Below are 57,671 nucleotides of genomic sequence, written 5' to 3' on the forward strand. Positions count from 1 at the left end.
GATCAGCAGCCCGAGCACGGCGGCGGCCAGCGGGCCGGCGAGGGCGGCCAGCAGCGCACCCCGACCGGCCAGGACCCCCCAGCGCCGGCCGGCCCGGACGTGCCACACCCGGTTGATCTCCCGCAGCGGGTACGCCCGCCCGGCGACCCGGACCGCCTCCGAGGTGATCCGGACCTGACGGTCGTCGTAGTACGTGGTCATCGTCGTTCCGCCTCGACCGAGTTCGACGTGCTGGGCCCGACAGTCAAAGTTACCCGCCATGGGCCAGGGTGAATCGCCGCCCGGGGCGGACATCCGCAGACCACCCGTTCGGGTTCGGCCGGCCGGTACGCCCGTTAGGGTGAGCCTCGCGACTTCGACGTGGAGGTGGGCTGTGGGCGACTTCGTCCGGGTGGAGATCAGCGAGGGCATCGGTACCGTCCGGCTGGACCGGCCACCGATGAACGCCCTGAACATTCAGGTCCAGGAGGAGTTGCGGGAGGCGGCTGCCGTCGTCGCCGCCGACCCCGGGGTCCGGGCGGTCATCGTCTACGGCGGCGAGAAGGTCTTCGCGGCCGGCGCGGACATCAAGGAGATGGCCGACATGTCGTACGTCGACGTGGCGCAGCGGGCCGCCGACCTCTCCAGCGCGATCGGGGCACTCGCCCGGATCCCGAAGCCGGTCGTCGCGGCGATCACCGGGTACGCCCTCGGCGGCGGCTGCGAACTCGCCCTTGCCTGTGACTGGCGGGTGGTCGCCGAGGACGCCAAACTCGGCCAGCCCGAGATCAAACTTGGCATCATCCCCGGCGCGGGTGGCACCCAGCGGCTGGCCCGGCTCGTCGGCCCGGCCCGAGCCAAGGAGCTGATCATGACGGGCCGGATGGTCGACGCGGCCGAGGCGCTGCGGATCGGCCTTGCCGACCGGGTGGTCCCCGCCGACCAGGTGTACGCCGAGGCGGTCGCCATGGTGCGGCCGTACGTCACCGGCCCGGCCCAGGCGCTGCGGGCGGCGAAGCTGGCCGTCGACGGTGGACTGGAGATGGACCTCGCCTCCGGGCTGGCCTGGGAGAGTCAGCTCTTCGCGGCGCTGTTCGCCACCGACGACCGGCGGGAGGGGATGGCCGCCTTCGTCGAGAAGCGCAAGCCGGACTTCACCGGGCGCTGAGCCGGGCCGACCCCGGAGGGGCACAGCAACCCGACGAGGGTAGGCGAGCGATCCTCACGTTTTTCCTGACCGGCCGGTAACCTCGCAGCAACATCGGAGGCGGATGACGGGAGCGGCGAAGCGATGACCGGACGGATCGAAGGACACGGCGGCGACCTCGCCCTCGCGGCGGTACGCGGATACGGCGTACGGGAGATGTTCACCCTCTCCGGCGGGCACGTCTTCCCGCTCTACGACGCCGCGCACCGGACCGGGTTCCCGATCTACGACGTCCGGCACGAACAGTCCGCCGTCTTCGCCGCCGAGGCGGTCGCCAAACTCCAGCGCCGGCCCGGGCTCGCCGTCCTCACCGCCGGCCCCGGAGTCACCAACGGCATCTCCGGGCTGACCAGCGCGTACTTCAACGCGTCACCGGTGCTGGTGCTCGGCGGCAGGGCACCCGCCTTCCGGTGGGGCGCCGGCAGCCTCCAGGAGATCGACCACGTGCCGCTGGTCGCCCCGGTGACCAAGCACGCCGGCACGGTCCTCGACCCCGACGACGTGGTCGGCGCGGTCGCGGGCGCGCTGGACACCGCGCTCACCCCGCACCGGGGACCGGTCTTCCTCGACCTGCCGCTCGAAGTGGTCTTCTCGACCGGTGGGGCGGACCCGGTGGCGCCGACCGTACCGGTGCTGGAGCCCGACCCGGACGAGGTGGCGACCGCCGTCGGCCTGATCGCCCGGGCGCAGCGTCCGGTGCTGATCGCCGGCTCCGACGTGTACGCCGGAGACGCCGTCGAGGCGCTGCGGGCGGCCGCCGAGGCACTCCGGGTACCGGTCTTCACCAACGGCATGGGGCGGGGCGCGCTGCCGCCCGGTCATCCGCTCGGCTTCGCCAAGGCCCGGCGGGTCGCGCTCGCCGGCGCCGACCTGGTGGTGGTCGTCGGTACCCCGCTCGACTTCCGGCTCGGCTTCGGCGACTTCGGTGACGCGACCGTGGTACACGTCGTCGACGCGCCGAGCCAGCGGGCCAGCCACGTCGAGCCGGCGGTCAGCCCCGCCGGTGACCTGCGGCTGATCCTGACCGCGTTCGCCGACCACACCGGCGACCGGGCCGACCACGAGTCGTGGATCGCCGACCTGCGGACCGCCGAGGACGCCGCCCGGGCCAAGGACGCGGCGGCGATGGCCGCCGAAACCGACCCGATCAAACCGGCCCGGGTCTACGGCGAACTGCGCCGGATCCTCGCCCCGGACGCGGTCACCATCGGCGACGGCGGCGACTTCGTCTCGTACGCCGGCCGCTACCTCGAACCCGCGCAGCCCGGCACCTGGCTCGACCCCGGCCCGTACGGCTGCCTCGGCACCGGCATGGGGTACGCGATGGGGGCCAGGGTCAGCTACCCCGACCGGCAGATCTGTGTGCTGATGGGCGACGGGGCGGCCGGGTTCTCGCTGATGGACGTCGAGTCGCTGGTCCGGCAGAAGCTGCCGGTGGTGATCGTGGTCGGCAACAACGGCATCTGGGGCCTGGAGAAGCACCCGATGAAGGCCATCTACGGCTACGACGTCGCCGCCGACCTGCAACCGGAACTCCGGTACGACCAGGTGGTCACCGCGCTCGGCGGGGCGGGGGAGACCGTGGCCAAGGCCGCCGACCTGGGGCCGGCGTTGGAACGGGCCTTCACGGCCGGGGTGCCGTACCTGGTCAACGTGCTGACCGACCCGGCCGACGCGTACCCGCGATCGTCCAACCTGGCCTGACTCTGCTCCGGCAGCGGCCCGGCGGGCGTACTGTCGCCCGCCGGGCCGCACGCCGGTCGGTCAGCTCGCCGCCGAGCTCCGCAGCCGGTGCAGGAAACCGTCGACCGCGTCTCGGAACGCGGCCGGCTGTTCCACCCAGGGATGGTGGCCGCACCGCTCGATCACCGCGACCTCGCCGGCCGGAAAGAGCTTCGCCAGCGCCACCACCGGGGCGACCCCGGCGCTGCAGTCCTCGGCGCCGGCGACGACCAGCACCGGGGCGGTGACCACACCGAGCCGGTCGGCGAGGTCCGGCGGCGGCTCGACGCTGAAGTACGCCCGGTTCGCCCGGTAGCTGTACCGGGCGGTGGCGGCGTGGGCCCGTTCCGTCCCGCCCCAGGCGGCGTACGCCAGCGGCGCCACCCGTTGCTGCCAGGCGTTGAACCCGGCATCGTCGAGGATCTCGGGTCCGGCCTCCCAGGCGGCGACGGCGGCGGCGAACGCCGGGTCCGTCCGCCGCCGGTCCCGCAGTTCCCCGACGTCGGAGGGTACGTCGACCAGATGACCGGCGGGCGGGGTGACCAGGACCAGACCGGCCAGGCGTCGCGGGTACCGCACCGCATAGCTGGTCGCCAGCCGGGTGCCGGCGGAGTGCCCGAACAGCAGCAACCGGTCGAGACCGAGGTGCAGTCGGAGCCGTTCCAGGTCCTCTGCCTGCCGCCAGTACGAGGCCGCTTCGACCGACGCGGGCAGCGGGGACCGTCCCACGCCCCGCAGGTGCGGCACGATCAGCCGTTCCCGGTCACCCAGCCCGGCCAGGTCGCCCAGGTAGGCGGGATGCAGGGCCGCGCCGCCGGCGAGCGCGACGACCGGCAGCCGGTTACCGCCGTCGTCGCTGTTGTCGTGTTGCTGGTCGTGGCGCCGTTCGCCGGTCCGCTGGTCGCCGGTCCGGTGGTCGTCGAAGTAGAGCATGGCTCCGTCGGAGCCGGGGTAGGTGGGCATTCGTCGCCTTTCGGGATGCCTCGTGGGCGCTCCCGACGGCCGCCGTCAGCGGGGCCGTTCAGCCGTGGGGAGGGGAGCACCCGGCCGGATAGCGGTAATGGGTCTCACCTCCTGAGGTCGTTCGTGGTCACGGCAGCGGCGAAACCTACCAGACCATCCGGCACACCTACCGGCCGGGGCCGAAGCGGTCCGGTGACCAGAACCAGTCGTCGGGCGGGGGGTCGGCGGCGGACGCGGGCGTGATGGTGACGTTGCTGACCTGCAGTGGCGGCGAAGTCGGCTCGGGGCCGGTGTCACGGCGCGGGTCGGCCAGGGCGGAACGCGGCCGGGGCGGCCCGGCGGCGAGCAGCGGCAACAGCAGGATGCCGAGGACAACCGGGGCGGTCATGTAGCGGGCCGCCTGCGCGTTGTTGACCAGCAGCACGGAGAGCTGGTTGCCGAGACTCAGCCCGGCGAGGACCAGTACCGCCCGTTCCCGTCGCTGCCAGGCGAGCAGCCCGACGACCAGGTACGCCAGCCAGGCCCAGGTGGCACCGCGCCACAGCAGCCACTCCGGCCCGGCGATCCGGTTGGACAGACTGTCCGCGAGCCGGCTGGCCCGTTCGCTGACCGGCTGGGTGAAGGCGACCGCCCGTACCTCGGCGGTGTGGAACCGGGGATCCCGCTCCAGGTAGATCGGCAACGCCCAGGCGGTCGGGTTGCCGGAAAGCATCCCGGCCGGGGTCGGCCGCCAGGCGACCGAGGCCCGGCACAGGCGTGCCTCCAACACCGTCACGGGGGCCCGGCGCACCAGGCGCCACCAGGCGGAGAGGAGCTCGTCGCGGTGCGCCGCGGCGGCCTGCCGGTCGAAGTCGGGATCGTAGACCGTCGGGTCGACGGTGTAGCAGTTCGCCGACCCGCGCCAGTGCGCCAGCGGGGCCACCGTCGCCATCAGCGCGGTGTCGGCGGCCGGGAAGTCCTGCGGCGCGGCGTCGTAGCCGACCGCGAGGTCGCCGAGGAACGACTCGTAGGCGACGACCGAGCCACTGTCCCGCACGCCGAGGGCGGGCAGCAGGGTCCAGTTGGCGAGCAGCGCGATGGTGGCGGCCAGCACCCCGGCCAGCAGTACCCGCAGTGCGGTGCCCCGGACCAGGACGGCGACCAGCCCGGTGACGATCAGCGCGACCAGGAAACCGTTCTGCCGGAACAGACAGACCAGGGTCAGTCCGGCCAGCAGCGCGCCGAGCAGCGCCCCGGGCAGCGGGGTGCCGGCGCCGGCACGGCGCCGGTCGACCAGCCGGGCCAGGGTGCCGAGCAGGAAGACGTGGCAGATGACAAACGGCACGTCCTTCCAGACACAGACGGCGAACGTGCCGACCGGTGGTAGCACCACGACCACGACCGCCGCCGTGGTCCAGCCCCAGGCCGGTCCGCCGAGCCGGCGCAGCCCGGTGACCGCGTACGTCAGGGCCGCCGCCAGGCCGCAGCACTGCGCCAGGGTCAACGCGCCGACCCCGCCGGTGAGCTGGATCGACAGCCAGACCAGCCCGGTGTACGCGACCGGATGGTGGGTGTTCCAGTTGCCGCTGGTCGCCTGCCAGACGTGGTCGAGGGAGTCCGGGCTGAACAGTCCGGGATAGCGGGCCGCCCACCAGAACAACAGCACCGCCTGGACCAGCAGGTACGTGCCGACGCCGAACGGTATCCGGGGCGGCCGGAGCCGTCGGTGGTCGGGCTGCCGATCCGCCTGGCCCGTCGACCCCGTCGGCCCGTCCGGCGGCCGGACCGGCCCGGCGACCACCTCGTGCGTCATCGCACCCTCTCCTTCGCCCCGGGCGCCACGGGGGCGCGCCGAACAGCGGTACGAGGGGTGCACCGATGGGCCATGCTATGGCCGCCGCCGTACCCGGGTATACGGAATGTCCGACTCCCGGCGGATCCGCTACTGCCGGAACCCGATGGAACCGGCCCCTGTCAGCCGGATGTCAGCGCGCTCCGCCCGATGTCAGCGCCGAGTCAGCCCCGTTGGTCAGGGTGGGAACCAGGACACCGATGGGAGAACCTTGATGAGTCACGCCATCCGCGCCGAAGGGTTGGTCAAACGTTTCGGCGCGACCACGGCGCTCGCCGGAGTGGACCTGGCGGTCCGTACCGGCAGCGTCTTCGGCCTGCTTGGGCCGAACGGCGCGGGCAAGACCACGACCGTACGGGTGCTCGCCACCCTGCTGAGCCCGGACGCCGGCACCGCCACCGTCGGCGGGTACGACATCCACCGCGAGGCGCACCAGGTCCGGCAGACGATCGGCCTCACCGGCCAGTACGCCTCGGTCGACGAGACCCTCACCGGGACGGAGAACCTGCTGCTGATCGGCCGGCTGCTCGGCATGTCCCGGGCCGACGCCCGGGCCCGGGCCCGGCAGCTGCTCACCGACTTCCACCTCGCCGACGCGGCGGACCGGGCGGCCAAGACGTACTCCGGGGGGATGCGACGGCGGTTGGACCTGGCGGCGAGCCTGGTCGGCCGGCCCCGGCTGCTCTTCCTGGACGAGCCGACCACCGGGCTCGACCCGCGCAGTCGTACCGAGCTGTGGGGGATCGTGCGGGACCTGGTCGACTCGGGGGTGACGGTGCTGCTGACCACGCAGTACCTGGAGGAGGCGGACCAGCTCGCCGACGAGATCGCGGTGGTCGACCACGGTCGGGTGATCGCGTACGGACCGCCGGAGGAGCTCAAGTCCCGGGTCGGTGGGCAGACCCTGGTGGTACGCCCCGCAGACCCGGCCGACCTGCCGGTGCTGCTCGCCGTGCTCCGCGACGTCACCGGTGTCGAGCCGCAACTCAACCAGCAGATCGCGACCGTGGCGGTGAGCGGTGGGGACACCCTGCCGGCGGTGGTCCGCCGGCTCGACGAGGCGGAGGTGACCGTTGCCGAGCTCGCTCTGCGGGGCGCCAGCCTGGACGAGGTCTTCCTGTCGCTGACCGGCCACCGGGCCGAGGAACCGGACGCCGACCGCGCCGGAGAACCGGAACGCGGGGATTCCCGTGCCGACCGGTTGGAAGGGGCGCGGGCATGAGCGTTCTGAACGCACCGGCTGCCCTGCCCGGCCACCGGACGGGACCACTGACCGGGTTGCGGCACACCATGACCCTGGCCTGGCGGAGCCTGGTGCAGATCAAGCACAACCCGATGGAGCTGATCGACCTCAGCATCCAGCCGCTGATGTTCGTGCTGCTCTTCACGTACGTCTTCGGTGGCGCGATCGCGAACAGCCCGGGTGAGTACCTGCGGTTCATGCTGCCCGGCATCGTGGTGCAGAACGCCCTCTTCGCCACCCTCACCACCGGTTTCGGGCTGAACATGGACCTGACCAAGGGCTTCTTCGACCGGCTCCGGTCGCTGCCGATCGCCCGGTGGGCGCCGCTGGCCGGCCGGATCCTCGCGGACACCGTCAAGCAGGCGTGGTCGATCGGGCTGCTGCTCGGGGTCGGGGTGATCCTCGGCTTCCGGGTCGGCACCGGGGTGTCCGGCCTGCTCGGTGCGGTCGCCCTGCTGCTGGTCTTCACCCTGGCCGCGTCCTGGCTCTCGGTGCTGGTCGGGGTGCTGGCCAGCGATCCGGAGAAGGTGCAGGTATTCGGCTTCGTGGTGATCTTCCCGTTGACCTTCACCAGCAACGCCTTCGTACCGACGGAGAGCATGCCGGGCTGGTTGCAGGCCTGGGTGAAGGTCAACCCGGTCACCACCCTCGCCGACGCGCTGCGTGGGCTGCTGGTCTCCGGTCCGCAGCCGCGGCCGATCGTCACCTCGCTGCTCTGGGCGCTCGGGATCGTGCTGGTCTTCGCCCCGCTGGCGGTCCGGGCGGTCCGCCGCCGGGTCTGACCCGCCGACCCGGTCCGGCTCGGCGCAGCCGCGGCGGATCCGCCGAACCGGACCTGGGTGGTCGAGCCGGTTCGGACCTGATCAGTCGAGCTGGGTCCGGACCAGGTGTGGCAGTGCGGCGGGGGTGACGTCGCTGTTCCGACCTCGGGTGAACGCCTCGGCGAAGGCGGCCTCACCGAGGATCTCGCGGGCCGTCGACTCGACCCGCAGCCCGTCGAGGCTGGACAGGTCGGCGCCACCCCGCAGGGCGTACGCCGCGCCGAGCAGCAGGGCGGCGGCGGCCGGCCGACCGGTGCGCAGGGCCAGGTCGGCGTAGCCGACCAGCACGGTGGCCAGCACCGGAGCGTCGTAGAACTCCAGCGCGCAGGTCAGCGCCTGGTCGTGGTGCCCGCGGGCCGCCGGGAGATCGTCGAGCATGCCGGCCAGGTAGCCGTTCGACGAGGCGAGCGTCGCCCGCCACTGCGGTGCCAGGAGGCGTTCGCTGACCAGGTCGCCCGCCTGCGTCAGCCGCCGCTGCGCCCCGACGAGGTCGCCGTCGAGCCGGAGCAGTTCGGCGTACATGTGCGCGACGGCGGCCCGGCACTCGTTGTCGCTGATCCGCCCGGCCTGCCGGTCGGCGTCGGCGAGCAGGGCGTACGCCTGGTCGCGGTCGCCGAGCCGCCACCGGTCGTGCGCCAGTCCGGCCTGCATCACCGGCAGGTCCTCGGCGGCCCCGACCACCCGCATCAGTTCCAGCGCCTCGCCGCGCAGGGCGGCGGCCCGGGCCGGCTCGCCGCGCCGGCTGGCCAGATCGCCGAGGGCGGCCAGGGTGTACGCGGTACCCCAGCGTTCGCCGATGGACCGGAACCCGTCGAGCGCGGCCCGGGTGTCGGCCTCCGCGACCTCCAGGGACCGACCGAAGTTGAGTTCGTGGTGGGCGCGGAACATCCGGTTCACCGCCCGGACCCACGGGTCCGGGTCGGCGAAGCCGTCGACCAGGACGTCGACCGCCGTCGCCGCCTTGTCAACGTGGAAGACCACGGAGACCGGTCCGATCAGGCGCAGCATCGGCTCGTCGGCCTCGTGCCCCGCGGCGGTCCGGGCGGCGCTGGCCAGCCAGTGCACGCTCTCGGTGAACTCACCGGTGCTGAGCAGGTTCATCGCGGCCATCAGCTGCGCGACGCCGAGCTGTTCGGGAGGGACCCGCTCGACGTCGGGCAGGGCGAGCGCCGGCCTGGCCAGTTCCACCGCCTCGATCCGTAGGCCACGGGTCCACCAGTACCAGCCGAGGGCCGCGACGAGCCCGACCGAGAGGCCGGCGTCCCGGGCCCCGATCGCCCAGCGTAGGGCGGCGTGCAGGTTGTCGTGCTCGGCGTCCAGCCAGCCGAGCCAGCGCAGTTGGTCGGCCCGGCGCAGCCCCTGGTCGGCGCGGCGGGCCACGGCCAGGAAATCGGTGGCGTGGCTGCGGCGTACCGCCTCCGCCTCGCCCGCCTCGGCCAGCCGGCGCAGCCCGTACTCCCGGATGGTCTCCAGCATCCGGTAGCGCGGCTCGTCGTCGCCGCCCACCACCACCAGCGACTTGTCCACCAGCGCGGCCAGTCGGTCGAGGACGTCCTCCGGGCGCACCGCCGGGGTGAGCCCGTCGGCGGCGCAGACCCGCTCGACGGTGTCGAGGGTGGCGCCGCCGCTGAACACCGCCAGCCGACGCCAGAGGGCGCGCTCGGCGTCGTCGAGCAGTTCCCAGCTCCAGTCGAAGACCGCGCGCAGGGTCTGGTGCCGGGGCAGCGCCGTCCGGCTGCCGCCGGTGAGCAGCCGGAACCGGTCGTCGAGCCGGTCCGCGACCTGGGCCGGGGTCATGCTGCGCAGTCGGGCGGCGGCCAGTTCGATGGCGAGTGGCATGCCGTCGAGGGAGCGGCAGATCTGGACCACCGGGGCGACGTTTCCGGTGTTCACCGTGAAGTCGGGGCGTACCGCGCGGGCCCGGTCGGCGAGCAGCCCCACCGCCGGGTACGTCAGCGCGATCTCCGGATCCGCGTCCGGCGGTGGCAGCGGAAGCGAGTCGACCGGGCAGAGCGTCTCGCCGGTGATGCCCAGCGGCTCCCGGCTGGTGGCCAGCACCCGCAGCCGGGGGCAGGTGGCGAGCAGCCGGTCGGCGAGCCGGGCGGCGGCGTCGACGAGGTGCTCGCAGTTGTCGAGCAGCAGCAGCATCCGCCGGGTGCCGATGGCGGCGGCGAGCCGGTCGACCGGCGACGGTTCGGGGATGGCGGCCCGGTTGCGCGCGGTGGCCAGCAGGCCCGGTTCCCGCAGGCCGAGCACCTGGAGCACGGTCTGCGGCACCTCGGCGCCGTCGGTGACCGGGGCGAGTTCGACCAGCCATCCGCCGTCCGGCACCTGCCCGAGCAGGGTACGCGCCGACTCGATCGCCAGCCGGGTCTTGCCCGCGCCGCCCGGGCCGGTGAGCGTGACCAGACGTGCGTCGGTGAGGAGTGTGCCGACCCGTCTGATCTCCGGTGCCCGGCCGACAAAACTGGTCAGCGGGGTGGGCAGGTTGTGCGTCGGTTCCGGCGCCGCCGTGGACGACCGGGCCGGGACCGGGCCGCCGTTGCTGTCGCTGGCGGTCGGGTGAGGTGGCGGTGCCGTGTCGCGGAGCAGGGTCAGGTGCAGGGTGGCGAGTTCCGCTGACGGCTCGGTGCCGAGGGTGTCGGCGAGGGTGCCGCGCAGTCGGGCGTACGCGGTGAGCGCCTCGGCGGCCCGGCCGGTGTCCCGTAGCGCCCGGATCAGCTGCCCGGCGAACCGTTCCCGGAGTGGATGGGCGGTGACCAGGGCCTGCAGTTCCGGCACCAGGGCGGCGGCCTCGCCGGCCGCGAGGCGGGCCTCGACGCGCTGCTCGGTGGCGGTGAGCCGCAGTTCGTCGAGGCGGGCCGCCGGGGCGCGGGCGAAGTCGGCGTCCGCGACGTCGGCCAGCGCCGGTCCCCGCCAGAGCCGGAGCGCGTCGGCCAGCACGGTCGCGGCACCGGGCGGGTCGGAGGCCAGCAGGTCCCGCCCGGTGCGGACGAGGTGTTCGAACCGGTGGACGTCGACCGCCGTCGCATCCACCGCCAGCCGGTAGCCGACGGGGTGCGATTCGACCGGCAGGCCGGGTATCGCCCGCCGCAGTCGGGACACCAGTGCCTGCAGCGCGTTGGCCGCGCCGGCCGGCGGGGCGTCGGCCCAGAGACCGTCGATCAGCCGGCCGGTGTCGACGATCCGGCCCGGCTCCAGCGCGAGCAGGATCAGCAGCCGGCGCAGTCGGGCACCGCCGACCGCCACCGGTGTCCCGGTGTCGGCGGTCACCTCGAGCGGGCCGAGCACCCCGATCTGCACGTCGTCGATTGTGCCTGGGTGACCCCGGTCCGCCGTACCGACATGACGCCGGTGTGGCGTGCGGCTGTGCCGTGGGGCGGACCGGCGTGCCGGGCTCAGCTCTCCGGCTTGTCCGGCTCCCGGGGCGGGTCGCCGGCCTCCCGGCGGCGGAGTTCCTCCTCCCGGCGGCGCAGGTCCTGCTCCCAGCGGTCGAACATCTGACGGTCCTGTTTCGCCCGGTTCTCGTCGAGCGACCGGAGGAACTCGGGGTCGTCGTCGGGCGCGACCTGACGATGACCGCGCCCGGCACCTCCGCCGCTCGGCCGGAGGCCTGCGGCGCCGCTGCCCGGGGCGGGCTGCGGTCGACCGGCGACGAACCAGGCGATCGAGCCGACCAGCGGGAAGAAGAGGATGATCAGGACCCAGGCGATCCGGGGAAGCGCCCGGATCTCGTCCTCCTCCGCCGAGAGGCAGCTGATCAGGGCGACGACGGCCAGGACGAGTTGCACGATGGCGAGGAGCGCATAGAGGCGGACCATGTGGCCATGATGACGTACCGGGTCAGCTCAGCGCACCGGCGTCAGCACGAGCAGCACGCCGAGTATGGCGAATCCGGCCACGACCAGGGCGATCAGCGGCAGGGTACGTCCGGCGCCGGGGGTCCGGCCGCCGTACCGGGGCACGGTCCAGACCAGTACGGCGAGCCAGCCGAGCCCGGCCAGCGCGGCGGCCACCGCGCCGACGGTGCCCCGGGTCAGGGCCAGCCGTCCGGCGAGCACCGCGACGACGGTGACCGACAGGGTGGTACGCCGCCACGCCAGCCGGGTCCGTTCCCGGGCCAGTCCGGCGTCCCGGGACGAGGCCGGAGCGCGCGGAGCATCCGGGGCGCCGGTCACCGGCGCTGGACCGCCTGGACCAGTACGGCGACGACCAGCAGTACCGCGCCGAGCCCGACGAGCAGGGCGAGCAGCGCCGGGAACCGGGAGGCGGGCAGTTCCTCGCCGAGCCGGATGGCGCGTTCGGCCCGGGCCCAGTGGTCGACGGCGCGGACCGCGACCGTCCCGCCGAGCAGCAGCAGGGCGACCGCGAGTGCTTCGCGCAGGTGCGCCACCGGCATCGGCGGCAGGAACTGGGCGACCGCGAGTCCGCCGGCGACCAGCGCCAGTCCGGTACGCAGCCAGGCCAGGAAGGTCCGTTCGTTGGCGAGCGAGAAGCGGTAGTCGGGAGTTTCGCCGACCTCACGGAGTTCCCGTGGGTCGAACCAGTTTCTGATCGCCCGGAGCACGATCACGATTATCCGGTGGACGGGCGGCATAGCCTGGTCAGGTGACTGATCTCGACGCCGATCTGCTGCTCACCGCGTATGACGCCCAGCTGCGGGCCCGGCCGCCGGAGCCGGTGCCGGAGGGGGTGACGGTGGACCGGGACGGTCCGCTGCTGCGGATCCAGGGACTGGACCGGGGTGGTTTCCTCACCTACCGGGACCTCGGCGGACTGCAGGGCGCGGAGCTGGACGAGCTGATCGTGCGGCAGCGGGACCACTTCGCCGCGCTCGGCCAGCAGGTGGAGTGGAAGCTGCACGGCCACGACGAGCCGGCCGACCTGCCGGAGCGGTTGCGGGCCGCCGGTTTCGAGCCGGAGGAGCAGGAGACCGTCGTGATCGGTCCGGTCGCGTCGCTGGCGGCGACGCTGCCGGTCCTGCCGGAGGGCGTACGTCTGCGTGAGGTGACCGCCCGGGCGGACCTGGACCGGATCGGTGGGTTCAAGTCGGTGATCTGGGGCGGCGACGGCGGCTGGCTGGCCGACGGTCTGGCCCGGGAGTTGACTGCCGGCGCCATGCTGGACCAGCCGCCGCTGACCATCGTGGTGGCCGAGACCGATGAGGGTGAGCTGGTCAGCGCCGCCTGGGTGCGGTACGTCCCGGGGACCCGGTTCGCCACCCTGTGGGGCGGCTCGACCCTGCCGCAGTGGCGGCGTCGGGGGATCTACCGGGCGCTGGTCGCCTACCGGGCGCGGTTGGCCGAGGCGCGCGGGTTCGGACTGTTGCAGGTGGACGCCTCGGACGACAGTCGGCCGATCCTGCAGCGGCTCGGCTTTGTCACGGTCACCACCACGACCCCCTACGTCTACACTCCGAAGCCGTGACGCAGACGCTGACCGACGAGGAACGGGCGGACCTGAAGCGGGCCGCCTTCGGTGCGGTTTTCCTGGTGTCCAATGCCGAACCGGGCGCGCTTTCGATGATCAAGGAGAGCCTCGCGGCGTCGAACGCCTTCGCCGAGGCCTCCGGTCTGGTCCAGGAGGTGCTCACCACCGGTGCGCTGCCACAGTTGCCGACCGGCGCGGACGACGTACGGGCGACGGTGCTGCCCGGGCTGCGGCGGGCGATGGAGGTCCTGCGGGCGAAGGCGCCGGACGAGGCGACCCGTTACCGCTCGACGGTGCTGGACGCCACCGAGGAGGTGGCCCGGGCGCACGACGGGATCAGCCCGAACGAGGCGGCGATGATCGCGAGCATCCGGGAGGCGCTCGACTCCGCCGGCTGACGGGCGGTCGTCCGCTGCTCCGGGTTGACCGGTCGGCGTCAGCGGTCCCGGCCGGTGGTGCGACGGGCGGTGACCCGGGTCACTTCGGAGGTTTCGGGACCCTATGCTACTTGTGGGTAACATAGCCGCGTGGGCAGCGTCGTGCCGTCGACCGGAATGCTGGTCGCCCGGGACGCCTGACCGATCGTTAAGGTAACGAGAGGGGTGCCCGGACCTAACCGGGCGGGCAGCGTTGCAGACGGCGGGACCGCTGTTCACCGACGGCGGGATCGCCATCAACAGGAGGGTCGTCGAAGCGCGATGAACATCGTCGTACTCGTCAAGCAGGTGCCCGATTCGAGCATGGACCGCAACCTGCGCAGTGACGACAACACCGTCGACCGGGGGTCGGCAAGCAACGTCATCAACGAGATGGACGAGTACGCCATCGAGGAGGCGTTGCGGATCAGGGAGACGCACGGCGGCGAGGTGACCGTGCTGACCATGGGACCGGCCCAGGCCACCGAGTCGATCCGCAAGGCGCTGCAGCTCGGCGCCGACAAGGCGGTGCACGTACTGGACGACGCGCTGGCCGGCTCCTGTGCGGTGACCACCTCCCGGGTGCTCGCCGCCGCGCTCGGCCAGCTCAACCCCGACCTGGTGCTCTGCGGCGCCGAGTCGACCGACGGCCGGGTCCAGGTGATGCCGCACATGCTCGCCGAACGCCTCGGTGTCGCGGCGCTGACCGGCGCCCGCAAGCTGACCGTCGACGGCGCCACGCTGACCGTGGAACGGCAGACCGAGGAGGGCTACGAGGTGGTCACCGCCGTCACCCCGGCCGTCGTCTCGGTCTGGGACACCATCAACGAGGTTCGCCTCGCGTCGTTCAAGGGCATCATGGCCGCCAAGAAGAAGCCGGTGCAGACCCTCGCCCTGGCCGACCTCGGGGTGCCGGCGGGCGAGGTCGGCGCCGCCGGCGCGACGACCGAGGTGCTGAGCCACCACCGCCGTCCGCCGCGTTCGGTCGGGCAGCGGATCACCGACGACGGCGCCGGCGGTATCAAACTGGTCGAGTTCCTCGCCACCGAGAAGTTCGTGTGAGCGGGCCGGAGAGACAGGAGAGGAATGGCCATGCCTGAGGTACTTGTCGTCGTCGAAGCCACCCGGGAGTTCGGCGTCAAGAAGGTCACGCTCGAACTGCTCACCCTCGCCCGCCAGCTCGGCAGCCCGTCCGCCGTGGTGCTCGGCGGCCCCGGCGCGGTCGACGCGCTCTCCGGCACGCTCGGCGAGTACGGCGCGGAGAAGATCTACGCGGCCGAGCACGAGGAGATCGACGGCCACCTGGTCGCACCGAAGGCGACCGTGCTGGCCGACCTGGTCCGCCGGGTACAGCCGGCCGCCGTACTGCTCGCCTCCAGCCAGGAGGGCAAGGAGATCGCCGGCCGACTCGCGGTCAAGCTGGACAACGGCCTGCTCACCGACGTGACGGAACTGACCACGGAGGGCACCGCCACCCAGGTCGTCTTCGCCGGTTCGACCATCGTCACCTCCCGGGTCACCCGGGGGTTGCCGCTGGCGACGCTGCGCCCCAACTCGGTCACCCCGGCCCCGGCTTCCGCTCCGACGACGCCCGCCGTCGAACGGCTCGACGTGGTGCTCGGCGAGGCCGACAAGCTGGTCCGGGTGGTCGACCGGGTGGCCGAGCAGAAGGGCAGCCGGCCGGAGCTGACCGAGGCGTCCGTGGTGGTCTCCGGCGGTCGCGGAGTCGGCAACGCGGACAACTTCAAGCTGGTCGAGGAGTTGGCCGACCTGCTCGGCGGTGCCGTCGGCGCGTCCCGGGCCGCGGTCGACTCGGGCTTCTACCCGCACCAGTTCCAGGTCGGGCAGACCGGCAAGACGGTCTCCCCACAGCTCTACATCGCCCTCGGCATCTCCGGCGCCATCCAGCACCGGGCCGGCATGCAGACCTCGAAGACGATCGTCGCGGTCAACAAGGACCCCGAGGCGCCGATCTTCGAACTGGCCGATTTCGGCGTGGTCGGCGACCTGCACAAGGTCGTACCACAGACCGCCGAGGAGATCCGTAAGCGCCGGTGACCCGTGCCGGGCCGGCGGTTCCGGCGGAACCGGTCGGACCACCACCGACGGTGGTCCGACCGGTCCGGGGCACCGGCGCCGCCATCTCCTGGTCCCGGCCGAGCCGGTCGGCCCGGACCTGGCACTAGGCTGGACCCGATGACATACCTGGATCACGCGGCGACCACTCCGATGCTCGACGAGGCACTGGAGGCGTACGTCGCGACCGCCCGCGAGGTCGGCAACCCCTCGTCGTTGCACGCCGCCGGGCGGTTGGCCCGCCGCCGGGTCGAGGAGTCCCGGGAGCGGGTCGCCGCCGTGCTGGGTGCCCGGCCCTCCGAGGTCATCTTCACCGGCGGCGGCACGGAGAGCGACAACCTCGCGGTCAAGGGCATCTTCTGGGCGCGGCGGGCCGCCGAACCGGCCCGGATCCGGGTGGTGGCCAGCGCCATCGAACACCACGCGGTGCTCGACCCGGTCGAGTGGCTGGCCCGGCACGAGGGCGCCACCCCGAGCTGGCTGCCGGTCGACGGCACCGGTCGGCTCGCCCCGGAGACACTCGCCGCCGTACTCGACGAACACGGTGCCGAGGTGACCCTGGTCTCGGCGATGTGGGCGAACAACGAGGTCGGTACGGTCCAGCCGATCGCCGCGCTGGCCGAGGTCGCCGCCGCGCACGGCATCCCGTTCCACACCGACGCGGTCCAGGCGGTCGGCCAGGTGCCGGTCGACTTCGCCGCCAGCGGGGTGGCGGCACTCACCGTCACCGGGCACAAGCTCGGCGGGCCGGTCGGGGTCGGCGCACTGCTGCTGGGCCGGGACGTGGCCGCGACCCCGGTGCTGCACGGCGGCGGGCAGGAGCGGGACATCCGCTCCGGCACCCTCGACGCGCCCGGCATCGTCGCCTTCGCCGTCGCGGTCGAGGCCGCGGTCAAGACCCAGCAGGAGTACGCCACCCGGGTCGCCGCGCTCCGCGACGACCTGGTCGCCCGGGTGCGGCAGGCGGTACCGGAAGCGGTCTACAACGGGGCCCCCGACGACCGGCTGCCCGGCAACGCCCACTTCTCCTTCCCCGGCTGCGAGGGGGACGCGCTGCTGCTCCTCCTCGACGCGCAGGGAATCGCCTGCTCGACCGGGTCCGCCTGCTCGGCCGGGGTGGCCCAACCCTCGCACGTGCTGCTCGCGCTGGGGGCCGACGACGACCGGGCCCGGTCGTCGCTGCGGTTCTCGCTCGGCCACACCTCGACGACCGAAGATGTCGACGCGCTGGTCGCCGCCCTGCCGGGCGCGGTCGAGCGGGCCCGCCGGGCCGGTGCGATCCGGTCCGCCCGGAGCTGACGCCGGGAATATCCCGCTGGTGGGGCCGGCTACCCTCGGGGGATGGAGGTGGACCGGTGAGGGTGTTGGCAGCCATGTCCGGCGGAGTGGACTCGGCGGTCGCCGCCGCGCGGGCGGTGGAGGCCGGGCACGACGTGACGGGCGTGCACCTTGCGCTGTCCCGTAACCCGCAGACGTACCGCACCGGGGCCCGGGGCTGTTGCACGCTGGAGGACTCCCGGGACGCCCGGCGGGCCGCGGACGTGATCGGGATCCCGTTCTACGTCTGGGACATGGCCGACCGGTTCCACGACGACGTGGTGGAGACCTTCGTCGCCGAGTACGCGGCGGGTCGTACCCCGAACCCGTGCCTGCGCTGCAACGAGAAGATCAAGTTCGCCGCGGTGCTGGACCGGGCGGTGGCGCTCGGCTTCGACGCGGTGGTGACCGGCCACCACGCCCGGCTCGGCCCGGACGGGCTGCTGCGGCGCAGCGTCGACGAGGCCAAGGACCAGTCGTACGTGCTGGCCGTGCTGACCCGCGAGCAGCTGGACCGGTCGATGTTCCCGCTCGGCGACTCGACCAAGGCCGAGGTACGCGCGGAGGCGGCCCGGCGGGGCCTCGGCGTGGCCGACAAGCCCGACTCGCACGACATCTGCTTCATCGCCGACGGCGACACTCGGCGCTTCCTCGCCGACCGGCTCGGCGAGGCCCCCGGTGACGTCGTCGACGCCCGGACCGGTGCCGTGGTCGGCACCCACGCCGGTGCCTACGCCTACACGGTCGGCCAGCGCAAGGGGCTCGCGCTCGGGGTGCCCGCCCCGGACGGCCGTCCCCGGTACGTGCTCTCGATCACCCCGAAGACCAACACGGTGACCGTCGGGCCGGCCGAGGCGCTGGAGGTCTCCACCGTCGGGGCCGAGCGGCCGGTCTGGACCGGCGGACCGGTGCCGACCGACCCGGTCGACTGCCTGGTCCAGTTGCGGGCGCACGGCCAGGTGGTCCCGGCGACGGTCCGGGTCGACGCCGGGTCGCTGCGGGCGGAGCTGCACAGTGCGGTCCGGGGAGTGGCGGCGGGTCAGGCGATCGTCGCCTACCGACCGGATCCCGCCGGTGACGTGGTGCTCGGCTCGGCGACCATCAGCGACACCGTCTGACCGCGTCCGTCGCCCTCGCGGTGACGGGGAAATGCCTGTTCGTCGCTGCTCGCTCCGCCCACGCGTGGTACGAATACCTGGGCAGACCAGGCAAGGCGGACGAATTGGCGAAGGAGCGCCGGCCGGAACGGCCAGAATCGGAACGGCTGGGCGACGAACGGTCGGATCCGGCACGGTCGGGCGGCGAACGGTTGGGCTCGGAACGGCTGCTCCGCCGGCAGGCGCACTCCCGCCAGGCGTCCTTCCTCGAACTCTTCTTCGACCTGGCCTTCATCGTCTCGTTCGCCCTGCTCTCCCGGCGGTTGGTCGACGACCTCGACTGGTGGAACGCCGGGCAGACGGCGATCCTGCTTGCCGCGATGTGGTGGATCTGGATCGCCACCGCGTGGTCGACCGACTGGTACAACCCCCAGCATCCACGGATCCGGGTACTCGTCCTCGGCGCGATGTTCGTCGGCCTCCTGGCGGCCGCAGCCATCCCCGAGGCGTACGGCCCGCACGGGCTGCTCTTCGCCGGGGCGTACGTCGGGATCCATTTTGGTCGGGCCGTGCTGCTGCTGTCGGTGCGGGAGCACCCGATCCGGCGCCGCAGCGTGCTGGTCGCGGTCTGGTTCGGGTTTTCCGGGATCCTCTGGCTGCTCGGCGGCTTTCTCACCGGTCCGGTGCGACTGGCACTCTGGCTGGTGGCGATCCTGATCGACTACTTCATCCCCACCCAGGGCTGGCGGGTGCCGGGGCTCGGGCGCCTGCCAGCGGCCCAACTGCGGGTGGTCGGCGAGCACCTGTCCGAGCGGTACCGGCAGATTTTCATCGTCGCGCTCGGCGAGGTCATCCTGGTCGGCGGGTTGACGTACACCCGCGAAGGGCTGGGACTGCTCCGGGTGGTGGCCTTGACCGTGGTCTTCGTCAACGCCGGCCTGCTGCTCTGGCTGTACTTCGTGCCGTCCAGTGGGCGGCTCGGCGGTGCGATCGAACGCAACCAGGCCCGAGGTGGGGTCTACGCGGCGTACTGCCACGCGATCATGGTCGCGGGCGCGGTGCTCACCGCGGTCGGCGCCGAGTTGATGATTATGCATCCGCTCGGCGAGGTGCGGATCTCCTGGTCGATGGCGATTATCGGCGGTGCGGTGTTGTTCCTGGTCGGGCGGATCCTGCTCGCACTGCTCGTTTACGCGCACCCGCCCTGGCGTGGCTCCGGGGCACTGGTGCTCCTGCTGGCCGGCGCTCCCGGTCTGGTCCGACTCCCGCCGCTGGCGGTGGGCCTGGTTGTCGACGCCGTACTGCTGGCCCTGACCCTTCTCCTCGTCCTGTCGCCCGGCCCTTACGTCAGGCAGCTTGAAGCAGAGCAGCGGGCGGCCGAGGAGGGGCGGAGCTGACCGCCGGCGCCGGACGGCGCGGCAACGGGCCGGGGAGGAGCGGAGCTGACCGCCGGCGTCGGGATAACCTGCCGACGTGACCGATCAACAGCAGACGGCGGAACCGACCGGGACGACCGGACCGACCTGGCCCTGGCCGGCCGGGGCCGCGACCGGAGTCGGGTCGATGCCGGGCACCGACATCACCGAGGCACAGCGGATCGTGCTGGGTGAACTCGCCCTGCCCCACCTGCCCGAGCTGCCCGCTCGGGGCCCCGGCGCCGACCTGGTCGGCCGGGGCGCCGCGCTGCTGGTCGACCTGCCGGTCGAGTTGTACGCCGGCCGTTGGCGGATCGCCGGCCGTCCGGGCCGTGACCTGCGTCGCGCCCTCGACCTGTGGGAACGTGACCTGGACCAGATGACCGAGCAGGCCGGCGAGTTCACCGGCACGTTCAAGATCCAGGCAGCCGGCCCGCTCACCCTGGCGGCCGGGATCGAACTGCCGGTCGGCGGCTGGCTGCTCCGGGATCCGGGCGCCGTCCGGGACCTCACCGGCTCGCTCGCCGACGGCCTGCGGGAACACGTGGCACAGGTACGGCGACGGCTGCCCCGGGCCACGGTGCTGCTGCAACTCGACGAGCCGTCACTGCCGGCCGTGCTCGCCGGCCGGATCCCGACCGAGAGCGGGCTCGGGGCGTATCGGCCGGTCGAGACGGGGACCGCGACCGGACTGCTCGGCACCGTCATCTCCGCCGTCGAGGCGCCGGTGGTGGTGCACTGCTGCGCGCCGGACGTACCGCTGGAGCTGTTCCGGTCCGCCGGGGCGGTCGGCGTCGCGCTCGACCTCGCCCTCGTCGGCAACCGGCTCGACCCGCTCGGCGAGGCGATCGACGCGGGCCTCGGGCTGTTCGCCGGCGCCGCGCCGACGCTGCCCCCGCCGGCCGGTCGGGCACCGTCGTCGGCCCAGGTCGCCGATCGGGTACGACAGGTCTGGGACCGGCTCGGCTTCCCCCGTGCCCGGCTCGCCGAGCAGGTGGTCGTCACCCCCGCCTGCGGTCTCGCCAATGCCACCGAGGCGTACGCCCGGGCGGTGCTGACCGCCTGCCGGGACGCCGGACGCCGGCTCGCCGAGGACTGAGGTTTGCGCTGTCACACCGGTTGGGCAGGATGAGAAACATGATCGGACAACTGCGCAGCGTGGTGATCGACTGTCCGGACACCCGGGCCCTGGCCGGCTTCTACGCCGAGTTGCTCGGCCTGCCGCTGACGTACGACGGCGGAGGAGACGACGAGTGGGTCAGTCCTCGGCGGCGGCCCCGGCCAGCCCCGGCTCGCCTTCCAACGGGCGCGTGGGCTGCGGGCGCCGCGCTGGCCCGACCCGGACCGGCCGCAGCAGTTCCACCTCGACGTCACCGTCGAGGACGTCGAGGAGGCCGAGGCGAAGGTGCTGAAGCTCGGTGCCACCCGGTTGCCGGGCGAGGGCGACGGTTTCCGGGTCTACGCCGACCCGGCCGGCCACCCGTTCTGCCTCTGCTGGGACGACTGAGCAGCGGCTCCACCGGTATCCATCCTGGAGGGCCACCGTCCACGGCCGGAACCGGCTGGTGTCGTACCCCTCCGGTGCCGGACCATGGACGGCCATGGACGATCATGCGGTGACCTCACCCGACGCTGTCGGTCAACGGGCCTCCGGGTCCCTCTTCGGGCTGGCCTACGGGGACGCCCTGGGTGCGCCGACCGAGTTCCTGCCGCTGGACGAGATCATCCGGCGGTACGGCCCTACCGGTCCCCGCGACCTGACCGGTGATCCGGCCCGAGTCACCGACGACACACAACTGGGCCTGGCGGTCGGCTGGGCGCTGTACGACGCCGGCCCGGCACCCACCCCCGAGCGGCTGGCGTTCCTGCTCCGCCAACGGTTTGTCGCCTGGGCGCACAGCCCGGAGAACAACCGCGCGCCGGGGATGACCTGCCTGCGGGCCTGTGGCGGGCTGGCCGAGGGACTGCGCTGGCAGGAGGCGACGATCGACGGCTCCAAGGGCTGTGGCGCGAACATGCGGGTCACCCCGGTCGGCCTGGTGTCCGGCTACGACCTGGAGACCCTCGCCGGGGTCGCCCAGTTGCAGGCCGGGCTGACCCACGGGCATCCGACCGGGTTGGCTGCCAGCGAACTGACCGCGTACGCCGTCCGGGTGCTCCGCGAGGGCGCCGGACTGACCGAGCTGCCCGGGTTGCTGCGGGCCCGTGCGGTCAGCCAGCGGACCGTCTACCACCACGACTGGCTGGGCGACCTGTGGCACCGACCGACGGTCGACGGGCCGGCCGGGTTCATCGCCCGCGGCTGGGACGAGTGCCTCGCCGTACTGGACCGACTCGACGCCGCGCTGGCCACACCGGACGACGGCGGTGACCCGTGCCGGGCCACCGGGGAGGGCTGGGTCGCCGAGGAGGCTCTGGCCACCGCGCTGCTCTGCGCCGTCCGGCACCACCACGATCCGGTGGCGGCGTTGTCCCGGGCGGCCACCACCTCCGGGGACTCCGACTCCATCGCCTGTCTGACCGGTGCCTTCCTCGGTGCCACGTACGGGATGGCGGGGTGGCCGGCCGGTTGGCTCGACCGGATCGAGTACGCCGACCAGCTCGCCACCCTCGGCGCCGCCTGGGACTGACCGCCGGCCCGGACCCGGCCGGGCGGACCGGTGACCCGGGTCCCGGATTGTCGACCGGGGGCACTCTCCGGACCGGCCCTGCCGGTTACCGTTGCTCCAGTAACCGATCACGGAGGTCGAGGGTGTCCGAGGAAGCCATCCCGCAGCAGGTCAGCCCGGAGGAGGTGGCGGCTGCCGGCGAGGAGCCGCCGGCGGCGGCGCGGGAGCGGCACAACACGCTGAGTGTCGAGATCACCGACCACCAGTACCGCTACTACGTCCTCGACGCGCCGACCATCCCGGACGCGGATTTCGACATTCTGTTGCGGGAGCTGGAGGCGCTGGAGGAGCGGTATCCGGCGCTGCGTACCCCGGACTCGCCGACCCAGCGGGTCGGCGGGACCTTCTCCACGCTCTTCACCCCGGTGACGCACGCCGAGCGGATGATGTCGCTGGACAACGCGTTCAGCCAGGATGAGCTGGCCGCCTGGGTGGAGCGGGTGGAGCGGGACGCCGGCGGTCCGGTCGGCTACCTCTGTGAGCTGAAGGTGGACGGCCTGGCGATCAACCTGACCTACGAGCGCGGCCGGCTGGTCCGGGCGGCGACCCGGGGCGACGGGCGGACCGGGGAGGACGTCACCGCCAACGTCCGGACCATCCAGGAGGTGCCGGAACAGCTGGCCGAGGGCCCCGAGACGGTGCCCGAGCTGTTGGAGGTCCGGGGGGAGATCTACTTTCCGGTCGAGGCGTTCGCCGACCTGAACGCGGGGCTCGTCGAGCAGGGCAGGGCGCCGTTCGCCAATCCCCGCAACGCGGCGGCCGGCAGCCTGCGGCAGAAGGATCCCCGGATCACGGCGAGTCGGCCGCTGCGGATGGTCGTCCACGGGCTGGGCGCCCGGGACGGCTTCCGGCCGGCGACGCAGTCCGAGGCGTACGCGACGATGCGGGCCTGGGGGTTGCCGACCAGCGAGCGCTGGCGGGTGGTGCCGGACCTGGCCGGCATCCGGGCGTACGTCGACCACTACGCGACGCACCGGCACGACGTCGAGCACGAGATCGACGGTGTGGTGGTGAAGGTCGACGAGGTGGCGATCCAGGGTCGGCTCGGGTCGACGAGCCGGGCGCCCCGCTGGGCGATCGCCTTCAAGTACCCGCCGGAGGAGGTCAACACCCGGCTGCTCGACATCGACGTGAACGTGGGGCGTACCGGCCGGGTGACCCCGTTCGCGGTGCTCGAACCGGTCCGGGTGGCCGGCTCCACGGTCGCGCTGGCCACCCTGCACAACGCGCGTGAGGTGGAACGCAAGGGGGTGCTGATCGGCGACACGGTGGTGATCCGCAAGGCCGGTGACGTGATCCCCGAGGTGCTCGGGCCGGTGGTGGAACTGCGCGCGGCCGACGCCCGGCGGTTCGAGATGCCGACCCGCTGCCCGTCCTGCGGTACGGCACTCGCCCCGGCCAAGGAGAGTGACGTCGACATCCGCTGCCCGAACTCCCGTACCTGCCCGGCCCAGGTGCGGGAGCGGATCGTCCACCTCGGCAGCCGGGACGGGCTGGACGTGGAGGTGCTGGGCGAGAAGGCGACGGTCGCGCTGCTCGACTCCGGGGTGGTCTCCGACGAGGGGGACCTGTTCGACCTGGACGAGGAGCGGTTGACCCAGGTGCCGTTTTTTGTCAAGAAGGACGGCACACTGAGCACCAACGCCGGGAAGATGCTGAACAGCCTCGCCGAGGCGAAGCAGCGGCCGCTCTGGCGGGTGCTGGTGGCGCTGTCGATCCGGCACGTGGGTCCGACCGCCGCCCAGGCGTTGGCCCGGGAGTTCGGTTCGGTGGCCGCGATCGAGGCGGCCAGCGAGGAGGAACTGTCCGCGGTGGAGGGTGTCGGTCCGACGATCGCGGAGAGCCTTCGGGAGTGGCTGGCCGTCGACTGGCACCGGGAGGTGCTGGCCAAGTGGGCCGATGCCGGGGTACGGATGGCCGAGGAGCGGGTCGAGTCCGGGCCGCGGCCGTTGGAGGGGGTGACGGTGGTGGTGACCGGCACCCTGTCGGCGTACTCGCGGGACCGGGCGGCGGAGGAGGTGCAGGCCCGGGGCGGCAGGGTCAGCGGCTCGGTGTCGAAGAAGACCAGCTTTGTGGTGGTCGGGGAGAACCCCGGCTCCAAGGCGGAGAAGGCGGTGGCGTTGAAGGTACCTATCCTCGACGAGGCGGGCTTCCGGACGCTGCTCGAGGAGGGACCGGAAGCGGCGGGTAGGGTTGTCGCTGGTGACAATTAGTGATTGACGGATCAGCTCTGAGTTAACAAAGTCGACGGTTGAGATGCGGCGTATTTCAAGTTAGTCACGACTAGACCCGATTCGCGTCTGTCGCCCCCCACGCGGACCGGGTCAGGGCGTTTCATGGGAGGCGCACCGCGCGGCAGCCGGCCGCGCGCCTGGACCGAGAGGCTCGGGAGGTCCCATGGAGGCCGCCGCGCTGCGGAACTCCGTCCCTCCTGGTCGGACGGCACCCTTTTTCGGGTTCGTCGGGACCGTGGTCGCGTTGGCCGTGCTGGTCAGCGTCGCGCCGATCGCCGCCCTGCCCGCGCAGCTGACCCGGCTGCCGGTCGGGTTCTGGCTGATGGCCGCCCTCGCCGTCGCCTTCGACGCCCGTCCGTTCAGTCCACACGCCGCACGGCAGAACCTTGCTGTCTTCCCGTCGATCTGTTTCACCTTCGCGATCACCCTGGAATGGGGGCTCGGTCCGGCGATCGGGGTGCAGGCCGCCGCCGTCGTCGTCTCCGGGCTCCGCATGCGGTACGCCGTCTGGCGGACCGTCTTCAACATCGCCCAGTACGCCTGCGCCCTGGCCGCCGCCGACCTGGTCCTCCGGCTCACCCCCGGACACCGACCCGGCACGACGGAACAGTTGCGCTTGCTCGACGTGGTGTTCGTCGTCGGGGCCGGGACCGCCTGGCTGGCCGTCAACCACGGGCTCGTCGCCAGCGCGATCCGGCTGCGGTTCGGCGGCCGGTGGTGGAGCCGGGTACGCCAGGGACTCGGCTTCGAACTGCTCGCCACCGGCTCTCTGCTGCTGCTCAGCCCGCTGCTGGTCGCGGCGGCCCGGTCCAGCGCGGCGCTCATCCCGATGCTGGTGGTGCCGCTCTACGCGGTCTCCCGGATGGCCCGGCTCTCCGCCGAGCGGGAGCAGTTGGCCCGACTCGACCCGCTGACCGGGTTGGCGAACCGGAAAGCCCTGTTGGACGAGGTGACCGCCCAGGTCGCGGCGCACGCCGAACTGGCCGGCAAGGACGCCCCGGGCGGGCGCCGGCTGGCCCTGCTGCTGCTCGACCTCGACCGGTTCAAACACGTCAACGACGCGCTCGGCCACGCCGTCGGCGACCGGCTGCTGGTCGAGGTGACCCGACGCCTCACCCCCGTGGTACGCCCCCAGGACGTCATCGCCCGGCTCGGCGGCGACGAGTTCGCGATCGTGGCTACCCGGCTGGACGACGTCGACGACGCCCGCCGGCTCGCCGACCGGGTGGTGGGGGCACTGGCCGAGCCGGTCCCGCTGGACGGGCTGCCGCTCGACGTCGGCGGCTCGATCGGCATCGCGCTCTATCCGGAGCACGGTGCCGACTTCGCCACCCTGATGCGGCACGCGGACGTCGCCATGTACGAGGCGAAGCACCGGGGTGACCCGGTCGCGGTCTACGTCGCCGAGTCCGACCACAACTCGGCCGAGCGGCTCAGCCTGCTCGCCGATCTGCGTCGGGTGTTGGAGACCGGCGGGGCGGGTACGGCCGGCACCCGGGCCGGCGGAACCGGCGCGACCTCGGCCGCCGCGGTCGCCGGGGCCGACCCCGACAGCGACGGACGGGGCGACGACGCCGGTGCCGCCTCCGACGTCGGCGACATCACCCTCTACTACCAGCCGCAGATCGAGATCGACACCGGTGAGGTGGTGGGGGTGGAGGCGCTGCTGCGCTGGCGGCATCCCCGGCGCGGGATGGTCGACCCGGAGGAGCTGATCCGGGTCGCCGAGCAGAGCGCGGTGATGCGGCTGCTGACCCGGCGGGTGGTCGACGACGTCCTGGAGCAGCTCGCCAAGTGGACCGTCGCCGGCATCAACCTGCGGGCCGCGGTCAACGTCAGCGTCCGCGACCTGCACACCGGGGAGATCGCCGACCAGATCGCCGAGGGCCTCGCCCGGTACGACCTGCCGCCGTCCCGGCTGCAACTGGAGATGACCGAGGGCGCGTTGATGGCCGACCCCCGTCGGGTGCTGGCCACCATCTCCCGGCTGCACCGGATCGGGGTGGCGATCGCCCTCGACGACTTCGGCACCGGGTACTCGTCGATGCAGCACCTGCGTCGGCTTCCGCTGGCCGAGGTGAAGGTCGACCGGTCGTTTGTCCTCGGCATGGTGACCGACGCCGACGACGCGGCGATCGTCCGGTCGGTGATCGAGTTGGCCGGTGCGCTCGGGCTGCGGGTCGTCGCCGAGGGGGTGGAGGACGAGCGGACCTGGCGGCTGCTGCACGCGGCCGGCTGCGACGTCGCGCAGGGCTGGTTCTACGCCCGGCCGATGCCGGCGGAGGACCTGGTCACCTGGTTGTCCCGGTACCGGCCGGTCCGACCCGGAGCCGCCCCGACGACGGCTGCCACCACCGTGCGCCCCGCCGGGCCGGGTCGCAACGGCCAGGCCGCGCCGACCGAGACGAGCGTGGAGCTGCTCGCCGCCGACGGATTCCTGCCCGGCGTGGAGTGACCACCCCGCCTCGGGCGCCTGTCGCGACGCCTGCGGAACTCTCAGCCGGCTTTCATCCGCCTCGGATATGACGGATGCGCCGTGGTCGGGAGGAGGGCAGCGGGTGCGGATTCTGGTCGTTGACGACGAGGCGGCGGTACGGGACGCATTGTCTCGTCTGTTGCGGTTTGAGGGGTATACGGTTGGCGTCGCTGGCGACGGCACCGCGGCGTTGCGCGAGGTGCGGGCACGGGAGCCCGATCTGTTGGTCCTTGACGTCGCCCTGCCCGGTCTCGACGGCGTTGCGGTGTGTCGGACGTTACGGAAGGAGGGGATCCAGGTGCCGGTGCTGATGCTGACCGCACGCGAGGGCGTCGGAGACCGGGTCGCCGGGCTGGACGCCGGCGCCGACGACTACCTGGTCAAACCCTTCGCCTCGGCGGAGTTGCTGGCCCGGCTCCGGGCGCTGCTGCGCCGCGTACCGACGGCCGGGGGCGGTGCGGGGCAGGACAGCCCGATGCGGTACGCCGACCTGTGGCTGGACCCGCTCACCCGGGAGGTACGTCGGAACGAACGGCTGATTCAGCTCACCCGTACGGAGTTCGCGATTCTGGAGGCGTTCCTGCGGCATCCCCGCCAGGTGCTCACCCGGGCGGTGCTCTTCGCCCACGTCTGGGGATACGACGTCGATGTGACCTCGAACAGTCTGGACGTCTACGTGGGCTACCTGCGGCGCAAGCTGGAGGCCGGTGGCGAGCCGCGGCTGCTGCAGACCGTCCGTGGCGTGGGCTACGTGTTGCGAACCGCACAGTGAACCCTTCTCAACCTTCCCTTGCCCGTCGCGGCCGCAGGTGGAAGTCGGGGCGCGGACGCCGAGCAGCTGTGCCGGCGAGCCCGCGCGGATGGTTACCGCGGCCGGGCTGGCGGCGCTTGTCGCTGCGTTCCCGGATCACCCTGATCGCCGCGACCGCCGTGGCGGTCACGGTGGTCACCGTGTCGGCAACGGTCTTCCTCGTGGTAGGGGCACAGCTCCGCCACCAACTCGACCAGCAGCTCCGGGCCGACGCCCACACCGTCGCCGAACGGCCCGCCGGCTGGGCAGGCGGTGACGACCACGATCGGGACCGGGACATCGGGCCGATGGTGCAACTGCTCGACAGCGCCGGCCGGCCGGTCCGGAGAACCGACGGGACGGCCCTTCCGGCCACCAGCGGTGCGCTGGCGGTGGTCCACGGTGAGCGGGAGAGCGCGTACGAGACCGTCCGGGTCGCGGGCGAGGAGTATCGGATGTTCACCCGGCCGGCCGAACACGGTGGGGGCGCCGTGCAGGTCGCGGAGCGTACCGAGAGTGTGGAGGAGCCGCTGCGGCGAATCGGTCTGGTCCTTCTGGCGGTGAGCGTCGGCGGCATCGCGGTCGCCGCGATGTCCGGTTTCGTGGTGGCGCGTACCGGCCTGGCCCCCGTGCACCGGCTCACCCGCGCCGTCGAGCACGTTGCGATCACCAACGACCTGCAGGGCCGGATCATGGTGGAAGGCCGCGACGAGGTCAGCCGGTTGGCCGAAGCGTTCAACGGCATGCTCGCCGCCCTGCAGGCCTCCCGGACCGCGCAACGGTTGCTGGTGGAGGACGCGGGCCACGAGCTGCGGACACCGTTGACGAGCCTGCGGGCCAACATCGAGTTGCTGATCCGGGTCGAGGAGCAGGCGGGTGTCGGACCGGGCCTGCCGGCCGCAGACCGCGCCGCGCTGCTACGCGACCTGAACACGCAGACGGGCGAGCTGGCCCACCTGGTGGCCGAGTTGGTGGAGCTTGCTCGCCACGAGGACAGCGCCGAGCCGGTCGAACCGGTGCTCCTGGGAGATCTGGTGGACCAGGCCCGGCAGCGCATCGGACGACGCTGGCCGGCGGTGACCTTCGAAACCGACCTGGCGCCGGTCCCGGTGGAAGGGCGGCCGTCGGCGCTGGAGCGGATGATCGCCAACCTGCTGGACAACGCGGCCAAGTGGAGCCCGCCGTCCGCACCGGTACGGGTGCGGCTGCGGCTCGCGCAGGTCGGGGGCGACGGCGGCGTGCCGGCGTCCGGCCCATGGGCGGAGCTGACGGTCGCGGATGCCGGCCCCGGTATCGACGAGGCGGATCTGCCCCGCGTCTTCGAACGGTTCTACCGCGCCGCGGCGGCGCGGGCGATGCCCGGCTCCGGCCTCGGCCTCGCGATCGTGGCGCAGACGGTGGAACTCCACCACGGCACAGTGACGGCCGGCCGTTCGGAGGCCGGTGGTGCGCTGTTCACGGTACGCGTCCCGGCAGTCGCCCCGGAGGGCGGCAACCTTTCATCGTGTTCTTAGGCTTCGCCGTCACGCTGAACCGCATGAACCGACGACGACGGGACGTACGGCGGGAGCGCGCACGTACGCGCTGGTGGGCGGTGCTGGCGGCGGCCGGCGCGGCCGGCGGTGTCGCGGCGATCCTCGCCCTGTGGTGGCATGACGGCGGGCTGTCGGCGGTAGCCGCGGGCGGTGCGACGGCCCTCACCTCGCTGGGGCGGCTGACCGGCCTGGTCGCCGCCGACCTTCTGTTGCTCCAGATCTTCCTGATGGCCCGGGTGCCGTGGGTGGAGCGGGCGTACGGCCAGGACCGGCTGCTCCGGTGGCACCGGTACGTAGGATTCGGCTCGTTCTGGTTGATGCTCGCCCACGTCGGTCTGACCATCCTCGGCTACGCGGCCGACGGGCACGTCGATCTGATGACCGAGAGCTGGGACCTGACCACCAGCTATCCCGGAATGCTGCTGGCGGTGGTCGGGACGGCCCTGCTGGTCGGGGTGGTGGTGCTCTCCGTCCGGGCCGGTCGGCGACGGCTGCGCTACGAGTCGTGGCACCTGCTCCACCTCTACGCCTATCTCGGCGTGGGACTGGCGCTGCCGCACCAGCTCTGGACGGGTGCCGACTTCGTCGGCTCGATGCCCGCCCGGGTCTACTGGTGGTCCCTCTACCTGGTCTGCGCCGGCAGCGTACTGCTGTTTCGGCTGGCGCTGCCGGTGTGGCGCAGCCACCGGCACCGGCTCCGGGTGTGCCAGGTGCGGTGGGAGGCGCCCGGAATCTTCTCCGTCTATGTCGCCGGTCGCGACCTGCACCGCCTGCCGGCCTCGGCCGGCCAGTTCTTCAACTGGCGGTTCCTGACCCGGACGGGCTGGACGCGTGCCCACCCGTACTCGCTCTCCGCGGCTCCCCACCGGGACCTGCTGCGGATCACGGTACGGGCCGGCGGGGACGACGCGGCGCGGATCGCGGGCGTCCGTCCCGGTACCCGGGTGCTGGTCGAGGGGCCGTACGGGCGCCTGACCGAGGTGGTGCGACGCCGACGTCGGGTCCTGCTCCTCGGGGCCGGGATCGGGATCACCCCACTCCGCGCGCTGCTGGAGGAACTGCCGTACCGGCCGGGCGAGGCGGCGCTGGCGTACCGGGCCAGCACGCCGGAGGACCTCGCGCTGCACCGGGAACTGGACGTCATCGCCCGTCGGCGGGGCGCGTTGGTGCACTACCTGACCGGCCCGGCGCCGACCCGGTCGTCCTGGCTGCCGGCCTCGCTGGGGCACCTGTCGGACCGGGAGGCGCTGCTGCGGCTGGTGCCGGACGTGGCGGAACGCGACGTCTACCTGTGCGGTCCGCCGTCCTGGATGCAGGCGGTCCAGTTGACGCTGCGCCGGGCGCGGGTGCCGGCGAGGCAGATCCACTGCGAGGAGTTCGTATGGTGAACGGCGAGTCGGGCTGGCGGATGCGCAGGATCGTCCTGGGCCTGGCCGGCACGGTTGCTGCGGTTGTGCTGCTGTTCAGCTACCGGACCAGTACCGCGGGGCCGTCGCGCGGCCCGGTGGGGGAGGCCCCGCCGGGCATCGTCACGCCGTTGGGGACCTCGGCGCCGGATGCGGGCACCAGCCCGGGTGCCGGCTCCGCGTCGCGCGGCGGCCCGGCCGGCCCGGTGACGGCCAACGGAACCGCCGAGGACAACGGCTACGGGCCGGTCCAGGTCCAGGTGACGATCAGCAACGGCCGGATCGTCGAGGTGACCGCCGTGGCGTTGCCGGAGGACGGGCACTCCCGGCGGATCAACTCCGGGGCGGTGCCCCGGCTGCGGCGGGAGGTGCTGGCGGCGCAGTCGGCGCAGGTCGACACCATCAGCGGAGCCACCCTGACCAGCGAGGCGTACGCCCGGTCGGTACAGGCGGCGTTGGACGCCGCGCACTTCGGGGGTGGGGCGTGACGGCGACGGGCGGTGCCGGGCGCCGGGCCTGGAGCGAACAGATCATGGGCATGCCGATCTCCCTGCACATCCGGGAGGAGGCGGAGGGGCCGTCGACCGGGTCGGTGGTGTCCGAGGTCTTCGCCTGGCTGCGGGCGGTCGATCGGACGTTCAGCACCTACCGGCCGGACAGTGCGGTCAGTCGGTTGAACCGGGGCGAGGTGGACGTCGCGGACGCGGTTCCTGAGCTGCGTGCGGTGCTGGACCTCTCCGACGAGGCGCGGCAGCGCACCGGGGGGTACTTCGACGTGATGCTGCCCGGACCGGACGGCCGACCGCGATTCGACCCGTCCGGGCTGGTGAAGGGCTGGGCGGTGGAGCGGGCCGCGGCCCTGCTCACGGCGGGGGACGTGGCGGACTTCTGTCTCAACGCCGGCGGGGACATCGTGCTGCGGGCCGGTCCTGACCAGCCCGAGTGGCGGGTCGGGGTGGAGGATCCGGCGGCACCGGACCGGCTGGTGGCGGTGCTGCCGGTGCGGTCCGGTGCCGTCGCCACCTCTGGTACGGCACGGCGCGGGCCACACGTGATCGACCCGTACACCGGTCGGGCCGCCGTGGCGCTGGCCTCGGTGACCGTGTCGGGCCCCTCCCTCACCTGGGCGGACGTCTACGCCACGGCCATCCTCGCCCGGGGCGTCGCCGAGCCGACGTGGCTTGCCCACCCGACCGGCTACCCCGCCCTCGTGGTGGACGCTGCCGGTACGCTGACCGCCACCGACGGCCTCGACTGGCGTCTGCCGGACCAACCCGGCTCCGGCGCCCCGGGGGAGTCGGAGGCGGCGGCGCTCCGGGGCACAAATAGACTCGCTCAGGTCACGGCGCGCGTGTCAGGCTGCGCCACGGAGAGCACGGCGCGAGCCGCGTAGACGTTAGGCATGAAGGGGGCACGGATGTCCGCCATCTCCCGCGAGGAGGTCGCGCACCTGGCGCGACTGTCGCGGCTCGCCGTCACCGAGGAGGAGCTGGCGACCTTCGCCGGCCAACTCGACGTGATCCTCCAGGCCGTCGCCCGGGTCGGTGAGGTCGCCGCGGCCGACATCCCGCCCACCTCGCACTCCGTACCGCTGACCAACGTGCTCCGTGACGACGTGGTGGTCCCCGGACTGACCCGGGAGGAGGCGCTCTCCGGAGCGCCGGACCGCGAGGACGACCGGTTCCGGGTCCCCCGGATCCTGGACGAGGACGAGCCGCCCAGCCCGCGTGGCGAGGGGTCGGCGGAGGCCGCGTCCGGTTCAGCTGGGAAGGCGTGAGCACGATGTCCGACGTGACCAGGATGACCGCTACCGAGATCGCCACCCTCGTCGCCGGCGGCGAGGCGTCCGCGGTCGAGGTGACCCAGGCCCACCTCGACCGGATCGCCGCCGTCGACGATCGCGTACACGCGTTCCTGCACGTTGACGCGGACGGGGCGCTGGAGGCGGCCCGGGCCGTCGACGCCCGCCGGGCGGCCGGCGAGGAGCTGGGGCCGCTCGCCGGGGTGCCGGTGGCGGTCAAGGACGTGCTCACCACCAAGGGCGTACCGACCACCGTCGGCTCGAAGATCCTCGAGGGCTGGCGTCCGCCGTACGACTCGACGATCGTGCAGCGGCTGCGGGCGGCCGGCACGGTGATGCTCGGCAAGACCAACATGGACGAGTTCGCGATGGGCTCCTCCACCGAGTACTCCGCGTACGGGCCGACCGGGAACCCGTGGGACCTGACCCGGATCCCGGGCGGCTCCGGTGGTGGCAGTGCCGCCGCGCTGGCCGCGTACGAGGCACCGCTGGCGATCGGCTCCGACACCGGCGGCTCGATCCGGCAGCCCGGTGCGGTCACCGGCACCGTCGGCGCCAAGCCCACCTACGGCGGCACCTCCCGGTACGGACTGGTCGCGTTCTCCTCGTCGCTGGACACGCCCGGCCCGTGTGCCCGTACGGTGCTGGACGCGGCGCTGCTGCACGAGGCGATCGGTGGACACGACTGGCGGGACTCCACCTCGATCCCGCAGCCGGTGCCGGACGTGGTCGCCGCCGCCCGGGCCGGGGCCGCCGGTGACCTGACCGGGGTGAAGCTGGGCCTGGTCACCGAGTTCTCCGGCGAGGGCGCCGAGCCGGGCGTCATGGCCGCGTTCCGGGACGCCGTCGACGCGCTGACCAAGCTCGGTGCCGAGGTTGTCGAGGTCTCCTGTCCGCACTTCCAGTACGCGCTGCCGGCGTACTACCTGATCGCGCCGAGCGAGTGCTCCTCGAACCTGGCCCGGTTCGACGGGGTGCGGTTCGGGCTGCGGGTCGGCGACGACGGCGTCCACTCGCTGGAGGAGGTCATGTCGCTGACCCGGGACTCCGGCTTCGGTCCCGAGGTGAAGCGGCGGATCATGCTCGGCACGTACGCCCTGTCGTCGGGTTACTACGACGCCTACTACGGGCAGGCGCAGAAGGTCCGTACCCTGATCACCCGGGACTTCACCGCCGCGTTCGAGCAGGTCGACGTCCTGATCTCGCCGACCACGCCGTTCGTGGCGTTCCCGTTCGGTTCGCGCACGTCCGACCCGTACCAGATGTACCTGGCCGACCTGTTCACCATCCCGACCAACCTGTACGGCGGTCCGGGCATCTCGGTGCCGTGCGGCCTGTCGGACGGGCTGCCGGTGGGTCTGCAGATCATGGCTCCGACGATGGCGGACGACCGGATGTACCGGGTCGGCGCCGCGCTGGAGTCGGTGATCGGCACCCTCACCCCGCCGGAGCTCTGAGCCGACGTGCTGACGAGGATCGAGATTGACGGGTTCAAGTCCTTCCGCGGTTTCGCATTGGACGTTCCGCCCTTTCTCGTGATCGTCGGTCGTAATGCCGCCGGCAAGTCGAACTTGTTCGACGCGATCCAGTTCCTCGGCAGGCTGGCCGGGGAGCCGGTGTTGGAGGCCACCCAGCGTATGCGTGGCGATGTTGTCGACCTGTTTCACCGGCACACGGACGAGAGTTCGGTCGACATGATGTCGTTCGCGGTGGAGGTGCTGCTCGATCGGACCGTAACCGATGCGTTCGGCGACACGGCCGAGGTCAACCATTCGCGACTACGCTATGAACTCGCCATCGAGCTGCGATCGACAGGGCAGAGTGGGGTGAAGCGCCCGTACGTCGTGAGCGAGGCGGTGCGCAGACTCAGGCGGGCCGACGACACGTGGATCAAGCGTTTTGACCCGGGCCGACGACTGGCGATCTACAGCGGTAGCGGTACCGACCTCCTCGAAACGGAGCAGGACGAACAGGGCCGACCGGTCTTCAGTATCCGGCAGCAGGGCAATCAGGGCAGAAAGCGGAGACTGCCTGCCACGGCGGCGACGGCGACGGTGCTTTCCAGCCTGACCACCGCCACCGAATTCCCTCTGCTCTACGCCCTGAAGCGAGAGTTGCAGTCATGGCGACTGCTGCATCTGGATCCGAGTGCCCTTCGGGCCCCTGACTCGTACGATGATCCGGATATCCTGGCCGCCAACGGCGCGCACCTGGCGAATGCACTTCGCCGGTTGGTTGATGAGACAGGGGACGAGGAGCGGCCCGACGGGGTGCTGAACGACCTTTCCGCTGATCTGGCGGCCGTGATACCTGGCGTCGTTCGCATCCGGCTCAGCGAGGACGAGGCGCGTCGGCAGCGTCAGGTGGAGGTGGTTACCCGTGGGGAGGCGCCGTTCTCCGCGAGGGTCGCATCCGACGGCACCCTACGGGCGATAGCGCTGCTCGCCGCCCTGTACGACCCGCGTGGCGCGGGACTGATCTGTTTCGAGGAGCCGGAGAACGGCATCTACCCCCAGCGGCTGGCGCAGTTCGTCAGGTATCTTCGGGCCCTGGTCAGCCGTGCGTTGGAGACCAGGGCTGATGGTTCGGCCCTGACTCAGCTTATTCTTAGCAGTCACTCGCCAGCGATCCTGCGGGCGTTGCAGCCAGCGCAGCCCGACACGGGCACCAACGCGGTTTTCATGGACGTGGTGACCCGGGTACGACGTGGCGAGCCGCGTAGTCGGGTCACCCGTTGGCGGGCGATAGGTAGTCGGCAGATGTCGATAGACGACCTACTCGGTAACGCTGAGGTGGTCAGTCCGGCTGAAATTGCTGAGTTCGAGGTCATGGCGGAGCTGGACGTCTGATGCGTTATCTCACCTCCGCATTGGTCTCGGAGGGCGTCACCGACGACCAGTTTCTCCCCAGGCTGCTCGGGCGGGCACTGACAGAGCTGTGCTTGACGGAGTTCGACGACGTGGTCGAGGTGGCGGACGTACAGCCGCTTCGTCGGCGCAAGGGGCCCTGCTCGGTCGAGGAAGTGATCGAGCTGGTCGAGCTGAATGCCAACAGCTTCTCAGTAGTCTTTTTCCATCACGACCAAGGCGCTGCCGCCGAACGGCTGCAGCTCGAATGGCTCGGCCCACTACAGCGGTTGTGGGGCGAACGGGTCGAGCGTCTGGTCGCCGTGGTGCCGATCAGAGAGACGGAGGCGTGGCTCCTCGCGGACGGCGTCGCGCTGCGGACGGCGTTGGGCGTGCGTTGGTCGGATGCTGAAATGGGACTACCCGCTCATCCGAAGGACGTAGAGCGGATCGACGATCCAAAGAGGATACTGAATGGCGTACTACGCAGGGTGAGTCGTTCGATCGATGACCACTACGGACAGCTGGGCGAGTTGGTGTCCCTGGACCGGCTTCAGCTGGTTCCGGCATATCGGCGGTGGTGGTCCGACACCCGGAAGGCTCTGACGGAGCTGGGCTACCGACCTCTCTGAGGCAGCGGGCTACAGGCGGCGGACGGGCCGTCCCACGGCTCTCTGGTTCGCCGAGACCGCCCACTCGCGAATCCGCTGGTCTGAATCTGTCCTGCGGCCTCTGTCCTGCGGCCGCAGCCACCAGGCCGGTCGCATGGGTAGCGACCGACCCGGCAGATGTGAGCAGCCGACGGCGGGACTACGGCTGGAGGAACCAGGGGCTGGTGTACGCGACACCCCAGTCGTTGCACGGGTGACCCGCCGGCCCGGGGCTCGGGTTCGGCTGGGTCGGGTCGGAGACCCGCAACACCACCCAGTGCCCGTCGCTGATGTCCAGCGGCACGGTGAACCGGGTGACCTGCCCGGCCTCCACGTCGACCACCTCGGGGACCTCAGGCGCCCGGCTGCCCGGCCGCAGCACCTGGATCCGCAGCGGCTTGCCGACCCAGTCCGGTCCCCGGTCCAGGTCGAGGGTGAAGGTGACGTCGGCCCGGGAGATCGGCAGCACGTTGCCCATCCGTACGTCGTTCGCGGTGGCGTCGAGGCGCAGCCCGGAGACCCGGGTGGCGAAGAACCGGCGGGCCCGCATCGCGGCGAGCACCTCCTGCCGGGTGTTCTGGGTGACCCAGAGTCCGGTGCGGCCCTTGCCCTCCGGGAAGCCCCAGTTGGTGCCGTGCTCGTCGGAGACGCCGGTGAGCCCGGGCCGCCATCCGGCGTTCAGGCAGGCGACCAGTGGTGAGCTCTGCCCGTCGCCCCAGCCGTCGAAGAGGTAGTCGTCACCCCGGTTGAACATCTCCAGTCCGATCATCGGCTCGCGGGCGCCCGCGACGTAGCCGAAGTTCTCGAAGCGGAGAATCTCCCGTCCCGGGTGGTTGAACCCGGCGACCCCGCCGGAGCTGTTGATCCAGTTGTAGAGGCGGCTCATGCTGGACGCCCCGCCCAGGTCGACGAAGTTGTCGGTGAACCAGACGTTGACGTGTCCGAGTAGCGGGTGTGACCACTCGAAGCCGCGGATCGCGGTGTAGTTGCCGGGATCGTCGGCGGCGTCGGCGAGAGCCCCGGTCCGGTCCCACTCCCGCTGGGACAGTCCCTCGATCGAGAAGAGCGTGCTGTGGTCGGTGAGTGCGGCGACGTCGAGGCCGGCCTCCCGCATCGAGGCGAAGGCCAACTCCGGGTCGCCGTCACCGTCCGACATGGCGGTGTGGTTGTGCAGGTCGGCGTGGACCAGGGTGGTGCCCTGGGTGATCAGCGAGGCCCGTGCGGCACCGGTTCCCGGTGCCTGGCGCGGTCCGAGGGCGGTCGGGGTCGCGCCGGCGTACGCGGTCCCGGGTGCGGCGGCGAGCATGAGCAGCCCGCCGGCGCCCGCGATCAGCGTGCGTCGGTTGGCTCCGTGGTGGGACTCTCCGGTCCCGGCGTGGGTGTGCGTCATGCCGCACAGTGGACCGTCCGTCCGGCAACGGATGGATATCCGTGGTTGGCGAGACGGTTAAGAGTGTCGATCATTTGTCGGGCACGGGTGGCTCCGGACGCCGGGCCGGGACGTCTACGGCTGTGGCTCGGTGACCTGGGCCGGGGTGAGCAGTTCCGCACCGTCGAGGATCAGCGGCGACCACTGCGGCGCCCCGGTCCGCCCGTGCTTCGGGTCGATCGCGGTGAAGACCCGCCCGCCGAGCCGTACCCGGACGTGCCGGGCGGCCCAGTCGACCGTCGCCCGCTGCCGGACCCGGCCGGGGCAACGCCACGTCCGGTCGGCGAACCGGACCGGCTGGGAATGCCCGTGCACCTGACCGAACGGGACGAACCCGCCCCGGGCGTGGTGCTCCAGCCATGGTTCGTGCAGCTCCCAGCCGGCCTCGGCCCAGAACGGCCCGGCGGCCCGGTCGACGACGGACTCCCCACCCCGGAAGATCAGCGGGGTGGGGCGCTGGTTGAGCCGGCGGGCCGCGGCGGCGGCGGTCGCCGGCTCGGCCAACTCCCGCCAACATCCCACGGTGAGCCCGGCGTGGGTGACCAGCAGGTCCTCTCCGTCGGCGCACCGGATCGCCACCGCCACCCGCAGCCAGCCCGCTGCCCACCAGGAGCGGAGCAGGTCGACGTCCGGTTCGGCGAGCTGCTCCGGCCAGAAGCCGGTGCCGCCGGGCAGGTACTGCGCCTCGTGGTTGCCGGCGAGCTGGATCCACCGTTCCGGCTGGTGGTCGAGGTACCAGCGCACGAGGTCGAGCACCGCCGTACTGTCCGGGCCCCGGTCGACGAGGTCTCCGACCTGGACCACGGTCACGTCCGGCGGCAGGTGCCGCCCGTCGGCGTCCGCGCCGAGTGCGCCGAGTGCGTCGCGTAGCTGTCCGGGGTGTCCACCGACGTCGCCGATCACGGCCACCCGTGCCATGCGCGCTCCTCCGCCGGTCCGGTCAGTACATGCCGGCGAGCCTATCCGGCATGCCACGTCCCGGCCACCAGTCACTCCACAGTGCGCCGGACCAGAGCACCCGGACCAGAGCACCCGGACCAGAGCACCCGGACCAGAGCACCCGGGCCAGGATGCCGGGGGCGAAGAGCCCCTGCGGCGAGGTCATCAGGTTCGCCACGCTGAGGAACCGCCGTCCGACCACCGGATGCCGCTCGGCCGCGACGTGCAGCCTGCCGACGTACGCGTTCAGGAAGCTGCTCTTCCGGCTGCGCGGACCCGGCACCGCCGGATACCGCAGGTCGGCGCCGACCGCGATGTCCCACGGCACGTCGATCACCTTCGCCGCCCCGGCGAAGAACCGGCGCGGCAGCCAGAGGGCGGTCGGAGACCCTTTCGGGTTGATCTATGCGTTGGGTCCGCTTGGAGATCGTTCTGCGGGTTCATGGTAGGTGGCGGTATAGGTGATACTCATGGTCGGCGCGGAACTCCGGGGTGAGTGGTCTGTGCGAGGAACACGTCGTGCCGGCGTTCCGCGCCTTTACTGGTTCATCCCCGCTCACAGGGCGATTCCTGCGCGCTTCGGGCATCTTGGACACTACTTTCGGCGATCAGAGCCTTACCCGGAAAGGCTCATTGTCGGAGCCGCTCCTGGCGGCGCCGACGAACTGCGGGATGCGCTGACCCACTGAGCACGGCCCGACCGAGCACGGCCGGCCCGCTACCGTGGGTGCCGACAAACGGGTACGGGGGTTGCCCGTAGCGTCGGGGAGGTTCGATGGCGGCCGGTGCGATTCGCGACGACTGGCGGAAGACGTTCGAAGCCGAGGCCCGGCGACACGGCCTGCCCGGTCGGGAGATCGGCGACGCCCTGGCCGAGGTGCGGACGTACTGCGCGGACACCGGTGACGATCCGGCCGAGGCGTTCGGTGACCCCGCCGAGTACGCCGCCGAGGTCGCCCGGGGCTGGCGGCCGGTCGACGACTCCACCGGCGTACGTCGTCGACTCCGGCAGGCCGCCCTGGTCGGCACCGGCACCCTGGCCGGGGTGATGACGCTGCTCGCCGGGGTCGACGCGCTCACCCGGGACGCCCGGGGTGTGCTCACGCTCGGCCAGGTCGGCTCGATCGTGACCGGGGCGGCCGGGATCGTGCTGGTCACGATGCTGCTGCTGCGTACCGGACGGCGGGCCGGCGGCGGATTCGACTGGCGGTTCGGACTCGCCGCCGCCCTCGGGATCGTGGTGACGACCTCCCCGCAACTGGTCTGGGAGCAGCCGGTGCTGCACGCCCCCGGCTGGCTGTTGGCCAGCGTCGGACTGCTGCTGGTCACGCTCGCCTGGTGGCCGCTGGTCTCCGGCCGGTTGCTCGGCACCGGCCGGGAGTCGGCCGGTGGCGACCGGCTGCGGGGTCTGCTCCGCTGGGGTCTGCCCGCCGCCCTGCTCGGCGTCGTCCTGGTCGCCGTCCTGTTCGGATAGTCCGCTCGCTGCGCCGGCCGAGCCGGGCCCGGTGGCCACCGCCGGCGGGGACGGCGTCCGCCGCCACCGCGTCCGAACCACCGCCACCGCCACCACCACCGTCGGCGACTACTCCGCCCGGAGTACGGCGTGCCCGGGTGGCGTACCCGGGGTGGACGGCCGTCGGTCGATGTCCGCGCTGGTCCCGCCGCCTAGCGTCGTCGCTGTCGGCTCTCCAGGTGAGGAGTGATTGCCATGACCTCGACGACCGGACCCGTCGATGTGGAAACGACCGATGGCGGCGGACCGGGCACGAACCGGAGATTGGGTCGTGTCGACCTGGTCCTGGCCGCGGTGACCGCGGTCGGGGTGCCGGTCGGCACCGTGCTCGGCGGTGGGACGCTCGACTACGAGGGTGTGGTGCCGCTGACCACCTGGCTGGTGCTGCTGCTACTGGTCCGCCGCCGCTGGCCGTTGGCCGCGCTGCTGACCAGTCTGGCGACCATCCTGGCGTTCCGAACCGCCGAACTGACCAGTGTCGGTTGGGTGTGGCCGGCCTCCGCGGCCTTCTACCTGCTGGCGGCCGAGGGGCGGGACCGGCTGCCGCTCCCGGGACGGGGCCCGCAGAACGGGCTGCACTGGGTGGTCGCGGCCGGATCCTTCCAGCTCCTCTTCGCGGTCAACTGGGACTGGACGGTGGTCGGCCTGGACGGGGCACGGGCGTTCGCCCAGGTCGGGGCGGAGGCGCTCTGGCTCGCGCTGCTCGTCGCCGTCGCCCTCGCGTACCGCAACTGGGAACGGTGGCGTGCCGAACTGGCGGCCGGGTTGGCCCGGGCCGAGCACGAGCGGACGCTGGAGGCGGACCGCCGGGCGGTCGAGGAGCGGCTGCGGATCGCCCGGGAGTTGCACGACGTGGTCGCGCACACCCTCACCGTGGTCGGCGTACAGCTCAGGGTGGTCGACGAGGCGTTGGAGGACTCGCCGGACGAGGCCCGGAAGGCACTGCGTACCGCGCAGGAGGTCCGCTCCCGGGCGGTGAACGACCTGGGATCCCTGGTCCGGCTGCTGCGCCGACCGGACGACCGGGCCGGTGCCGACGACGTACCGGCGCCGCAGGCCGACCTGGACGGGCTCGACGACCTGCTGGACCGGACCCGGAGCAGCGGCCTGGCGGTGGTCGTCGACACGGCCGGCGAACCGACCGATGTCCCCGCCCCGGTCGCGCTGGCCGCCTACCGGGTCATCCAGGAGGCGCTGACCAACACGGTGCGGCACGCCGGGGCCAGCCGGGTCACGGTGCGGCTGCGGTACACCGCCGAGGCGTTGACCGTCGAGGTCGTCGACGACGGGACCGGGCCTGGTCCGGCGGCGACGCCGGGGCACGGCCTGCGCGGCATGCGGGAGCGGGTCGCCGCGCTCGGCGGCACCTTCGAGGCCGGAGCGGCGGAGCAGGCCGGAGCGGCGGAGCAGGCCGAGACGGCGAATTACGTCGGAACGGCGGAACCGGGCGGGCCGGCGGAACCGGGCGGGCCGGCGGAACCGGGCGGGCCGGCGGAACCGGGCGGATACCTGGTCCGGGCCACCCTCCCGGTGGCAGAGTTCCGGCCGTGACCGTCACCGTGCTGCTCGCCGACGACCAGGCCCTGGTCCGGGCCGGCTTCCGCAGTCTGCTGCGGCGCAGCCGCGAGATCGAGGTGGTGGGGGAGGCCGGCACCGGCGACGAGGCGGTCCGGGCCGCCCGCGAGCTGCGGCCGGACGTGGTGCTGATGGACATCCGGATGCCGGGTCTGGACGGCCTCGCCGCGACCCGGGCGATCGTCGGCGACCCCGAGCTGTCCGACTGCCGGGTGGTCATCCTCACCACCTTCGAAACCGACGAGTACGTCTTCGCCGCGCTCCGGGCCGGGGCGAGCGGCTTCCTCAGCAAGGAGATCGAGCCCGCCCAGCTCCGGCAGGCGGTCGAGGTCGTCGCGGCCGGGGAGGCGCTGCTGTCGCCGAGTGTCACCCGCCGGGTGATCGCGGAGTTCGCCCACCGGCCGGTGCCGAGGTACGCCGACGCCGACGCCCGACTGTCGGTGCTGACCGAGCGGGAACGGGAGGTGCTCCGGCTGGTCGCCACCGGCCTGTCGAACGAGGAGATCGCCCGCCGGCTGTTCATCAGCCCGTTGACCGCGAAGACGCACGTGTCCCGGACGATCGCCAAGCTCGACGTCCGGGACCGGATCCAGCTGGTGATCCTCGCGTACGAGACGGGCCTGGTCCGTCCCGGCGGGCCGGCGGTGAAACCCGGGCGAGGCGTGGTGGGCTGAGCCATTAGGCTGGGACACGTTCTGTCCGGATGCCACCGGGGGCCGGCTGCCACCCGAGAGCTGGAGTCTTGATGAGCACGACCGTCCTGCCCTCGTACGACGAGGTCGTCGAGCGCTACGCCCCGGTGATCGGCCTGGAGACCCACGTCGAGCTGGGGACCCGGACCAAGATGTTCTGCGGCTGCCCGACCGACTTCGGTGGCGAGCCGAACACCCGGGTCTGTCCGGTCTGTCTCGGCCTGCCGGGCTCGCTGCCGGTCGCGAACCGGGCGGCGATCGAGGCGACGATCCGGATCGGCCTGGCGCTGAACTGCTCGATCGCCACCTGGTGCCGGTTCGCCCGGAAGAACTACTTCTACCCGGACATGCCGAAGAACTTCCAGATCAGCCAGTACGACGAGCCGCTCTGCACCGACGGCTGGCTCGATGTCGAGGTCGACGGCGAGCTGGTCCGGATCGGGATCGAGCGGGTGCACCTGGAGGAGGACACCGGCAAGACCCTGCACGTCGGCGGCGCCACCGGGCGGATCCACGGCGCCACGGAGTCGCTGGTCGACTACAACCGGGCCGGGATCCCGCTGGTCGAGATCGTCACCAAGCCGATCGACGGCACCGGGGCCAAGGCGCCGCTGGTCGCCCGGGCGTACGTCACCGAGCTGCGGGACGTGCTCCGTTCGCTCGGCGTCTCCGACGTACGGATGGAGGAGGGCTCGCTGCGCTGCGACGTGAACACGTCGCTGTCACCGGCCGGCTCGACCGAGTGGGGCACCCGGACCGAGACCAAGAACGTCAACTCGCTGCGGTCGGTGGAGCGGGCGGTCCGCTCGGAGATGCTGCGTCAGGCCGGCGTCCTCGACGCCGGTGGCCGGATCGTCCAGGAGACCCGGCACTTCCACGAGGACACCGGCGACACCACCTCGGGCCGGTCGAAGGAGACGGCGACCGACTACCGCTACTTCCCCGAGCCCGACCTGGTGCCGCTGGCGCCGGACCCGACCTGGGTCGCCGAGCTGAAGGCCGGGCTGCCGGAGTTGCCCCGGGTGCACCGCAAGCGGCTGCAGCAGGAGTGGGGCCTGACCGACCACGACATGCAGTCGGTGGTCAACGCCGGTGCGGTCGAGCTGATCGAGCAGACGGTGGCGGCCGGCACCACCCCGGCCGCGGCCCGGAAGTGGTGGCTGGGTGAGCTGTCCCGGCGGGCCAACGAGACCGGCGTCGAGCTGGCGGCGGTCGGCGCGACCCCGGCGCAGGTCGTCGAGCTGCAGCGGCTGGTCGACGACGGCAAGCTCACCGACAAGCTGGCCCGGACCGTACTCGAGGGGGTCGTCGCGGGCGAGGGCTCGCCGAGCGAGATCATGGCCGCCCGGGGGCTGGAGGTGGTCTCGGACACCGGTGCGCTCACCGCCGCCGTCGACGAGGCGATCGCCGCCAACCCGGACATCGCGGCCAAGGTCCGGGACGGCAAGGTCGCGGCGGCCGGTGCGCTGGTCGGCGCGGTCATGAAGACCACCCGGGGCCAGGCCGACGCCAAGACCGTACGGTCGCTGATCCTGTCCCGCCTCGGCGTCGAGGGCTGACCTGCCCTGTTGTCGACAAGGCCCCTTCCTGCGCTGGATCCCAAGCAGGAGGGGGCCTTGTCTTTCCGGCAGGTCAGCGGGTGGGGGTCGGGGCGGTCGCCGGCGGGGTGACGGTGATCGGCGAGCCGGGGGTGACCGGCCCGCCGGGCCCGGCGGGTGGGGCGGTCGGCGGAGGGCCGGGAGTCGGTGTGCCAGGGGTCGCCGGATCCTCCCGGTTGACCACGTGCCGTTGCAGGTTGACCTGGGCCTCGCCGGTGCCGCCGAGCCGGATGTCGTCGAACGCCTGCAGGGCCCGCTGCTGGTCGAAGTAGAGCACCGACATCGCCAACGGGGTCGGCTGGTCACCCTCCAGGCCGCGTAGCCCGGCGCCGCCGGTGGAACCCTGGATCTGCAACTGGGTTGGAGTCGCGCCCGGCACCTGGGGCAGTTCCCGGATCTCCCGGCTGTGCGTGTGCCCGGCCAGCACCAGCGGTACGACGCCGGAGAGCCCGCCGGCCGAGGCCGGATCGTGCACCATCGCGATGTCGACGGGCTTGCCGAAGGCGCGGATCGTCGCCGCCAACTGGTCGCCCGTTGAGGCCACCTGGTTGACGGTTTCCGGCAGTGCGCCGGAGCCGGCCGGCGAGGTCTCCTTGTCCGGGGTGAACCGGGGGTCGCGGATGCCGGCGATGGTCAGCCCGGCCACCGTCACGATCGAGTTGTCGAGCACGACCGCGTTCGGCTGCCGGTCGACGGCGGCGGCGGTGGTAGCCGAGTCGTGGTTGCCGCGGATGAAGACGTACGGCACCTTGAGCAGGCTGATCGACCCGACGAAGGACGCCTCGGGTTCGCTGCCGAAGTCGGTGATGTCGCCGGTGTCGAGCACCACGTCGATCTTGAACTGTTCGACCACGGTCCGGACGACCTGCCAGGCGGACGGGTTCAGGTGCAGGTCGGAGACGTGCAGCACCCGTACGCTGCCCTGGGTCTGCTCGAAGATGGGCAGGCTGGAGACGGTGGTGTAGAGCTGGCTGACGTTGCCGACCAGCCGTTGGAGCTGCTCGGCGTACCGGCCGTAGTCGTTGGCGATCCGCCGTACGTCACCGACGATCGCCGGGGCGTTGACCAGCAGGCCCTCGTACCGTGGCTCCTCGATCGCGTCGGGCCGGAAGGTGGCCGCCGCGATGCCGAGGCTGCCGCCGGTGATCAGCAGGGCGAGGCTGCCGGCCCAGGCGACCCGGCGGACCCGGCGGAAGACCAGCGCGGCCAGGATCAGCGTGCTGAGTACGGAGACCCCGACGGTCCGGACCCCGACCCGGATCACGCCGTCGGTCACGTCGGCGACCGCGGACTGACTGGCCCGGGTGATGCTGGCCGGGTCGTCGATCAGCGCCTCGGTGCGGCGCTGGTCGAGCGAGCCGAGTTGGACCGACAGGTGTGCCGGGCCGGTGTGGCTGCCGATCTCGAGCGCGCCGAGCGGCGGGATGGTGACGGTGGTGCCCCCGTCGACCGACGGGGTGATCGCCATCTCGGCCCGGAACGGCCCGATGTCGGTCTCCAGACGCCCGCCGAGCAGGACCCCGATGACGATCCCGGCGACGGTGACGGCGAGGACCGACAGCGCGGTGCCGACCCGGCGGGTCGCGGTGGCGCCGATGATCCGCCGCCCGCCGCGTCCGGTCGCCCGCACACCCCGCCGTCCGACGCCGACGACCGACCGGAGCACACGGCGGACCGCCGGAGGCCGGTCGCCTTCGGCGGTCCGGTTGCTATTTCTCCGCCAGTCCATGGTCATCATCACCTGCCCACTTCACGGTCCGCGAAAACCGCCGGGGTTCAGGCCGGCTCAGCTGCGGCCGGCGGTCCCTCCGGAGAAGACCAGCCGGATGATCCGGTCGTCGTCGGCGGTCGGGTCGCCCCGCCCGTCCTGGTTCGAGGTGGAGATCCAGAGCGAGCCGTCGGGGGCGACCACGGCGGTCCGGAGTCGACCGAACTCGCCGGTCAACAGTGACCGGGGCTGCCCGAGCACCCCGCCCGCGGCGGTGAGTTCCACCGTCCAGAGGCGCTCTCCGCGCAGGCAGGCGGCGACCAGCACCCGTTCGACGACCGCCGCTCCGGAACAGGAGGACTCGGCGGTGGGCCAGACGACGAGCGGTTCGGTGAACGTGTCGTCGCCGGCTCCGCCGCCGCTCTCCTGCTGGCCCTCGATCTCGGGCCAGCCGTAGTTCTGCCCCGGACGGATCAGGTTGATCTCGTCCCAGCGGTTCTGTCCGAACTCGGTGGCGTAGAGCCGCTTGTTGGCGTCCCAGGCGATGCCCTGGACGTTGCGGTGCCCGAGCGACCAGACCGGGGAGTTCGGGAACGGGTTGCCCGGTGCCGGCTTGCCGGCCGGGGTGATCCGCAGGATCTTGCCGCCGAGGCTGGTGGTCCGCTGGGCCAGTCCACGTTCGGAGGCGTCGCCGGTGGTGACGTACAGGAAACCGTCCGGACCGAAGGCGAGCCGTCCGCCGTTGTGGATTCCGGAGAGCGGGATGCCGGTGAGGATCGGGGTCGGCTCTCCACCGAGGGTGAGCTTGGCGACCCGGTTGTCCTCGGCGGTGGAGTAGTAGACGAAGACGGTCTTGTCCTTGTCGTAGGCCGGCGACACCGCGATGCCGAGCAGCCCGCCCTCGCCGGCCGCGTCGACCTCGTCGAGGGTCTGCACGGTGGTCACCTTGAGACCGTCCGGGTCGGACTCCGGACCCACCTTCAGGATCTTGGCGCTGTCCCGTTCGGTGACCAGCGCGCCGCCGTCGGGCAGGAACGCGATCCCCCACGGGACCTTGAGACCCTTCGCCAGGACGGTGGCCGCGACCTGCTGTTCGGCACCGGCCGCGGTCGGGGTGACGGACGGGGTGGGGAAGGTCGGTGGTTCGCCGGCCGGATCCGGTTCCGGTTCGCCGAAGGAACAACCGCCGGTGACGAGCACGGCCGCCGCACAGAGCGCGACCGCCGCGCGTCGACGGCTGAATCTGGGGTACGGGCGAGCGCTCACCCGGCCCAGGGTAGTCGGGACCGCCCGCCCGCCGTCGGTACGCACGATCATTTCACCGGTCGTCCCGGTCGGCGCACCGGTCCGTCTGCTCGGCGCACCGGTCCGTCCGGGCAGGGGGTCCGTCCGGTCACCGGTCCGTCCGGGCGTCGGTGGCCCGGTCGACGGTCCCGGGCGGCCCGGGTACGGACCAGGAGCAACCACAACGGCCCGGACGAGTGGTGCCGATGGGAGGAATCGGGCGGGTCGCCGGCCGGACAGCCCGTCCACCCGTGCGAAACTGCCCGGCATGGCGCTCGTGACCCTGCCGCAGTTGCCCGTGGCCGGGCCGACCGCCCCGGCCCGCTGGCGGCCCACCGCCGGTCGGGTCGCCGTCGGGTTCGCCCTACTCGGGATCGGCTACCGGCTGGCCATGCTCCTCGCCGAGGTGCCGCCGAGCAACAGCGACGAGGCGGTCACCGGGCTGGTGGCGGCCCACGTGGCCCAGGGACGCGCGTTTCCGCTCTTCTTCTACGGCCAGTACTACATGGGCGCGCTGGAGTCGTACCTCGCCGCGCCGCTCTTCGCCCTCCTCGACTCCTCGACGTTCCTGCTGCGGCTGCCGAACCTGCTGCTCTACGCCGTCTTCCTGACCCTGATGTGGCGGCTCACCCGCCGGCTCTACACCCCGTGGCTGGCCACGGTCACCGTCGGGCTGCTCGCCCTCGGCTCCGAGCGGATCCTGAAAAACCAGCTCATCGCGGCCGGCGGTTATCCGGAGATGAATCCGGCCGGTGCGCTGCTGGTGCTGCTCGCGGTCAACCTCGGGCTCGGTCTGGTCCGGCGCCGCGGACCGGCGTACGCCGGGTTCGGCCTGGTCGCCGGGCTCACCCTCTGGGACGACTGGCTGGTCCTGCCGTACGTCGCGGTCGCCGGCGGGCTGCTGCTCGTCGTCCGTCGGCGGGACCTGGCCGGTCGGCCCGGGTTCGCCCTCGGCGCCGGACTGCTGGTCGGCCTCGTCCCCATCCTGGTGCACAACCTGACGGCCGCACCCGAACACCGGTCCCTCGCCGTCTACGCCGCGCTGGGTGAGGGGGCGCCGGCCACGTGGTGGGACCGGCTGGGCGGGGCGTTCCTGATCGGATTGCCGATGGGCACCGGAGTCTGCGACCCCGGCCGGTGTCTGCCCTGGCAGCGGTGGTGGGGCGTGGTCTGTCCGCTGCTGCTGGTCGTCGCGGCGGTGCTGGCCTGGCGTGGTCTGCGCCGGGCCGGGCGGCGCACGGATCGGGTCCGGCAGGGTGGCCGACTGGCGCTGCTGGCCGGCGCGGCGCTGACCCTGTCCCTGTACGCGGGCAGCAGCGCCGCCGCGCACACCCCGGTGGAGAGCTCCCGCTACCTCTCCTGCCTGCTGATCTCGACTCCGGCCCTGCTCTGGCCGCTCTGGTCGGCGCTGACCCGGCCCGGTGGCGCCGGCCGGGCGTCCGCCCCCACCCGCCGGCTGCTCCGCCGGGCGGCGGGCGTCCCGCTGGCAGCCCTGGCGGGCAGCATGGCGTTGGCGAGCACCACGCTGATCGGGGCGGCTCCGGGACTGTCCCGGCACGCGGAGCAGCGGCGGGACCTGGTCGGCACGCTCGACCGGCTCGGCGTGTCGCACTTCTACGCCGACTACTGGACCTGCAACACCGTCATCTTCCTGACCCGGGAGCGGATCGTCTGCGGCGTCATCCGGGACGACCTGGACACCGGCTGGGACCGTTATCCGGCGTACCCGGCGCAGGTCGCCCGGGCGGACCGGCCGGCGTTTGTCCTTCCGGTCGGTTCCGCGCTCAGTACGGCGGTCCGGGACCGGCTGCGCGACGGACGGGTGCCGCACGCCGGGCTCACCGTGGCCGGCTACGACATCTACCTGCCGGAGACCCGGGTCGACCTGCCCATCGCCCGACCTCCGGTGCCGGCTGGGTAGCTCTGCCGTGGCCGCCGCCTTGGCCCGACGGCGCGGCGACTATCGTCGGCGGGCGTGAAGGCTTGGATTCCGCACCCGGAGGGCCGGGAACTGCTCGGCGAACTGCCCGACGGCGTCACCGTGGAGATCGCCCCGGCACCCGACGACCTTCCGTCGGATCCGGCCGGCGTGCGGTTCTGGGTGCCGCCGTTCCTCGCCCAGGCGGCGGCGGTGCCGCTCGCCGCGAAGCTGCCGGACCTGCGCGTGGTGCAACTGCTCTCTGCCGGCGCCGACATCTGGGCCGGCCGGGTGCCGGCCGCGGTCACCCTCTGCGACGCGCGGGGCGTCCACGACTCGTCGACGGCGGAGTGGGTGGTCGCGGCGATCCTGGCGCACGTACGCGCCTTCCCGACCTACATCCGTGCCCAGCAGCGGCAGGAGTGGGCGTACGCCCGGACGGTGCCGACCGACGAACTGGCCGGCAAGCGGGTCCTGGTCGTCGGGGCCGGGTCGATCGGGGCGGCGACCGCGGCCCGGCTGACGCCGTTCGAGGTCGAGTTGACCATGGTGGCCCGGACGGCACGTCCCGCCGAGGGCGTGTACGGGGTCGCCGAGCTGCCGAGACTGCTGCCGACCGCCGACGTCGTGGTGCTGATCGTGCCGCTCACCGAGCAGACCCGTGGCCTGGTCGACGCCGCGTTCCTCACCGCGATGCGGGACGGTGCCCTGCTGGTCAACGCCGCCCGGGGGCCGGTGGTCGACACCGACGCGCTGGTCGCCGAGCTCTCCACCGGGCGGATCGCGGCGGCGCTGGACGTGACCGAGCCGGAGCCGCTGCCCACCGGTCACCCGCTCTGGGACCTGCCGAACGTGCTGCTCACCCCGCACGTCGCCGGCTCGGTGCGGGGACTGCTGCCCCGGGCGTACCGGCTCGCCGGCCAGCAGTTGCGCCGGTACGTCGCGGGCGAACCACTGATCAACGAGGTGGTGAACGGCTACTGAGCCGGGCCGCCGAGCACCGGGTGACCGGCTCCGGGCCCGTCGCCTACGGGGCGGCCGGCTCCGGGGCGTCCGGGTCGCCGTCCGGGCGGAGCCGCTGGCCGCTCGCGGCGACCAGATCCGGCAGGTCGGTGGAGCGGACCGCCGGCAGCGCCGTGGTACGCCCGTCGGTGAGCCGGACCACCGCCTGACCGCGCGGGTCGGCGCCCAGCTCGACGATGTCGGACCAGGGGATGGTCCGCTGCCCGACCAGGGCCCGGATCCGTACCCCGGTCGGGTCCGCGTCGGTGCCGGCCCGCCAGGCCCAGAGGCCGATCGCGAGCGGGATCAGCAGCACCGGGGTGAGATACCAGCGGGACGAGGCGAGCGGTACGGCGCCGAGGAACCCGATGGCGGCGGCCACCCAGATCGCCTGGTTGTGCCGGAACCGGAGACTGCTGGTCCTGTTCACCCCGCGATTTTCGCACCTGGGCCGGTCGACCCGACACGAGGCTCCACCGCTCGGTCCTTTCCCACCGGCGCCAGGTGCGCAAAGATCAGGGACGCGCGTCGGTGGGAAACCCCCTACCAGCCCGTAACCACGCCCCCGACCGATCGTTGGGGGTTGATAGGAATTGTTTGGCCGGTTCACCCGACCAGACTCGCTGTGCCGCACCACGCCCCGTGCCCCCCTCTGCGAAGGCAGCCGCCATGTCCGTGGCGCAACCCCCGGACGGTCGAGCCCGCCGGCTCGCCGTCTGGATCATCGAGACCGGTGCTCCGCTGTTCGCGGTGAATATGCTGCTGATCGCCCACTTCGGCGCCCTGCCGCCGTACCTGGCGGTCGGCGGCGCGGTCGGCGTGGTCGCCGCGCTGGCCGCCGGCCGACTGGTCCGGCTCGCCGTCCGGCTGCACCGTACCCAGCGCGGTTTCGGGCCGTGCCGGGGCGCCGGTTTCCTCGGCTTCGGCGTACTCGCCAGCGGGATCAGTGCGGTCGTGCTGATGCTGTCGCCGGCCGAGGCCCGGGACGCGGTGGCACTCGCCGGGCTCGCCGTGGCCCTCCTCCTCTACCTGCTCGGCATGCTGATGCTGCCCGGCGCCGCCAGCACCGTGCCGGTACGACTGCGGCGCGCCTTCGACGGGCTGAGCCTCGGCATCAGCCTGGCCTTCTCCGCCTGGGTGATCCCGCCGGCCGGCGGGTTGCCGCCACTGGCGCTGGTCGCCGCCCTGCTCGCCGTCGTCGGTCTGCCGATCATCACGATCACCACGCTGCGCGCGTACGAGCACCGCCGCTCCGCCGCCCTCTGCGGGCTCGGTGCCGGGTCGGCGGTGGTCGGCCTCGCGTTGGTCGCCGTGCTCACCGACTACAACGCCGCGCCGACGGCTGTGCCGCTGGTCGCGATCCCGCTGGTCGCCGGCCCGGCACTGATCGCCGCCGGGGCCCGCCGGGCGAACCCGGTCGCCCAGCCGCCCGCCGGGCCGACCGAGCCGCAGACCACGCTCACCGCGTACCCGTTGTTGACCATTCCGGCGATCCTGGCCACCCTCTCGGCCCTCTACCACCTGGTCACCGTCGGCCACTTCGACAGCACCTCGATCCTGCTCGGGCTGGCGATCATCCCGACCGTGGTGGTCCGCGAGGTGCTGGTGATGCTCGACATCCGGCGTTACGCCCGCCGGCTGGCCGGCCAGGAGGCACACTTCCGGTCGTTGGTCTCCGGGGCCAACGACCTGACCCTGATCGTCGGGGAGGATCTGCTGATCCGCTGGCAGTCCCCGGCCGCGGCCCGGCTCTTCGGGCTCGCCGACGCCGAGGTGGTGGGGCGGCTCTTCCCGGACCTGATGCATCCGGACGACGCGCCGGACGTCACCGCGGTGCTCACCGGGGTCATCGCCGGTCGGCAGGTGCCCGATCGTCCGCAGCTGGTCACCGCACGGCTGCGGGACGGGCACGGCGTCTGGCGGGACACCGAGTCGACGATCAGCGACCAGCGCGGGGTGCCCGAGGTGGCGGCGCTGGTGGTGCACGTACGGGACGTCAGCGAACGGCAGCGGCTGGAACGGACCCTGCACGAACTCGCCTTCACCGACCAGCTGACCGGGCTGGCCAACCGCCGGGAGCTGACCCGGACCATCGTCACGCAGCGGGCGGTGCCGGGTCACGCCGGTGCCCTGCTCGTGGTCGACCTGCACGGGATGGCGGGGATCAACGAGGCGCACGGCCGGCAGTTCGGCGACGCCGTACTGGCCGAGGTCGGTCGTCGGCTCAAGACCGGGGTCGGCACCGACGACGTGGTGGCCCGGCTCGGCGGCGACGAGTTCGCCGTACTGACCGTGGACCGTCCGGTGCTGGCGTACGCGATGGGGACCCGGCTGCTGACCGCGTTGACCGAGCCGTACCAGATGCCGGGCGCCCTGGTGTATCTCGGGACCAGCATCGGGCTCGCCGACCTGACCGGCGGGGACAGCGTCGACGACGTGCTGCGCCGGGCGGATCTGGCCCGGCTGCGGGCCCGGCAGCTCGGCCGCAACCGGGTCGAGTGGTACGACGACCAGCTGGAGGAGCAGTTCACCCGGCGGCTGGACCTGGAGCGGGAACTGCCCGGGGCGGCGCAGCGGGGCGAGCTGGACCTGGTCTACCAGCCGGTGCTCGACCTCGACGACCAGCAGCCGGTGGGGATCGAGGCGTTGCTGCGGTGGCGCAGCCCGGCGCTCGGCACCGTGTTGCCGGCCGAACTGTTGACCGTGGCCGAGGACCTGATGCTCGTGGAGGAGTTGGGCCGGTGGGTGCTGGACACCGCCTGCCGGCAGCTCGCCGCCTGGTCACACCGGTCCCGGCCGATCTGGATGGCGATCAACGTCTCGGCGCGGGAGCTGGCCTCCCCGGACTTCGTGGGCCGGGTGACGGCGGCGCTGGCCGAGCACCGGGTGGCGCCGGAGCGGCTGGTGTTGGAGATCGCCGAGCCTCGCGGCAGTGTCGAGATCCCGGCGGCGGTGACCCAGCTCGCGGCGCTGCGGACGGTCGGGGTGCGGACCGCGTTGGACGACTTCGGCACCGGTCCGGCGTCGTTGGCCCAGCTCCGCCGGCTGCCGGTCGACTTCCTCAAGGTCGACCGGACGCTGGTGATCGACCGGGGCAGCCGGGACGGGGAGAGCAAGCCGTTCATCGACGTGGTGGTGAGCCTGGGCCGGCGGTTCGGCCTGGAGATCATCGCGGAGGGGCTGGAGTCGCCGACCCAGGTCAGCCAGGCCCGGGCCGCCGGCTGCCGGTTCGGCCAGGGGTACGCGCTGTCCCGGCCGGCGCCGGCCGAACGGGTGGAGGCGTTCCTGGAGGAGTTCCCGAGCGCGTCCCGTTGACCGCAACGCCCGATCGACCAGGTTCCCGATTGTGGGAAACCGGGGCTGTGGTGCATGTCGCCGAAACGGTGAGACGAAGCCGAAACAGTGTCACATATGCGTTTTCAGCTGATGCTGGCTGCACGCACCCAATCCTCGGATGGAGGTCGATTGTGGCACAACATGGATCAAATTCGGCGGAAGCAAGCTGGACGGCTGACCGCCCACCGGAAGGCCCGCTCAAGTCGGGCGACCACGTGCGGCGAAGAGCCAGACCGGGGCGCCGGGTCTGGCGTGCGGCCCTCGGTATCGGGCTCGGTGTCCTTGCCGTACTCACCCTGTCCGGCTCGGCCGGTGGCGCGATTATGGGGGGCGATGCCCGGCGAACGGACTTCTACCAGAATCCGAGCAGGTGGGAGTTGAAGGCGACGCCGGTCGGTGGAGTGTTCGCCGTCGAGCCGATGCCAGTGACCGAGGTTGTTCGGGAGGCCAGCTCCCAGGCATGGCGGATCATGTATCGCTCGGACGGAGTCCATGGGACACCCATCGCGGTAACGGGCTACCTGGTGGTTCCACGCGGTGCACGCCCCGAGGGCGGGTGGCCGATCATCGCATGGGGGCACGGGACGACCGGCGTCGGGCCGGACTGTGCACCCTCGCGGCAGCCGGAGTTGGGCGGATACGACAGCATCATCGCGCGCTTCCTGCGGGACGGGTACGCGGTTGTCGCAACCGACTACGCGGGGCTCGGCCTTCCCGGACAACTGCACAACTTCCTTCAAAAGTACACACTTGCCCGTTCTATGATCGATAGCGTCCTGGCCGCGCGTAACGTGTCGTCGGAAGTGGGACGGCAGTGGTTCGCGGCGGGCCACTCGGAAGACGGACTTCCCGCTCTCGGCGCAGGTGAGATCGCGACGCGGCGGGCACCGCAACTACAATTCCAGGGCGTCGTCCCGGTGGCTATCGGCGGTGGCAGCTCGCCAGCCTGGATCGACGCCATGCTGATCGCCCGAAGTGAGTCATGCCCGCGCTGCCATCATCGCTGATCTCGTCCCTGTCCTGTGCACCGGCTCTGACCGTTGTCGAAACCGCCGGTGGGCTACCCGAAGCACTCGCTGGTCTGCCTGATCCACGCGCCAGGCGAGGCGTCCGGCACCGGCTGACGGTCGTGGTCACCGCGGAACGTGTCAAGGGATTGAGGCCAGCGGGAGTTAAGCGGCTTGTGGCGCGGGCTCTGCTTCCTGGTCGGGCTTGTTGATCCAGACCTGTTCGGGCAGATCGAGGATCTTGGGTAGGAGTCGGGTGGTGCTGAACCGTTCCGGGTGGGCCGCCCGTGCGGTGGCCAGGGTGTCCTCGCGGCCGGCGCGGACGCGGTGATGCCGGCCGTGGTGGACCTCGGCGGGGGTGTGCAGGCCGATCCCGGAGTGGCGGTGGCAGTGGTTGTACCAGGTCACGAAGTCGGTCATGAACGCCCGCGCGTCGGCGAGGGACGCGAACCGGTCCGGGAACACCGGCGCGTACTTCAACGTCTTGAACCAGGCCTCGCTGTACGGGTTGTCGTTGGACACCTTCGCCCGGGAGTGTGAGCGGGTCACGGCCAGGTCTTCGAGCAGGTCAGCGACGGATTTCGAGGTCATCGAGGTGCCCCGGTCGGCGTGGACCACGTGCGGAACGCCGTGGGTGTCGAACACCTCGCGGATCATCGACTCCGCGAGGGGACCGGACTCGCGGGCGTGTACCCGTACTCCGACGATGTACCGGGAGTAGATGTCGATCATGACGTAGGCGTCGTAGTAGACGCCTTTGACCGGGCCGGCAAGTTTCGTGATATCCCAGCTGTAAACCTGCCGCGGCCCGTCGGCGACCAGTTCGGGACGCTGGCGGGGCCGATGCCGGGCCAGCCGACGCCGCTCACGCACCTGCCGATGCTCGCCCAGGATCCGGTACATCGTGGCGATCGACCCGACATACACGCCCTGATCCAACAGGGCCGCATAGACCTGTGCCGGGGCGGCGTCGACGAACTCCGGGCTGTTCAGCACGTGCAGGACCCGGTCGCGTTCGGCCGGGCTCAGCGCGTTGGCCGGCCGCCGGCGGGCAGGTCGTGCCGGTGTCGGCCGCAGCAGGTCCCGGCCGGCGCTGGCCCGGGCGATCCCGGTCAGCCGGGCCGCCTCCCGCGTCGTGGTCCCCGCACCCGTCAACGCGTGGTAGGCGTCCATCAGCGCCTGCCGAGCCCGAACACGTCCGGATCGTCCGGCTCGCTCCTGGAAATCTCTTCCAAGAGCTCGCGCGCTTTTCCCATGATCGTCAACGCCGTTTCCGTGCGCGCCAGCTTCGCCTGCGTACGCTCCAACTCCCGCCGCAACCGGGCGATCTCGGCCTGCTCCGGGCTGGGCCGCCCCACCGTCTCCCCAGCCGGCTTGCCCTGCAACAGCCCGCCGTCACGGGCCCGACGCCACTCCGACATCAACGACGAGTACAAGCCCTCCCGCCGCAGGAACGCCCCGCCCTCACCCGCCGCGACGGCCTGCTCATACCGGGCCAACAGGTCCAGCTTCTGCCCCGGTGTGAACGACCGACGTGCCCGCGGCCCGTCCGAACGCGGCCCCTTCTTGCGACTCATGACCCCATCCTGGGTCACCACGACATCAACAGCAGTACTCAACGCATCTCGATCCTGAACTCGCCCTGCCAGACGGACTTGCTATGAACCGTTGGCCTCAACTCACCCTGACAGACAGGGCCGCAGCGGTGTGTGCGGTGGTCGCCGGCTACCGCTCGTACGCCGCGATCGCCGAATGGGTCGCCGACGTGCCGGCCACGACGGCTCTCGCCCTGGGCATGACTGCCGACCGGCGCCCATCGGAGGCGATGATCCGTCGGCTGTTGCAGGCCGTGGACCCGCAGCTATTGACCGCGGCGATCAGTGTCTGGCTCGCCGGCCGGGCGATCGCCGTCGACGGCAAGACCCTGCGCGGCTCCCGCACCACCGACACCGTTGCCCGGCACGTGATGACCGCCTGCGACCAGGCTACCGGTGTGGTCCTGGCCAGCATCGACGTCGACGGCAAGACCAACGAGATCACCCGGTTCGCACCGCTGCTCGACCAGATCAGCGACCTGCGCGACACCGTAGTCACCGCCGACGCCCTGTACTGCCAACGCGAGCACGTCACCTACCTCGCGCGGCGCGGGGCCTACTGGATCCTGACCGTCAAAGGCAACCAGCCCCACCTACACGCGGAGCCGTAAGGGGTCACCAGAATCTGCATGACGATGGCAAAAATCGACGCCGTGTAGAATTGGAGGTGAGGGAACAACCAGGCTCCTTCCGAGGCCCAACTGGAGGAACTATGCAGGAACAGAAGTGGCTCATCACCGGCGTCAGCACGGGCCTCGGACGTGCCTTCGCCCAAGCAGCCCTGGCCGCCGGGCACACGGTCGTCGGCACGGTCCGCTCGGAGAAGGACCTGCGAGCCTTCGAAGAGCTCGAACCCGGGCAGGCTCACGGCCGCATCCTGGACGTGACGGACGGCGACGCCGTCTCGAATGTGATCACAGAGGTAGAGCAGAGCGTCGGAGCTCTGGATGTTGTCATCGCCAACGCCGGCTACGGCCTGGAGGGCACCTTCGAGGAGACCCCGCTGGCCGAGGTGCGGCGGCAATTCGAGGTCAACGTACTCGGGGCAGTGGCCACCCTACAGGCAGCACTGCCCCACATGCGCCGACGTCGCCGCGGACACCTGATGGCCGTCACCTCCATGGGCGGGCTCATGGCCGTGCCTGGCATGTCCGCCTACTGCGGCAGCAAGTTCGCGCTAGAAGGCATCCTTGAGGCGCTGGGCAAGGAGGTCGCGCAGTTCGGGATCCACGTGACGGCGATCGAGCCTGGCTCCTTCCGCACCGACTGGGCCGGACGGTCCATGACACGCACCGCGCAGTCCATCGACGACTACGACGAGCTGTTCACCCCCATCCGCGAAGCGCGGCAGAAGGCAAGCGGGAACCAACTGGGCAACCCGGCCAAGGCCGGGGAAGCCGTCGTGCACATCACGACGGTGGACCAGCCGCCGGCCCATCTCGTCCTGGGCTCGGACGCGCTGCGACTGGTCACCGCCGCGCGCACGGCCGTGGACGAGGACATTCGCACATGGGAGACGCTCTCCCGTACGACCGACTTCGCCGAGGGTGCTCAGCTCTGATGCCCGGCTACCACCCCGCGCGAAGCCGACGCGCCGCCGAACGCAAGGGCGATGTCCGGGAGCGAGCCATTCTGGATACCTGCGCGGCTCTGCTGGCGCGGATGGGCTACGAAGCCATGACCGTCGGCGACATCGCCCAGGGCGCCGGCATCACACGCGGCGCCCTGTACTTCTATTTCGGCTCCAAGCAAGAAGTGGTCACGGCGCTCGTGGCCCGGACGGTTGAGCAACTGTGGGAGCGGTCCCGGGTCACCGCGCAGGCCGATGAGCCGCGCCAGGCCATCGCGGCAGCCATGCGGCGCACGGTCGACCTATGGAACGAGCACGGCCTGGTCATGCGCACGGCGATCGACCTGTCCCTGACCGTGCCGGAGATCGGCGAGCTGTGGAACCGTACAGCCGACTTGTTCATCACAGCCATCGCCGCGGTCCTGGAACGTGCCGGCGTTCAGGCCGGCACCGAACCAGAACAAGCGTCGGCGATGGCACGCGCCCTGTGCTGGATGATCGAGCGGACCTTCTACCACGTCTCACAGGAGTCCCGCGAGAATTTGCAACAGGCATCCTCGACCTGCGAACACATCTGGCTG

At 72.2% G+C, this 57,671-nt stretch carries 50 protein-coding genes and 1 pseudogene (2 of these 51 cut by a window edge); 37 read left to right on the forward strand and 14 right to left on the reverse strand.

The window, feature by feature from the left end; all coding sequences use genetic code 11:
- A protein-coding gene (locus tag ABGB05_RS18415; RefSeq protein ID WP_347654652.1) for a DUF6232 family protein crosses the window boundary here: on the reverse strand, positions 1-201 show its 5' portion. Its footprint begins 273 nt before the window's first position; the window shows 201 of its 474 coding nt (coding positions 1-201); its start codon is at positions 199-201; its stop codon lies off the left edge, out of view.
- A 172-nt stretch (positions 202-373) separates the two neighbouring features.
- On the opposite strand from ABGB05_RS18415, the gene ABGB05_RS18420 reads away from it, so the two are divergent.
- Together ABGB05_RS18420 and ABGB05_RS18425 are read left to right on the forward strand one after the other, a co-directional pair.
- Entirely contained in the window at positions 374-1,147 is a 774-nt protein-coding gene (locus ABGB05_RS18420) for an enoyl-CoA hydratase-related protein (protein ID WP_347654653.1), read from the forward strand.
- Between the two features lie 123 nt (positions 1,148-1,270).
- Positions 1,271-2,890 (forward strand): acetolactate synthase, encoded by a 1,620-nt coding sequence (locus ABGB05_RS18425; RefSeq protein WP_347654654.1) that lies wholly within the window; start codon positions 1,271-1,273, stop codon positions 2,888-2,890.
- A 60-nt stretch (positions 2,891-2,950) separates the two neighbouring features.
- Here the strand turns inward: ABGB05_RS18425 and ABGB05_RS18430 are convergent, their stop codons facing one another.
- Positions 2,951-3,871 (reverse strand): alpha/beta hydrolase, encoded by a 921-nt coding sequence (locus tag ABGB05_RS18430; protein WP_347654655.1) that lies wholly within the window; start codon positions 3,869-3,871, stop codon positions 2,951-2,953.
- Between the two features lie 166 nt (positions 3,872-4,037).
- Positions 4,038-5,663, reverse strand: a complete 1,626-nt coding sequence (locus tag ABGB05_RS18435; protein WP_347654656.1) for a hypothetical protein — start codon at positions 5,661-5,663, stop codon at positions 4,038-4,040.
- 253 nt (positions 5,664-5,916) lie between these two features.
- Here ABGB05_RS18435 and ABGB05_RS18440 point away from each other — a divergent pair, with 253 nt between their 5' ends.
- On the forward strand, positions 5,917-6,924 hold the full coding sequence (locus tag ABGB05_RS18440) for an ATP-binding cassette domain-containing protein (protein ID WP_347654657.1): 1,008 nt from the start codon (positions 5,917-5,919) through the stop codon (positions 6,922-6,924).
- Positions 6,921-7,727: an ABC transporter permease gene (locus ABGB05_RS18445; protein WP_347654658.1), complete on the forward strand. Its 807-nt coding sequence runs from the start codon at positions 6,921-6,923 to the stop codon at positions 7,725-7,727. The genes ABGB05_RS18440 and ABGB05_RS18445 overlap by 4 nt, the downstream gene beginning before the upstream one ends.
- 81 nt (positions 7,728-7,808) lie before the next feature.
- On the opposite strand, the gene ABGB05_RS18450 is transcribed toward ABGB05_RS18445, so the two are convergent.
- The 4 genes from ABGB05_RS18450 to ABGB05_RS18465 form a co-directional block, all read right to left on the reverse strand.
- Positions 7,809-11,069, reverse strand: coding sequence for a BTAD domain-containing putative transcriptional regulator (locus tag ABGB05_RS18450; protein ID WP_347654659.1), 3,261 nt, complete (start codon positions 11,067-11,069; stop codon positions 7,809-7,811).
- Positions 11,070-11,164: 95 nt separating this feature from the next.
- Entirely contained in the window at positions 11,165-11,587 is a 423-nt protein-coding gene (locus ABGB05_RS18455; protein ID WP_347654660.1) for a PLD nuclease N-terminal domain-containing protein, read from the reverse strand.
- A 27-nt stretch (positions 11,588-11,614) separates the two neighbouring features.
- Positions 11,615-11,944, reverse strand: coding sequence for a DUF202 domain-containing protein (locus ABGB05_RS18460; protein ID WP_347654661.1), 330 nt, complete (start codon positions 11,942-11,944; stop codon positions 11,615-11,617).
- Positions 11,941-12,333: a DUF202 domain-containing protein gene (locus ABGB05_RS18465; protein ID WP_347654662.1), complete on the reverse strand. Its 393-nt coding sequence runs from the start codon at positions 12,331-12,333 to the stop codon at positions 11,941-11,943. Before ABGB05_RS18465 ends, ABGB05_RS18460 begins: the two co-directional genes overlap by 4 nt.
- Positions 12,334-12,374: 41 nt before the next feature.
- Here ABGB05_RS18465 and ABGB05_RS18470 point away from each other — a divergent pair, with 41 nt between their 5' ends.
- The 22 genes and pseudogenes from ABGB05_RS18470 (at position 12,375) to ABGB05_RS18575 (ending at position 35,906) form a co-directional block, all read left to right on the forward strand.
- Complete coding sequence (locus ABGB05_RS18470; RefSeq protein ID WP_347654663.1) at positions 12,375-13,193, forward strand: GNAT family N-acetyltransferase; 819 nt, start codon at positions 12,375-12,377, stop codon at positions 13,191-13,193.
- Positions 13,190-13,594, forward strand: a complete 405-nt coding sequence (locus ABGB05_RS18475; RefSeq protein WP_347654664.1) for a hypothetical protein — start codon at positions 13,190-13,192, stop codon at positions 13,592-13,594. The genes ABGB05_RS18470 and ABGB05_RS18475 overlap by 4 nt, the downstream gene beginning before the upstream one ends.
- Positions 13,595-13,894: 300 nt before the next feature.
- The gene (locus tag ABGB05_RS18480) at positions 13,895-14,674 is read left to right on the forward strand and encodes an electron transfer flavoprotein subunit beta/FixA family protein (RefSeq protein ID WP_347654665.1); all 780 of its coding nucleotides are present in this window, start codon (positions 13,895-13,897) and stop codon (positions 14,672-14,674) included.
- Between the two features lie 30 nt (positions 14,675-14,704).
- Positions 14,705-15,670 (forward strand): electron transfer flavoprotein subunit alpha/FixB family protein, encoded by a 966-nt coding sequence (locus ABGB05_RS18485; RefSeq protein WP_347654666.1) that lies wholly within the window; start codon positions 14,705-14,707, stop codon positions 15,668-15,670.
- 138 nt (positions 15,671-15,808) lie between these two features.
- A complete protein-coding gene (locus ABGB05_RS18490; protein ID WP_347654667.1) occupies positions 15,809-16,987 on the forward strand; it encodes a cysteine desulfurase family protein in 1,179 nt (392 codons plus the stop codon).
- Positions 16,988-17,043: 56 nt separating this feature from the next.
- The gene (gene mnmA, locus ABGB05_RS18495) at positions 17,044-18,123 is read left to right on the forward strand and encodes a tRNA 2-thiouridine(34) synthase MnmA (protein ID WP_347654668.1); all 1,080 of its coding nucleotides are present in this window, start codon (positions 17,044-17,046) and stop codon (positions 18,121-18,123) included.
- 104 nt (positions 18,124-18,227) lie between these two features.
- Positions 18,228-19,499 (forward strand): low temperature requirement protein A, encoded by a 1,272-nt coding sequence (locus tag ABGB05_RS18500; RefSeq protein WP_347654669.1) that lies wholly within the window; start codon positions 18,228-18,230, stop codon positions 19,497-19,499.
- A gap of 76 nt (positions 19,500-19,575) precedes the next feature.
- On the forward strand, positions 19,576-20,616 hold the full coding sequence (locus ABGB05_RS18505) for a methionine synthase (protein ID WP_347654670.1): 1,041 nt from the start codon (positions 19,576-19,578) through the stop codon (positions 20,614-20,616).
- A gap of 38 nt (positions 20,617-20,654) precedes the next feature.
- A pseudogene (locus tag ABGB05_RS18510) lies at positions 20,655-20,728 on the forward strand (VOC family protein); the annotation flags it as partial.
- A gap of 104 nt (positions 20,729-20,832) precedes the next feature.
- On the forward strand, positions 20,833-21,024 hold the full coding sequence (locus tag ABGB05_RS18515; protein ID WP_347654705.1) for a VOC family protein: 192 nt from the start codon (positions 20,833-20,835) through the stop codon (positions 21,022-21,024).
- 94 nt (positions 21,025-21,118) lie between these two features.
- Entirely contained in the window at positions 21,119-22,147 is a 1,029-nt protein-coding gene (locus ABGB05_RS18520) for an ADP-ribosylglycohydrolase family protein (RefSeq protein WP_347654671.1), read from the forward strand.
- Between the two features lie 122 nt (positions 22,148-22,269).
- The gene (ligA, locus tag ABGB05_RS18525; RefSeq protein ID WP_347654672.1) at positions 22,270-24,399 is read left to right on the forward strand and encodes an NAD-dependent DNA ligase LigA; all 2,130 of its coding nucleotides are present in this window, start codon (positions 22,270-22,272) and stop codon (positions 24,397-24,399) included.
- A gap of 184 nt (positions 24,400-24,583) precedes the next feature.
- Positions 24,584-26,875, forward strand: coding sequence for an EAL domain-containing protein (locus ABGB05_RS18530; RefSeq protein ID WP_347654673.1), 2,292 nt, complete (start codon positions 24,584-24,586; stop codon positions 26,873-26,875).
- Positions 26,876-26,942: 67 nt separating this feature from the next.
- Positions 26,943-27,668: a response regulator transcription factor gene (locus tag ABGB05_RS18535; protein ID WP_347654674.1), complete on the forward strand. Its 726-nt coding sequence runs from the start codon at positions 26,943-26,945 to the stop codon at positions 27,666-27,668.
- 116 nt (positions 27,669-27,784) lie between these two features.
- Complete coding sequence (locus ABGB05_RS18540; RefSeq protein ID WP_347654675.1) at positions 27,785-29,200, forward strand: HAMP domain-containing sensor histidine kinase; 1,416 nt, start codon at positions 27,785-27,787, stop codon at positions 29,198-29,200.
- 23 nt (positions 29,201-29,223) lie between these two features.
- Positions 29,224-30,609 (forward strand): ferredoxin reductase family protein, encoded by a 1,386-nt coding sequence (locus ABGB05_RS18545; protein ID WP_347654676.1) that lies wholly within the window; start codon positions 29,224-29,226, stop codon positions 30,607-30,609.
- Positions 30,603-31,115 carry an FMN-binding protein gene (locus ABGB05_RS18550; protein ID WP_347654677.1) on the forward strand — a complete coding sequence of 171 codons (513 nt, stop codon included), beginning with the start codon at positions 30,603-30,605 and terminating at the stop codon, positions 31,113-31,115. Before ABGB05_RS18545 ends, ABGB05_RS18550 begins: the two co-directional genes overlap by 7 nt.
- Positions 31,112-32,020, forward strand: coding sequence for an FAD:protein FMN transferase (locus tag ABGB05_RS18555; RefSeq protein ID WP_347654678.1), 909 nt, complete (start codon positions 31,112-31,114; stop codon positions 32,018-32,020). The genes ABGB05_RS18550 and ABGB05_RS18555 overlap by 4 nt, the downstream gene beginning before the upstream one ends.
- A gap of 24 nt (positions 32,021-32,044) precedes the next feature.
- On the forward strand, positions 32,045-32,404 hold the full coding sequence (gatC, locus tag ABGB05_RS18560; protein WP_331212630.1) for an Asp-tRNA(Asn)/Glu-tRNA(Gln) amidotransferase subunit GatC: 360 nt from the start codon (positions 32,045-32,047) through the stop codon (positions 32,402-32,404).
- 5 nt (positions 32,405-32,409) lie between these two features.
- The gene (gene gatA, locus ABGB05_RS18565) at positions 32,410-33,885 is read left to right on the forward strand and encodes an Asp-tRNA(Asn)/Glu-tRNA(Gln) amidotransferase subunit GatA (protein WP_347654706.1); all 1,476 of its coding nucleotides are present in this window, start codon (positions 32,410-32,412) and stop codon (positions 33,883-33,885) included.
- A 6-nt stretch (positions 33,886-33,891) separates the two neighbouring features.
- Entirely contained in the window at positions 33,892-35,277 is a 1,386-nt protein-coding gene (locus tag ABGB05_RS18570) for an AAA family ATPase (protein ID WP_347654679.1), read from the forward strand.
- Positions 35,277-35,906 carry a DUF4276 family protein gene (locus ABGB05_RS18575; RefSeq protein WP_347654680.1) on the forward strand — a complete coding sequence of 210 codons (630 nt, stop codon included), beginning with the start codon at positions 35,277-35,279 and terminating at the stop codon, positions 35,904-35,906. Before ABGB05_RS18570 ends, ABGB05_RS18575 begins: the two co-directional genes overlap by 1 nt.
- 178 nt (positions 35,907-36,084) lie before the next feature.
- Here the strand turns inward: ABGB05_RS18575 and ABGB05_RS18580 are convergent, their stop codons facing one another.
- From ABGB05_RS18580 to ABGB05_RS18590, 3 genes are all read right to left on the reverse strand, one after another.
- The gene (locus ABGB05_RS18580; protein WP_347654681.1) at positions 36,085-37,314 is read right to left on the reverse strand and encodes a CehA/McbA family metallohydrolase; all 1,230 of its coding nucleotides are present in this window, start codon (positions 37,312-37,314) and stop codon (positions 36,085-36,087) included.
- A 114-nt stretch (positions 37,315-37,428) separates the two neighbouring features.
- A complete protein-coding gene (locus ABGB05_RS18585) occupies positions 37,429-38,271 on the reverse strand; it encodes a metallophosphoesterase (protein WP_347654682.1) in 843 nt (280 codons plus the stop codon).
- A 22-nt stretch (positions 38,272-38,293) separates the two neighbouring features.
- Positions 38,294-38,620 (reverse strand): hypothetical protein, encoded by a 327-nt coding sequence (locus ABGB05_RS18590; RefSeq protein WP_347654683.1) that lies wholly within the window; start codon positions 38,618-38,620, stop codon positions 38,294-38,296.
- Positions 38,621-39,067: 447 nt separating this feature from the next.
- Between ABGB05_RS18590 and ABGB05_RS18595 the strand changes: the two genes are divergently transcribed.
- The 4 genes from ABGB05_RS18595 (at position 39,068) to gatB (ending at position 43,631) form a co-directional block, all read left to right on the forward strand.
- Positions 39,068-39,766, forward strand: coding sequence for a hypothetical protein (locus ABGB05_RS18595; RefSeq protein ID WP_347654684.1), 699 nt, complete (start codon positions 39,068-39,070; stop codon positions 39,764-39,766).
- A 303-nt stretch (positions 39,767-40,069) separates the two neighbouring features.
- Positions 40,070-41,356 (forward strand): sensor histidine kinase, encoded by a 1,287-nt coding sequence (locus tag ABGB05_RS18600; protein ID WP_347654685.1) that lies wholly within the window; start codon positions 40,070-40,072, stop codon positions 41,354-41,356.
- Complete coding sequence (locus ABGB05_RS18605) at positions 41,353-42,054, forward strand: response regulator transcription factor (protein ID WP_347654686.1); 702 nt, start codon at positions 41,353-41,355, stop codon at positions 42,052-42,054. The genes ABGB05_RS18600 and ABGB05_RS18605 overlap by 4 nt, the downstream gene beginning before the upstream one ends.
- Before the next feature lie 71 nt (positions 42,055-42,125).
- Positions 42,126-43,631, forward strand: coding sequence for an Asp-tRNA(Asn)/Glu-tRNA(Gln) amidotransferase subunit GatB (gene gatB, locus ABGB05_RS18610; RefSeq protein ID WP_347654687.1), 1,506 nt, complete (start codon positions 42,126-42,128; stop codon positions 43,629-43,631).
- A 73-nt stretch (positions 43,632-43,704) separates the two neighbouring features.
- Here gatB and ABGB05_RS18615 read toward each other — a convergent pair whose 3' ends face one another.
- Complete coding sequence (locus ABGB05_RS18615) at positions 43,705-45,399, reverse strand: metallophosphoesterase (RefSeq protein ID WP_347654707.1); 1,695 nt, start codon at positions 45,397-45,399, stop codon at positions 43,705-43,707.
- Between the two features lie 57 nt (positions 45,400-45,456).
- On the reverse strand, positions 45,457-46,644 hold the full coding sequence (locus ABGB05_RS18620) for a PQQ-dependent sugar dehydrogenase (RefSeq protein WP_347654688.1): 1,188 nt from the start codon (positions 46,642-46,644) through the stop codon (positions 45,457-45,459).
- 286 nt (positions 46,645-46,930) lie between these two features.
- Between ABGB05_RS18620 and ABGB05_RS18625 the strand changes: the two genes are divergently transcribed.
- Both ABGB05_RS18625 and ABGB05_RS18630 read left to right on the forward strand, forming a co-directional pair.
- Positions 46,931-48,583, forward strand: coding sequence for a hypothetical protein (locus ABGB05_RS18625; protein ID WP_347654689.1), 1,653 nt, complete (start codon positions 46,931-46,933; stop codon positions 48,581-48,583).
- Between the two features lie 54 nt (positions 48,584-48,637).
- On the forward strand, positions 48,638-49,564 hold the full coding sequence (locus tag ABGB05_RS18630) for a 2-hydroxyacid dehydrogenase (RefSeq protein WP_347654690.1): 927 nt from the start codon (positions 48,638-48,640) through the stop codon (positions 49,562-49,564).
- Between the two features lie 43 nt (positions 49,565-49,607).
- On the opposite strand, the gene ABGB05_RS18635 is transcribed toward ABGB05_RS18630, so the two are convergent.
- Positions 49,608-50,012, reverse strand: a complete 405-nt coding sequence (locus ABGB05_RS18635) for a PH domain-containing protein (protein WP_347654691.1) — start codon at positions 50,010-50,012, stop codon at positions 49,608-49,610.
- Between the two features lie 239 nt (positions 50,013-50,251).
- On the opposite strand from ABGB05_RS18635, the gene ABGB05_RS18640 reads away from it, so the two are divergent.
- On the forward strand, positions 50,252-52,897 hold the full coding sequence (locus ABGB05_RS18640) for an EAL domain-containing protein (protein WP_347654692.1): 2,646 nt from the start codon (positions 50,252-50,254) through the stop codon (positions 52,895-52,897).
- A 398-nt stretch (positions 52,898-53,295) separates the two neighbouring features.
- The gene (locus ABGB05_RS18645) at positions 53,296-53,925 is read left to right on the forward strand and encodes a lipase family protein (RefSeq protein ID WP_347654693.1); all 630 of its coding nucleotides are present in this window, start codon (positions 53,296-53,298) and stop codon (positions 53,923-53,925) included.
- A 165-nt stretch (positions 53,926-54,090) separates the two neighbouring features.
- Here the strand turns inward: ABGB05_RS18645 and ABGB05_RS18650 are convergent.
- Positions 54,091-55,502, reverse strand: a protein-coding gene (locus tag ABGB05_RS18650) for an IS3 family transposase (protein ID WP_347654694.1) whose coding sequence is annotated in 2 segments (ribosomal slippage) — positions 54,091-55,151 and positions 55,151-55,502 — 1,413 coding nt in all. Because the reading frame shifts where the segments join, the coding sequence is not laid out codon by codon here.
- An 83-nt stretch (positions 55,503-55,585) separates the two neighbouring features.
- Between ABGB05_RS18650 and ABGB05_RS18655 the strand changes: the two genes are divergently transcribed.
- The 3 genes from ABGB05_RS18655 to ABGB05_RS18665 form a co-directional block, all read left to right on the forward strand.
- Positions 55,586-56,131, forward strand: a complete 546-nt coding sequence (locus ABGB05_RS18655) for an ISAs1 family transposase (RefSeq protein ID WP_347654695.1) — start codon at positions 55,586-55,588, stop codon at positions 56,129-56,131.
- A gap of 101 nt (positions 56,132-56,232) precedes the next feature.
- Positions 56,233-57,081, forward strand: a complete 849-nt coding sequence (locus tag ABGB05_RS18660; protein WP_347654696.1) for an oxidoreductase — start codon at positions 56,233-56,235, stop codon at positions 57,079-57,081.
- Positions 57,081-57,671 carry the 5' portion of a TetR/AcrR family transcriptional regulator gene (locus ABGB05_RS18665; protein WP_347654697.1) on the forward strand. The gene runs 24 nt beyond the window's last position, so only the first 591 of its 615 coding nucleotides appear in the window; its start codon is at positions 57,081-57,083; its stop codon lies beyond the right edge, outside the window. The genes ABGB05_RS18660 and ABGB05_RS18665 overlap by 1 nt, the downstream gene beginning before the upstream one ends.

This window comes from Plantactinospora sp. B5E13 (assembly GCF_039871775.1).
Lineage (GTDB): Bacteria > Actinomycetota > Actinomycetes > Mycobacteriales > Micromonosporaceae > Plantactinospora.

Coding starts and splice junctions, on each gene's coding strand:
- ABGB05_RS18425 (WP_347654654.1), top strand. CDS start 1,271: ATGACCGGACGGATCGAAGGACACGGCGGCGACCTCGCCCTCGCGGCG.
- ABGB05_RS18430 (WP_347654655.1), bottom strand. CDS start 3,871: ATGCCCACCTACCCCGGCTCCGACGGAGCCATGCTCTACTTCGACGAC.
- ABGB05_RS18435 (WP_347654656.1), bottom strand. CDS start 5,663: ATGACGCACGAGGTGGTCGCCGGGCCGGTCCGGCCGCCGGACGGGCCG.
- ABGB05_RS18440 (WP_347654657.1), top strand. CDS start 5,917: ATGAGTCACGCCATCCGCGCCGAAGGGTTGGTCAAACGTTTCGGCGCG.
- ABGB05_RS18445 (WP_347654658.1), top strand. CDS start 6,921: ATGAGCGTTCTGAACGCACCGGCTGCCCTGCCCGGCCACCGGACGGGA.
- ABGB05_RS18455 (WP_347654660.1), bottom strand. CDS start 11,587: ATGGTCCGCCTCTATGCGCTCCTCGCCATCGTGCAACTCGTCCTGGCC.
- ABGB05_RS18480 (WP_347654665.1), top strand. CDS start 13,895: ATGAACATCGTCGTACTCGTCAAGCAGGTGCCCGATTCGAGCATGGAC.
- ABGB05_RS18485 (WP_347654666.1), top strand. CDS start 14,705: ATGCCTGAGGTACTTGTCGTCGTCGAAGCCACCCGGGAGTTCGGCGTC.
- ABGB05_RS18490 (WP_347654667.1), top strand. CDS start 15,809: ATGACATACCTGGATCACGCGGCGACCACTCCGATGCTCGACGAGGCA.
- ABGB05_RS18520 (WP_347654671.1), top strand. CDS start 21,119: ATGGACGATCATGCGGTGACCTCACCCGACGCTGTCGGTCAACGGGCC.
- ABGB05_RS18530 (WP_347654673.1), top strand. CDS start 24,584: ATGGAGGCCGCCGCGCTGCGGAACTCCGTCCCTCCTGGTCGGACGGCA.
- ABGB05_RS18535 (WP_347654674.1), top strand. CDS start 26,943: ATGACGGATGCGCCGTGGTCGGGAGGAGGGCAGCGGGTGCGGATTCTG.
- ABGB05_RS18545 (WP_347654676.1), top strand. CDS start 29,224: ATGAACCGACGACGACGGGACGTACGGCGGGAGCGCGCACGTACGCGC.
- ABGB05_RS18550 (WP_347654677.1), top strand. CDS start 30,603: ATGGTGAACGGCGAGTCGGGCTGGCGGATGCGCAGGATCGTCCTGGGC.
- gatC (WP_331212630.1), top strand. CDS start 32,045: ATGTCCGCCATCTCCCGCGAGGAGGTCGCGCACCTGGCGCGACTGTCG.
- gatA (WP_347654706.1), top strand. CDS start 32,410: ATGTCCGACGTGACCAGGATGACCGCTACCGAGATCGCCACCCTCGTC.
- ABGB05_RS18575 (WP_347654680.1), top strand. CDS start 35,277: ATGCGTTATCTCACCTCCGCATTGGTCTCGGAGGGCGTCACCGACGAC.
- ABGB05_RS18580 (WP_347654681.1), bottom strand. CDS start 37,314: ATGACGCACACCCACGCCGGGACCGGAGAGTCCCACCACGGAGCCAAC.
- ABGB05_RS18585 (WP_347654682.1), bottom strand. CDS start 38,271: ATGGCACGGGTGGCCGTGATCGGCGACGTCGGTGGACACCCCGGACAG.
- ABGB05_RS18595 (WP_347654684.1), top strand. CDS start 39,068: ATGGCGGCCGGTGCGATTCGCGACGACTGGCGGAAGACGTTCGAAGCC.
- gatB (WP_347654687.1), top strand. CDS start 42,126: ATGAGCACGACCGTCCTGCCCTCGTACGACGAGGTCGTCGAGCGCTAC.
- ABGB05_RS18615 (WP_347654707.1), bottom strand. CDS start 45,399: ATGGACTGGCGGAGAAATAGCAACCGGACCGCCGAAGGCGACCGGCCT.
- ABGB05_RS18625 (WP_347654689.1), top strand. CDS start 46,931: ATGGCGCTCGTGACCCTGCCGCAGTTGCCCGTGGCCGGGCCGACCGCC.
- ABGB05_RS18640 (WP_347654692.1), top strand. CDS start 50,252: ATGTCCGTGGCGCAACCCCCGGACGGTCGAGCCCGCCGGCTCGCCGTC.
- ABGB05_RS18655 (WP_347654695.1), top strand. CDS start 55,586: ATGAACCGTTGGCCTCAACTCACCCTGACAGACAGGGCCGCAGCGGTG.
- ABGB05_RS18660 (WP_347654696.1), top strand. CDS start 56,233: ATGCAGGAACAGAAGTGGCTCATCACCGGCGTCAGCACGGGCCTCGGA.